The organism is Kitasatospora sp. NPDC059648, from assembly GCF_042734825.1.
In the GTDB taxonomy this organism is placed as follows: Bacteria; Actinomycetota; Actinomycetes; order Streptomycetales; family Streptomycetaceae; genus Kitasatospora.
In genome coordinates this window covers 17,258-72,705 of record NZ_JBHWDU010000027.1, presented here as the reverse complement: position 1 = coordinate 72,705, position 55,448 = coordinate 17,258, and the positions used below count along the sequence as shown (strand labels likewise).

The following is a 55,448-nucleotide window of genomic DNA, read 5'->3' as shown; positions in this document are numbered from 1 at the left end:
GCCGAGCGGGCCGTCGACCTGGCGGCGGAGCCGGGGGTGGACGTGGTGCTGATGGACCTGCAGTTCGGGCCCGGTTCGGCGATGAACGGGGCCCAGGCCACCGCGGCGATCACCGCCAGGGCGGGCGCGCCGCGGGTGTTGGTGGTCACCACCTACGACAGCGACGCGGACACCCTGCCGGCGCTGGAGGCCGGAGCAACGGGGTACCTGCTGAAGGACGCTCCGCCGGAGGAACTGGCCCAGGCCGTACGGGCCGCCGCGGCCGGACGCAGCGCGCTGGCGCCGAGCGTCGCCGACCGGCTGCTGGAGCGGATGCGGACGCCCGCGGCGGCGCTCAGCGCACGGGAGACCGAGGTGCTGGGGCTGGTCGCGGACGGGTTGACCAACCAGCAGGTCAGCCAGCGGCTGCACCTGAGCCAGGCCACCGTGAAGTCCCATCTGGTGCACGTCTACACCAAGTTGGGGGTGGACTCGCGCACGGCGGCGGTGCGGGAGGCGCGCGGGCGGGGGCTGATCCGCTGAGCGTAGGGTGAGGGAGGTACCCGTAGGAGTGGGAGGAGCCCCCCGATGGCCGTGCGTCTCGACGAACTCGCCGTACCGGTGATCGGCGCCCCGATGGCGGGCGGGGCCTCGACGCCCGAGCTGGCGGCGGCGGTGAACCGGGCCGGCGGGCTGGGGTTCCTGGCCGCGGGCTACCGGAGCGCCGCGGGGATGGCCGAACAGATCGCCGCCCTGCGGAGTTCGACCGACCGGCCGTACGGGGTGAACCTCTTCGTGCCGGCCCCGCCCGCGGATCCGGCGGTGGTCGCCGCCTACCGGGAGCGGTTGCGGCCGGAGGCGGAGCGGTGGGGGGTGGCGCTGCCGGAGGAGGTCGGGCCGGACCGGGACGACTGGGAGGCCAAGCTCGCCGTGCTGCTCGCGGACCCGGTGCCGGTGGTCTCGTACACCTTCGGACTGCCGACGGCCGAGGAGGCTGCGGCGCTGCGGGCGGTGGGGACGCTGCAGGTCGGCACCGTCACCACGCCGGAGGAGGCGCGGGCGGCGCAGGCGGTCGGGATGGACGCCCTGTGCGTGCAGGGCCCGGAGGCCGGCGGGCACCGCGGCACCCACCGGGCGGCGGACGTGCCGGGGGAACTGCCGCTGCTCCAGCTGCTGCCCGCCGTACGGGCGGTGACACCGCTGCCGCTGATCGCCGCGGGCGGGCTGGGCGACGGTCCGGCGATCGCGGCGGCGCTGCGGGCCGGGGCGGTCGCGGTGCAGTTGGGGACGGCGCTGCTGCGCTCCGACGAGTCCGGCGCCTCGGCCGCCCACCGGGCCGCGCTCACCGAACTGCCGGAGACAGTCGTCACCCGCGCCTTCACCGGCCGCCCGGCCCGCGGCCTGCGCAACGCCTTCATCGACCGCCACGGCCCGTACGCCCCGCCCGCCTACCCCGAGGTCCACCACCTCACGGCGCCCCTGCGGGCCGCCGCCGCCCGCCGCGCGGACCCGACCGCCATGCACCTCTGGGCGGGCACCGCCCACCGGCTCGCCCGCACGGGCCCGGCGGAGGACATCGTGGCGGAGCTGTGGCGGAGCGCGCGGGGGTAGTGCGCTCGGCTCGCGCCGCGCGGGGCGTGTTGTCGCTCGCAGGAGTGGAGGTGTGGGCTGAAGCGCAGCGGATCAACCCATGGCTGGCTTCGCCGGAAGCGGAGGCCGAGCGGCCCCTCAGCCGAGCAGGTTCGCCATCCATGACTCGACGTCGCCGACCGTACGGGGGAGGGCGGCGGACATCAGATGGGCGCCGTCCTCGGTGATGACCAGGTCGTCCTCGATGCGGATACCGAGGCCGCGGAGTTCGAGGGGGAGCGTCTCGTCGTCGGGCTGGAGGTAGAGGCCGGGTTCGACGGTGAGGACCATGCCCGCTTCCAGGGTGCCGTCGACGTAGCGGTCGGCGCGGGCCTTGGCGCAGTCGTGGTAGTCGAGGCCGAGCATGTGGCCGCTGCCGCAGAGGGTGTAGCGGCGGTAGAGGCCGTTGTCCTCGGCGAGGGCCTGCTCGGCGGGGATGCGCAGGACGCCCCAGTCGGCGAGGCCCTCGGCGATGACGCGCATGGCGGCCCGGTGGAAGTCGCGGAAGCGCGCGCCGGGGCGCAGGGCGGCGATGCCGGCGCTCTGGGCGGCGAGGACGAGCTCGTAGGCCTGGCGCTGGACGGGGGTGAAGGTGCCGCCGAGGGGGAGGGTGCGGGTGATGTCGGCGGCGTAGAGGGTGTCGGTCTCCACGCCGGCGTCCAGCAGGAGCAGGGAGTTCGGGTCGAGGGCGCCGTCGTTGCGGATCCAGTGCAGGACGCAGGCGTGGGCGCCGGAGGCGACGATGGTGGTGTAGCTGGGGCCGTTGCCCTCGGCGCGGGCGCGCAGGTCGAAGACGCCCTCGATCCAGCGTTCGCCGCGGTGGTGGCGCAGGGCGGCGGGCAGGGCACGGACGACGTCCTCGAAGCCGCTGACGGTGTGGTCGACGGCGAGTTGCAGCTGCTGGACCTCCCAGGTGTCCTTGACCAGCCGCAACTCGGAGAGGACGGCGGCGAGTTCGCCGTCGCGCTGGTCGGCGAGAGGGCGTCCGGTGGCCTCGTCGACGAAGGGGTCGGTGCCGGCCAGTACCCGAGTGGGCGGCTGTGCTCCGGTGAGCATCTTGCCCAGGTCGTCGAGGTGTTCGGTGCGCAGCCCGGTGAGCTGGGCGGCCTCGGCGAGGTCGGGGCGCCGGCCGACCCAGAACTCGCCGTAGCGGCGGTCGCGGTAGAACTCGCCGCCGTCGCGCGGGGACCGGGGGCGGACGTAGAGCACCGGTTCGTGGCCCGCGGCGCCGGCCGGTTCGAGGACGAGGACGTGGTCGGCCTGCTCCTCGCCGGTGAGCCCGGTGAGCCAGACGTACGCGCTGTGCGGGCGGAAGCGGTGGTCCAGGTCGTTGCAGCGGACCTTGAGGCGGCCGGCCGGGATGACCAGGCGTTCGCCGGGGAAGGCGGCGGAGAGCCGGGCGCGGCGGCCGGGGAAGCCCGAGTAACCGGGGACGCGCTGGTCGGCGGGGAGCGGGGTGGCGGCCCAGTGGGTGCCCATGAAGGCGTCCAGGGCGGGGGAGACCGCGAGGTCGTGGCTCCCGGTGGCGAGTCCGGGCTGAGGGAGGGTCACCGGTGAACTCCTAGGCGGGGGTGGGGGAGTGCGGTGCACGGACACAGCTGGGTAACGGCGGGCGCCACCTCTTGTGCAGTGCAATTTCACATTACTATGTTACGGGTCACACGGTGGTGCGGCCAGAGCCGGGCCCCGCGACCGAACCAGGCCCAGGGCCGGCCAACGCAGGCCCCCCACAGCGGAGTTGCCACATGACCAGGCGCACCCATGCCATCCTCGCCACCGCCCTCGCGGCGGCGCTCACCCTCGGCCTCGGGGCCTGCAAGAACGACAAGAGCGACAGCGGTGGCGGCGACGCCGCGGCCGGCAGCACCCGGGCCCCCGGTGCGGAGTCCGGGACGATCGTCGGCGGCACCCCGGTGAAGGGCGGGACCCTGACGGTGCTGTCCAACCAGGACTTCGCCCACCTCGACCCGGCCCGCAACTGGACCATGCCGAACATGGACTTCGGCATCCGGCTGCTCTACCGCACCCTGGTCACCTTCAAGGCCGAGCCGGGCGCCGCGGGCAGCGAGATCGTCCCGGACCTCGCCACCGACCTCGGCCGGTCCTCGGACGGCGGCAAGACCTGGACCTTCACCCTCAAGGAGGGCGTCAAGTACGAGGACGGCACGCCGATCAAGTCCGCCGACGTCAAGTACAACGTCGAGCGCTCCTTCGCCCCCGACCTCACCGGTGGCCCCGACTACGCCCAGCAGTACCTGGCCGACGACGAGAACTACAAGGGCCCGCTGAACGGCGAGCACCTGGCGAGCGTCGAGACCCCGGACGACCGGACCGTGGTCTTCCACCTCAAGCGCCCGGTCGCCGAGTTCTCGTACACCGCGACCCTGCCGACCTTCGCCCCCGTGCCGCAGTCCCAGGACAAGGGCCCCCAGTACGACCTGCGGCCGTTCTCCTCCGGCCCGTACAAGATCGAGACCTACGACCGCGGCAAGCAGCTGGTCCTGGTTCGCAACACCAACTGGGACCAGTCCACCGACCCGGTCCGCAAGGCGTACCCGGACAGGATCGTGGTCACCCAGGGCCTCAAGGGCGGCCAGGTGGACGACCGGATCATCGCCAGCGAGGGTGCCGACGCCTCCGCGGTCGAGTGGATGAACCTGCGCCCGGAGTCCGTCTCCAAGGTGCTGCCCAAGGCGGACGTGCGGTCCCGGCTGATCGCCGAGCAGCAGGGCTGCACCGACATGCTGTACCCCGACACCTCCAAGGCGCCCTTCGACGACCCCAAGGTGCGCGAGGCCCTGATGTACGCGGTCGACCGGGACGCCCAGGTGACGGCGAACGGCGGCCCGGCGATGGGTGACGTGGCCACCTCCTACCTCCCGCCGGCGCTGACCGGCGGCGCCAAGCTGGACCCGCTGAAGGTCCCCTCCGCCGGCGACCCGGAGAAGGCCAAGCAGCTGCTCAAGGACGCGGGCAAGACCGACCTGAAGGTCTCGCTGACCGTCTCCAGCGGCGACAAGACCCGGGCCGAGGCGCTGCAGCAGTCGCTGGCCAAGGTCGGCATCCAGGTCACCATCACCACCGCCGACCCGTCCGTCTACTACGACACCATCGGCGACACCAAGAACGCGCCCGACCTGGCCATCCTCGGCTGGTGTCCGGACTATCCGTCCGGCGCGACCTTCCTGCCGCAGGTCTTCGACGGCCGCACCATCAAGGAGAAGGGCAACCAGGGCAACGTCGAGCAGTTCCGCGACCAGGCCACCTCGGACCGGATCGACCAGATCAACGCGATGGCCGACGTCGCCGAGGCCAACAAGGCGTGGTAGCAGCTCAACGAGGACCTCTTGAAGAAGGCGCCCACCGTGCCGATGCTGTGGCAGCGCCGTCCGCTGCTCGCCGGGACGAACGTGGCCGGGGCGTTCGGCTCCCCGGTGTGGACCGGTCAGTGGGACTTCGCCACGATCGGCCTCAAGGACCCCTCCAAGAGCAAGGGCTGAGGGCCCGTCCGATGAGCACCACCATCGAAACCGCTACGGCAGAAGCGCCGCCGGCCAAGGCGAAACGTTCCGGCAGGGGGCCCTGGCGACTGGTCTGGGACCAGCTCTGGGCCAAGGGCTCGGCCCGTTTCGCCCTGGTCACCGTCGCCCTGCTGATCCTGCTCGCCGTCCTCGCCGAGCCGCTGAGCGAGCTCGGCGGCTGGACCCCCGAGGAGTTCGACAAGCGCGCCGTGGACCCGTACCTGGGCGGCCAGCCGATCGGCGACTTCGGCGGCATCGGCACCCGGCACTGGCTGGGCGTCGAACCCGCCACCGGGCGCGACCTGTTCGCCCGGGTGCTGCACGGCGGTCAGGTCTCGCTGCTGATCGCCTTCACGGCCACCGCCCTGGTGGTGGTCACCGGCACCCTGGTCGGCATCGCGGCCGGCTACTTCGGCGGGCGCACCGACACCGTGCTGTCCCGGCTGATGGACCTGACCATGTCCTTCCCCTCGCTGATCTTCATGATCTCGATGATGTCGGTCGCAAAGGACGTCAACCGGATCCTGCTGATCACCCTGGTGATCGGACTGTTCACCTGGCCCGGCATCGCCCGGGTGGTGCGCGGCCAGACCCTCTCGCTCAAGCACCGCGAGTACGTCGAGGCCGCCAAGGTCGGCGGCGCCCGCTCCTGGCGGATCCTCACCCGGGAGATCCTCCCGAACGTCTCCGGCCCGGTCATCGCCTACACCACGCTGCTGGTGCCCGGCATGATCGCCACCGAGGCCGCGCTGAGCTACCTCGGCGTGGGTGTGCGTCCGCCGACCCCCTCCTGGGGCCAGATGATCGCCGAGAGCATCAGCTTCTACGAGACCGACCCGACCTACTTCCTGATCCCGACGGCCTTCCTGTTCCTCGCCGTGCTCGCCTTCACCCTGCTCGGCGACGCGCTGCGCGACATCCTCGACCCCAGGGGAGGGCGGTCGTGATCCTCTACCTCGGCCGCCGGCTGCTCGGCGCGCTCGGCATCCTGCTGGCGATCTGCGCGATCACCTTCACCATCTTCTACCTGCTGCCCGCCGACCCGGCGGTGGCGGCCTGCGGCAAGACCTGCAGCCCCGAGCGGGTCGCCGAGGTCAAGGCCGCGATGGGCCTGGACAAGCCGGTCTGGGAACAGTTCGCCACCTACGTGACCGGCATCTTCGCCGGACGCGACTACGGCACCGGGACCGCCGCCACCCACTGCGGCTTCCCCTGCCTCGGCTACTCCTACGAGTACTCGCTGCCGGTCTGGGGGCTGCTCACCGACCGCCTGCCGGTCTCCGTCTCGCTGGCCGTCGGCGCCTCCGTGCTCTGGCTGGTCCTCGGCCTGGGCGCGGGCGTCACCTCGGCGCTGCGCAAGGGCAAGGCCGTCGACAGGGCGCTGATGGTGTTCTCGGTCGGGGCGGCCTCGCTGCCGGTCTACTTCACCTCGATCATGCTGATCTGGGGCGTGGTCAGGACGGCCGGGCTGCTGCCGTACCCGTCGTACCACGCGTTCACCGACGGTCCGGCCGCCTGGGCCTCCAACCTGCTGCTGCCCTGGATCGCCCTCGCCCTGCTGTACGCGGCCATGTACGCCCGGCAGAGCCGCAACTCGATGATCGAGGCGATGGCCGAGCCGTACATCCGCACCGCCCGGGCGAAGGGGCTGCCGCCGCGCACGGTGACGGTCAAACACGGGCTGCGCTCCGGGATGACGCCGATCCTGACCATCTTCGGGATGGACCTCGGCGGGCTGCTGGCCGGCGCCGTCATCACCGAGTCGATCTTCGGACTGCCCGGCGTCGGGCGGCTGTTCTACGACGCGCTGGTGCGCTCCGACCAGCCGGTGATCCTCGGTGTCACCCTGCTCGCGGCCACCTTCATCGTCGCCGCGAACCTGCTGGTCGACGTGCTGTACGCGTACGTCGACCCGAGAGTGAGGTACTGAGATGGCCCTCCTGCTGGAGGTCGAGGACCTCAAGGTCGCCTTCGAAACCCCGCGCGGCACCGTCCGGGCCGTGGACGGCATCTCCTTCGCCGTCGAGGCCGGGCGCACCCTCGGGCTGGTCGGCGAGTCCGGCAGCGGGAAGTCGGTCACCTCGCTGGCCGTCATGGGGCTGCACCGGGGGGCCGCCGTCAGCGGCTCGATCCGGCTCCACGGACAGGAGCTGACCGGACTGGGGGAGCGGGAGCTGGGCGCCGTCCGGGGCCGCCGGATCGCGATGATCTTCCAGGACCCGCTGTCCAGCCTGCACCCCTTCTACACCGTCGGCGAGCAGATCGCCGAGCACTACCGGGTGCACTTCCGGGCCGGCCGGAAGGCCGGACGCGCCAAGGCGATCGAGATGCTGGCCGAGGTCGGCATCCCGGAACCGGCCCGCCGGGTGGACGAGTACCCGCACCAGTTCTCCGGCGGAATGCGCCAGCGCGTCATGATCGCCATGGCGCTCGCCTGCGAACCCGACCTGCTGATCGCCGACGAGCCCACCACCGCCCTGGACGTCACCGTCCAGGCGCAGATCCTCGACCTGATCGCCCGGATCCAGCAGGACCGCGGCCTCGGCGTCGTGATGATCACCCACGATCTGGGCGTGGTCGCCCGGGTCGCCCACGAGGTGCTGGTCATGTACGGCGGCCGAGCGGCCGAACAGGCCCCGGCGGAAAGGCTGTTCGCCGCGCCCGCGCACCCGTACACCCGCGGCCTGCTGGACTCGCTGCCGCGGCTGGACGACACCGACGACGCCCCGCTGCGGGCCATCCCCGGCAGCCCGCCGTCACTGCTCGCCCCCGCCCCCGGCTGCTCCTTCGCCCCGCGCTGCGCCCGCACCACCGCCGCGTCCGCCGAGGAGCACGCCCGCTGCCTGGCCGAGCGCCCGCCGCTCGACCGCTTCGGCCCGCCCGCCGCCGGCCACCTGGCCGCCTGCCATCTGCCCCTGGTGCCGGAAGGGATCGTCTGATGGCCGAACCACTGCTCTCCGTAAGGGACTTGGTGAAGACCTTCGCCGGGCGGCGCGGGCGCACCGGCCGGGCCGGTGCGCCGATCCGGGCCGTGGACGGGGTGAGCTTCGACCTCGGCGCGGGCGAGACGCTGGGCCTGGTCGGCGAGTCCGGCTGCGGCAAGTCCACCACCGGGCGGATGATCGTCCGGCTGCTCGACCCGACCTCGGGCACCGTCACCTTCGACGGCACCGAGATCGGCGGCCTCTCCCAGGCCCGGCTGCGGCCGCACCGGCGGCACCTGCAGATGGTCTTCCAGGACCCGTACTCCTCGCTCAACCCCCGGCAGACGGTGGCCCGGATCATCTCCGAACCGCTGCTCGTCCAGGGCGCGGGCGCCGAGGAGGCGCACACCCGGGCGGCCGAACTGATGGAGCTGGTCGGGCTGATCCCCGAGCACCTCGACCGCTACCCGCACGAGTTCTCCGGCGGCCAGGCGCAGCGGATCGGCATCGCCCGCTCGCTGGCCACCTCGCCGAAGCTGGTGATCGCGGACGAGCCGGTCTCCGCGCTGGACGTCTCCGTCCAGGCCCAAGTGGTCAACCTGATGGAGCAGTTGCAGCGGGAACTGGGCCTGGCGTACGTGTTCATCGCGCACGACCTCTCGGTGGTCAAGCGGGTCTGCGACCGGGTCGCGGTGATGTACCTGGGCCGGATCGTGGAGATCGGCGACAAGGCCGAGGTGTACGGCAACCCGGCGCACCCGTACACCCGGGCGCTGCTGTCCGCCGTCCCGCTGCCGGACCCGGCGGCCGAACGGGCCCGGGAGCGGATCGTGCTGCTCGGCGACCCGCCGAGCCCGGCCGACCCGCCCACCGGGTGCGGCTTCCACCCGCGCTGCCCGAAGGCGCAGCAGCGCTGCCGGACGGAGCGGCCGCTGCTGGAGGTCGTCGGGACGGGCGGCCGCCAGGCCGCCTGCCACTTCCCGGAGGCCTGAGGGCCTGTCCGGCGGGGAGTTCCGCGGGGCCGCGGGGCCGCGGGCCAGCGGCCGTCACAAGCCCCCGGTCGGACGCGGCGGGGAACCTCACGAGGGCCGTGTCCGACCGGGTACCAGCGCCGGAGCGCCGCTACTGCTCCTCGTGCGGCAGCAGCAGCCGCGGCCCCGGCCCCTCGGTGGCGAGCTCGTCGCCCGGGTTGAGCACCCGGCAGCGGCGCAGCGACACGCAGCCGCAGCCGATGCAGCCGGTAAGCTCGGCCTCCAGCCGCTCCAACTCGTCGCGGCGAGCGCGTAGTTGTTCGGCCCATCGGCGCGAGATCCGCTCCCAGTCGTGCTTGCCGGGCATCCGGTCCTCGGGCAGGCCGGTGAACACCTCGGCGACCTCGGCGAGCGGGATGCCGAGCCGTTTGGCGACCAGGATGAGCGAGATGCGGCGCAGCACGTGCCGCCGGTAGCGACGCTGGTTTCCCGCTGACCGCTCGGAGGAGATCAGCCCCTGATCCTCGTAGAAGCGCACCGCGGAGGTGGCGATACCGGCCCGCCGGGCCACCTCGCCGACGCTCATCAGATCCACCGGTGCCGTGGTCATGGCCGCTCCTTGACTTCAAGTTCTGTTGAAGTCCTAGCCTATCGAACGTGATCGAATCAACCACGGTGAAGACCGCCACGACCGTTGCCGGGCAGCACAGTTACCCAACGCAGTCGCCGACCGCCGGGGTCTCCGGAGGGTGGCGCGAACTCTTCTCCCGCCACCACGCCGCCGCCGCGTCGATCCTGGCCGGCGGGGTCGCGCTGTACGCGATGAACGTCTACCTCACCGCGGCGCTGATGCCCTCGATCGTGGCCGACATCGGCGGTGGGCGGTACTACGCGTGGGTCGCCACCGGCTTCCTGACGGCGGCCGTGATCGCCTCGATGCTGGTCAGCCGGCTGCTCGACCGGCTGGGCGCCGCCCGGGCGTACGTCCTGGGCTTCCTGGTGTTCGGCGCGGGCGCGGTGCTCAACGCGGCCGGCCCGTCGATGGCCGCGCTGATCCTCGGCCGGGTCGTCCAGGGCCTCGGCGGCGGGCTGGTGGCCGGGCTCGGCTACGCGGTGATCCGAAGCGCGCTGCCGGAGCGGTTGTGGACCCGGGCGGCCGGGCTGGTCTCCGCGATGTGGGGCGTCGGCACGATGGTCGGGCCCTCGCTCGGCGGGCTGTTCGCCCAGCTCGGCGGCTGGCGCTGGGCGTACGTCCTGCTGCTGCTCGCCGCGCTGGTGCTGGCCGGGCTGGCCCGTCGGGTGCTGCCCGGGCGGCCGGAGCCGGGGTCGGGGTCGGGGTCGGGGCCGGGATCGGGGAGCGGGCCGGTGCCGCTGCCCTCGCTGCTGCTGCTCACCCTGGCGGCGGCCGCCTTCAGCATCAGCTCGACCGTTCCGACCGGCTGGGCGACGGCGGTCTGCATCGGTGCCGGGCTGGCGCTGCTGGTGGGCTTCGTGGCGGCCGAGCGGCGCGGCGGGGCGACGGTGCTGCCGCAGCGGACCTACCGGGCCGGCGGCTCGCTGAAGTGGCTCTACCTGACCGTCGCGGTGCTGTGCGCGGGCGTGGTGGCGGAGAACTTCATCCCGCTGTTCGGGCAGGAGCTGGGCGGCCTCGGCCCGCTGCTGGCCGGCTTCCTCGGCGCCTCGGTGTCGGCGGGCTGGACGGCGGCGCAGCTGTTCAGCGTCGGCATCGGGTCGGCGCGCGGCCGGGCCCGGGCGATCCGCTCCGCCCCGCTGGTCCTGGTCGGCGGCCTGGTGGTCTACGGGCTGCTGCAGGCCGAGCACGCCTCCGGGCCGCGCGTGGTGCTGTGGGCGCTGGCGCTGTTCGTCGCCGGTGGCGGCATCGGGCTGGCCTTCCCGCACCTGAGCGTCGCCGCGATGCGCAGCAGCGACGACCCGGCGGAGGGCGGCAAGGCCGCGGCGGCGATCAACACCACCCAGCTGATCTCCTTCTCGGTGACCTCGGCGCTGGCCGGGACCCTGGTCAACCTCGGTACGGGCGGGCCGGTCGAGGCGGCGCGCTACATGACCTTCGGGATCGCCGCGATCACCGTGTTCGGACTGGGGACGGCCGCGCTCACCGCCCGCCGGGTGCGGTAGCCGGGCGCATGCGGAGGGGCCCGGAGTGGTCCGGCCCCTCGAAGTCCGGCCCTCGAAGTCCGGCCCCGGATCCTTTTCGTCGGGGGGATCCGGGGCCCTTTCCGTACGTCCGCAGCGCGTCAGTTCGCGGTGTACTCCACGGTCACGCTGACCACCGCCAGGACCGCGAAGACCACCGCCAGGGCGGACCGGCCGGAGGCATGCAGCGCGAGCGCCGCCGTCTCCAGGACCAGCACCTTGAGCGAGATCTCCACCGCCAGCGGCTGGGGGAACTTCGGCCCGCCGGCGGCCAGGAACAGGCCCCAGACGGTGGCCGCCAGGGCGGGCGCCCCGATCCCCAGCAGCAGTCGGACGGCCGGGGTGGATCCGGTCCTGAACCCCCAGTAGCAGAGCGCCGCCAGCATGGCGAGCTCCAGCCCGAAGGCGAGGCCCGCGTTGGCCGCCGTCAGCGGGGTCCACTGCCGCCCGCCGGTCGGGCCAGGTCTCGTGATCCTCATCCCCGTGCTCTCCCCGTCCCGCCGAGCCGCCCGGTCCGGGCGGCGGTTGTGCGGAGTCTCCCAGTCCGGCCCGCGCGGACTCAACGGATCGTCGGTCCGCGACCGCTAGAGTGATATGAAATGTCACACATCACAAGGGGAGGCCGTAGTGACCGAGGACCTGAGCAGCGCTGAACCCCCCGTCCCACTGCCCGCCGCCGAGGGCCTGTTCAGCGTCTCGTCGCGGACCGCGCACCTGAACCACGGCTCCTTCGGTGCCGTGCCGCTCCCGGTCCAGCGCGCGCAGGAGGCGCTGCGCACCGAGCACGAGCTGGACCCGGACCTCTTCTTCGCCGACCTGCCCGACCGGATCGCCGCGGCCCGGCGGCGGATCGCCGCGGACCTGGGCACCGACCCGGACCGGCTGGCGATGGTCGCCAACGTCACCGAGGCGGCCGCGATCGCCCTGGACAGCATCCCCTTCGCCCCCGGCGACCGGATCCTGGTCACCGACCACGGCTACGGCGCCGTCACTCAGGCCGCCGCCCGCAGGGCCGCCGAAGCCGGTGCCGAACTGGTGGTGGCCGCGCTGCCGGTGGACGCCCCGGACGAGCGGGCCGTCCGGGAGGCGGTGCTCGCCGCGGTGGACGGGCGCACCACCGTCGCGGTCCTGGACCGGATCACCTCGCCCACCGCCCGTACCGTCGCCTCCCCGGACCTGGTCGCCGAGCTGCGCGAGCGCGGGGTGACCACCCTGGTCGACGGTGCCCACGCGCCCGGCATGGTGCCGGATCCGGTCGACCCGGACGCCGACTTCTGGTTCGGCAACCTGCACAAGTGGGCCTTCGCCCCGCGGGCCACCGGCGTCCTGTCCGTCCGCCCCGAGTGGACGGCCCGGGTGCGCCCGCTCGCACTGTCCTGGGAGCACCACCGGGGCTTCCCGTACAGCGTCGAGTGGCGCGGCACCTGCGACTACACCCCCTGGCTGGCCGCCCCGGCCGGCTTCGAGCTGCTGCGCGAGCTGGGCACGGAGGCGGTCGCCGCGCACAACTCCTCGCTGGCCGCGTACGGCCAGCGGGTGCTGGTCGAGCGCGCGGGCCTACGGGCGCTGCCCGCGACTCCCGGGGTGTGGATGCGCGCCGTACGGCTGCCGCAGGGCCGGTTCGACACCGAGGAGTCCGCCCGGGCGCTGGTGACCGGGGTCTGGCAGCGGCTCGGCGTCCGGGTGGCGGTCCGGCCGTGGGCCGGCGGCGGGGTGCTGCGGGTCAGCGCCCAGCTGTACAACCGGGCGGCGGAGTACGAGCGGCTCGCGGACGGGCTGGCGGAGCTGCTGAAGGACTGAAGGGTCAGTCGCCGGCCGCCCGCAGTTCCGCGAGCAGGACGTCCCGGTCGGCGAGCAGCCCGGTGAGTATCCGCCGGGCTGCCCGCAGCAGGTCGGTGACGTCGCCGCCGGCCAGCGCGTAGACCACCGTGCTGCCCTCCCGCGTGGCGGTGACGATGCCGGACCGGCGCAGCACCGCGAGCTGCTGGGACAGGCTGGAGGCCTCGACCCCCAGCTCGGCGAGCAGACAGCGGACGGGCATCGGTCCGGCCTGGAGCAGCTCCAGCACCCGGATCCGGACGGGATGGCCGAGCATCCGGAAGAACTCGGCCTTCGCCTGGTAGAGCGCTACCGTCACGAGGCCCCCCTTCCCTGGTGTCGGCGGGCTCAGATCTCCAGCGCGAGTTCGATCCGCTTCAGCTGGTGGCGGGCCATCGCGAGGTTGGAGCGGCTGCGGTTGAGGGCGAGGAACAGGAACAGGCCCCGCCCGCTGGGCGTCGTGATCGGCCGGACCATGTGGTACTGGTTGGTCAGGCTGATCAGGATGTCCTCGATCTCGTTGTCGTGCAGGTTGAGCATCTCCATCGTTCGCATCTTGGCGCGGACCACGTCCGTGTTGCCGGCCGCGGCGACGTTGAGGTCCATCTCGCCGCCGTCGCCGAGGCTGCCGAGGGCCATCCCGCTGCCGTAGTCGACCAGGGCGACGCCGATCGCGCCGTCGATCGCCATGGCTTCCTTGAGGGACATCTCCAGGTTCGCCATCGTGGCTGTCCTCCCGTGAGTCGGTGACCGGGGCACCCGCGGGTGCCGTGGCACTCGACGGTAGGGAGCGATCCCCGCAGTCCACCGCAGATGACCGGAGACGTTCGGATCTGGCTCTCTTCTGATCAGTTGAAGACATTTGCAACTATGGATCTGGGAGAGGAGTGATCTCCTCGCGCGGAAAACGGTGCTATCGATGTCACTCCACCCGGGTAACCTCTCGCTGAGATGCGAGATCACACCAACCACACCCGGACGGCGATGAACACCCCCGATCCAGAGCCCCAGGAAGACCGGGAGCTCAGCCCCGCCGAGGCGTACGCGGCCAGCCGTCGCCGGGCCAAGGAGCAGGCCTCCGCCCTGTACGGCTTCCAGCAGCTGTACGACTTCCCGCTGGACGACTTCCAGCTGGAGGCCTGCGAGACGCTGGAGGCCGGATCGGGCGTGCTGGTCGCCGCCCCCACCGGTTCCGGGAAGACCATCGTCGGCGAGTTCGCCGTCCACCTGGCCCTCGCCGCGGGCCGCAAGTGCTTCTACACCACGCCGATCAAGGCGCTGTCCAACCAGAAGTACGGCGACCTGGTCAAGCGCTACGGCGCCGCCAAGGTCGGCCTGCTCACCGGCGACAACACCGTCAACGGCGACGCCCCCGTGGTGGTCATGACCACCGAGGTGCTGCGCAACATGCTCTACGCGGGCTCCAGCACCCTCGACGGCCTCGGCTACGTCGTCATGGACGAGGTGCACTACCTCGCCGACCGCTTCCGCGGCGCCGTCTGGGAGGAGGTCATCATCCACCTCCCCGAGTCGGTCACCCTCGTCTCGCTCTCCGCGACCGTCTCCAACGCCGAGGAGTTCGGCGACTGGCTGGACACCGTCCGCGGCGGCACCAAGGTGATCGTCTCCGAGACCCGCCCGGTGCCGCTGTGGCAGCACGTGATGGCCGGCAACCGGATGTACGACCTGTTCGCCAACCCCGACCGGGACGGCCGCCCCAAGAACAGCCTCAAGAACCCCGGCAAGGCCGTCAACCCCGAGCTGGTCCGGCTCGCCCGCTCCGAGCTCGACCGCAACCCGCGCGACCGCTTCGGCCGCGGCCGGGGCCGCTCGATGCCCAACGGCCGCCCGGGCCGGGTCTGGACGCCGGGCCGGGTCGACGTCATCGACCGGCTCGACGCCGAGGGCCTGCTGCCCGCGATCACCTTCATCTTCAGCCGGGCCGGCTGCGAGGCCGCCGTCCAGCAGTGCCTCAGCTCCGGCCTGAGGCTCAACAAGGACGCCGACCGCGCCCTGGTCCGCGCCATCGTCGAGGAGCGCTGCGCCGACATCCCCGACGAGGACCTGCACGTCCTCGGCTACTTCGAATGGCTGGACGGGCTGGAGCGCGGCATCGCCGCCCACCACGCCGGGATGCTGCCGCGGTTCAAGGAGGTCGTCGAGGAACTCTTCGTGAAGGGCCTGGTCAAGGCCGTCTTCGCGACCGAGACCCTGGCCCTCGGCATCAACATGCCCGCTCGCTCCGTGGTCATGGAGAAGCTGGTCAAGTGGAACGGCGAGACCCACGCCGACATCACCCCCGGTGAGTACACCCAGCTCACCGGCCGGGCCGGGCGGCGCGGCATCGACATCGAGGGCCACGCCGTGGTGCTCTGGCAGCGCGGCCTCGACCCGGAGGCCCTGGCGGGCCTGGCGGGCACCCGCACCTACCCGCTCAAGTCCTCGTTCCGGCCGTCCTACAACATGGCCGTCAACCTGGTCTCCCAGTTCGGCCGGCACCGCTCGCGCGAGCTGCTCGAAACCTCCTTCGCCCAGTTCCAGGCGGACCGCTCGGTGGTCGGCATCGCCCGCCAGGTGCAGCGCAACGAGGAGGGGCTGGAGGGCTACCGCGAGTCGATGACCTGCCACCTCGGCGACTTCGACCAGTACATGGAGCTGCGCCGCCGGCTCAAGGACCGCGAGAACGAGCTGGCCCGCGAGGGCACCACCCAGCGCCGGGCCGCCGCCGTCGAGTCCATCGAGCAGCTCAAGCCGGGCGACGTCATCCACGTCCCCACCGGCAAGTTCGCCGGCCTCGCCCTGGTCCTCGACCCGGGGCTGCCGCCGGTCAGCCGCTCCGGCCGGGGCGGCCCGCGCCACCCCGACTTCCAGGACGGCCCGCGCCCGGTGGTGCTCACCGCCGAACGGCAGGTCAAGCGGCTCGCGATGATCGACTTCCCGCACCCGGTCGCCGCGATCGAGCGGGTGCGCATCCCCAAGTCCTTCAACCCGCGCAGCCCCCAGTCCCGGCGCGACCTCGCCTCCGCGCTGCGCACCAAGGCCGGCCACCTCGAACCCGAGCGGTTCCGGCGCGGCCGCGCGGCCGCCGCCGACGACCCGGAGATCACCCGGCTGCGCACCGAACTGCGCCAGCACCCGTGCCACGGCTGCACCGACCGCGAGGACCACGCCCGCTGGGCCGAGCGCTACCACCGGCTGCACCGCGACACCGAACTGCTGGAACGCCGGATGCGCTCCCGCACCCACACCATCGCCCGCACGTTCGACCGGGTCTGCGCGCTGCTCACCGACCTCGGCTACCTCCGGGGCGACACCGTCACCGACGACGGCAAGCGCCTCGGGCGGCTCTACGGCGAGCTCGACCTGCTCGCCTCCGAGTGCATCCGCGAGGGCGTCTGGAGCGGCCTGGCCGCCGCCGAACTCGCCGCCTGCGCCTCGGCGTTGGTCTACGAGTCGCGCCAGTCCGACGACGCCGGCGCCCCCCGAGTGCCGGAGGGCGCGGCCAAGGAGGCGCTCGGCCAGATGGTCCGCATCTGGGGCCACCTCGACGCCCTGGAGGAGCAGCACCGGATCAACACCGCCGAGGGCGTCGGCCAGCGCGAACCCGATCTCGGCTTCGCCTGGGCCGCCTACCGCTGGGCCCTGGGCCACAACCTCGACCAGGTCCTGCGCGACGCCGACATGCCGGCCGGCGACTTCGTCCGCTGGACCAAGCAACTCATCGACGTCCTCGGCCAGATCCAGGACGCCGCCGCCCAGGATCCCGAACTCCGCAAGACCGCCCGCAAGGCCGTCGACGGTCTCCGGCGCGGCATCATCGCCTACTCCTCCGTGGGCTAGCCAGCAGCAGCACGGGCCCGCACGTTCACCTCGAACGTGCGGGCCCTTCGGCGTCCGGACCGCTCGCCACCACCCGTCGCCCCCGGGACGTAATCGGGGTGCACCCCCTAAGCGGCCGCGAGGGTGTCGAGGAGGCGGGTGAGGGAGGTGCCGAGGCCCCAGCGGGTGGCGAGGGCTTCGAGGGTCATGGGGTCGAGGGGTTCGGTGGGGAGGGCGGGGTCGAAGGCGGGGAGGGGGACGTCGGTCGCGACGCGGACGACGGTGGGGGCGACGTCGAGGTAGGCGGCGCCTTCGAGGATGTTCTTGCGGCGGGCCGGGGTGAGCTTGGAGAGGGGGTCGGCGGCTGCGGCGCGGATGCCGGCGAGGTCGCCGTACTCGTTGATCAGCTGGGCGGCGGTCTTCTCGCCGATGCCCTTGACGCCGGGCAGGCCGTCGGACGGGTCGCCGCGCAGCGCGGCCATGTCGGCGTACTGGGCGCCGCGAACGCCGTACTTCCCCAGCAGCAGCGCGTCGTCGGTGGTCTGCAGGTTGCCCATGCCCTTGACCGGGTAGAGGACGGTGATCTGCCGTGCGTCGTCGACCAGTTGGAAGAGGTCGCGGTCGCCGGTGACGATCTGCACCGGGCCCTTCGCGCGGGCGGTGAGGGTGCCGATGACGTCGTCCGCCTCGTAGCCGGGGGAGCCGACCCGGGCGATGCCGAGGGCGTCGAGCACCTGCTCGATCACCGGGACCTGCGGGGCGAGGGTGTCCGGCACCTCCTCCTCGCCGTCGACGGCCGCCTCGGCGACCCGGTGGGTCTTGTAGGAGGGGACGAGGTCCACCCGCCACTGGGGGCGCCAGTCGGCGTCCGTGCAGGCGACGAGTTCGTCGGGCCGGTGGTCGTGGACCAGCCGGGCGATGAAGTCCAGCAGGCCGCGGACGGCGTTGACCGGCTCACCCTGCGGCGAGCGCAGGGTGTCCGGTACGCCGAAGTAGGCCCGGAAGTACAGGCTGGCGGAGTCGAGCAGCATCAGTCGCGGTGCGGTCACGCCTCAGATCATGCCGCACCGCGCTGACGAAGACCCGGTTCTCAGTGCTCGTGCGGTCCGGCGCGGTGCACCGGGCCGTGGGCGTCGGCGCAGTGCTCGGCCGGGGGCTCGCCGGGGCCGGCGATCTGCAGCAGCGCGCCCGCCTCGTCCTCGCCGACGTGGTCGACCTGGAGGGTGCTGTGAGTGATGCCGTACTCCGCGGCCAGCCGGCGCTGCAGTTCCCGCCGGACGGCGTGGCAGTCGCCGCCGGGGGTGACCAGGATGTGCGCGGACAAGGCCGGCTGGTTGGAGGTGATCTCCCAGATGTGCAGGTCGTGGATCTCCTCGACCAGCGGCTCGGCGACCAGCCGGTCGGCCACCGCGTCCGGGTCGATCCCGGCGGGGGCGGCCTCCAGGAAGATCCGCCCGGAGTCCCGGACCAGCCCGACGCCCGCCTTGAGCATCAGCGCGACCACGATCAGCGAGGCGATGGCGTCGGCCCGGACGAAGCCGGTGGTCAGCATGACCACACCGGCCACGGCGGTGGCGATGAAGGCGTACAGGTCGGTGAGCACGTGCTGGAAGGCACCCTCGACGTTCAGCGAGCTGCGGTTGGCCTTCGACATGCACCAGGCGGCGGCGAGGTTGACCACGATCCCGATCAGCGCGGTGGCCAGCACCAGCGAGCCGGTGACCTCGGGCGGCTCGATCAGCCGGGTGATCGCCTCGTAGCCCAGCCAGGCCGACAGCACCAGCAGCGTCACGCCGTTGGCCTGCGCGGAGAGGATCTCGGCGCGCTTGAGCCCGTACGTGTAGCCGCCGCGGGCCGGGCGGGCGGCGAGCCGCATGGCGACCAGGGCGAGCACGATCGAGGCGGCGTCGGTGAGCATGTGCGCCGCGTCGGAGATCAGGGCCAGCGAGCGGGCGGCGAAGCCGACCACGACCTCGCCGGCCATGAAGACGACGATCAGGGCGAGGGCGCTGACCAGCCAGCGGCGGTCGGCGTCGGCGGCGACGCCGTGCGAGTGGCCCCCGTGCCCTCCGTGCCCGTGCCCGCGCCCCTGGTCGTGGCTGTGGCGGGGCCCGTTCTGATGGTCATGTACATGATCGTCATGGGAGTGCTCGTGCCCGGCCATCGAAGTCCTCTCTGGGCGCACGGGTGGGAGTCGGCGGCGCGATCGCCCCGCACTCGAAGTGAACCGCAGAATCGACAAAGATCCAAAGGCTGTACTGGTGACCGTTGTCGTTGCCGCTCAGTTCCCGCTCAGTTCCCGCTTGCTTCCCGCTCAGCCGAGCGCCACCGCGTCCAGCGCCGCAGCGTCCAGCGGCACCGCGTCCAGCGCCGAAGCGGTGGCAGCCCGGACGAGGGCCCGCATCACCCGCAGGTCGTCGCCCTGTTCCGGGTGCCACTGCACCCCCACCGTGAACCCCGGCCCCTCGACGGCCTCCACCGTCCCGTCCGGGGCGAGGGCGCTCACCCGCAGGCCCGCGCCGAGCCGGCCGACCGCCTGGTGGTGGAAGGTCGGCACCTCCAGCTCGCTCTCCGGGAGCAGCCCGCCCACCAGCGTCCCGGGCACCGGCCGCACCAGGTGGGCGCCGTAGCAGCCCGGCGAACCGCCGTGGACGTCGACCTCCACGACGTCCGGCAGGTGCTGCACCAGCGTCCCCCCGCACACCACGTTCAGAACCTGCATCCCCCGGCAGATGCCCAGCACGGGCATGCCCGCCGCCAGGGCGCCGCGCAGCAGGGCGACCTCCCAGACGTCCCGCTCCGGCGAGGCGATGTCGGTCAACGGGTGGGCCGGCTCCCCGTAGTAAGCCGGGTCGAGGTCCGGCCCGCCGGCGATGACGAGGGCGTCGAGCCGGGCGAGCACCTCGGGCGCGCGCTCGGGGGCGTCCGGCGGCAGCAGGACGGCGATGCCGCCGGACGCCTGCACGTACGCGGTGTACCGTTCCGGCACCAGGGCGACGCGACGGCCCCGCCAGTCGCTCCAACTCGCGTCGACCAGGTAGGTGCTGACACCGATGAAAGGCCTGCGATCCATGGCGGGCATTCTCCACCCGCACCGTCCGGTACCCCGTCAATCACGCGCGTCGGCGCGCCACACCCGTCCGCCCTCTTCCGCCCCGCAAGCCGCAGGCCGTACGGTTCGCTGTGACCGCTTGATCTCGAAGAGTGATCGACGAGGAGGGTTCCGGCATGCCCGAGAACGCCGCCGCGGGATCGCGGCCCCGGCCGCCACTGACCCTGGACGAGCTGCGCATCCTGGTGGACGCGGGCGAGGTGCACACCGTCGCGCTCGCCTTCACCGACATGCAGGGGCGCCTGCAGGGGAAACGGTTCGCCGCCCGCTTCTTCCTCGACGAGGTGGCGGAGAACGGCGCCGAGGCCTGCGACTACCTGCTGGCCGTGGACGTGGACCTCAACACCGTGGACGGCTACGCCTTCTCCTCCTGGGCCACCGGCTACGGCGACTTCGCGATGCGCCCCGACCTCGGCACCCTGCGGCTGACCCCCTGGCAGCCCGGCACCGCCCAGGTCACCGCCGACCTGGCCCGGCACGGCGGCCACCCGGTGGACGCCGCCCCGCGCCAACTGCTGCGCCGTCAGATCGCCCGGCTCGCCGAGTACGGCCTGGCCGCGGACATCGGCACCGAACTGGAGTTCCTGGTCTTCCGCGACACCTACGAGCAGGCCTGGCTGGGCGGTTACCGCGGCCTGACCCCGGCCAACCTCTACAACGTCGACTACTCGATGCTCGGCACGGCCCGGGTCGAACCGCTGCTGTCCCGGATCCGCAACGAGATGGCCGGCGCCGGGCTGGCCGTCGAGTCCGCCAAGGGCGAGTGCAACCTCGGCCAGCACGAGATCGCCTTCCGCTACGCCGACGCCCTCACCACCTGCGACCAGCACAGCGTCTACAAGACCGGCGCCAAGGAGATCGCCGCCCAACAGGGCTGCGCCCTCACCTTCATGGCCAAGTACGACGAGCGCGAGGGCAACAGCTGCCACATCCACCTGTCGCTGCGCGACGCCGTCGGCGCACCCGCCTTCGCCGACCGGGACGGCCGGATGACCGACACCATGCGCCACTTCCTGGCCGGGCAGCTCGTCGCACTGCGCGAGTTCAGCCTGCTGTACGCGCCGAACATCAACTCCTACAAGCGCTACCGCCCCGGCTCCTTCGCCCCGACGGCCGTCGCCTGGGGCCGGGACAACCGCACCTGCGCCTACCGGGTGGTCGGCCACGGCCCGGGCCTGCGGATGGAGAACCGGGTGCCCGGCGGTGACGTCAACCCGTACCTCGCGGTGGCCGGGATGATCGCGGCCGGCCTGCACGGCCTGCAGCGCAAGCTCGATCTGCCCGCGCCCTGCCTGGGCAACGCCTACGCGGTGGAGGAGTACCCCCGGGTGCCCGGATCGCTGCGCGAGGCCGCCGAGTTGTGGGGGCAGAGCGAGCTGGCCCGGACGGCCTTCGGCGACGACGTGGTCGAGCACTACCTGAACATGGCCCGGGTCGAGCAGGCCGCCTACGACGGGGCCGTCACCGACTGGGAGCGCTACCGATCCTTCGAACGGATGTGAGGCATGGCCGACTCGCCGGGCAGCCCGACCCGCATTCCTCGCTGCGCCACTTCACTGGACCGAGAACGTCTTCATCCACAGCGAGGAGTGACAGTCCGATGAGCGCCGGTTCGACGAGTGACGGCGACGTCCTCTGCCGCCGCCTGGTCGGCCGCACCGCCGTGGTCACCGGCGCGGGCAGCGGGATCGGCCTGGCGGCCGCCCGCCGACTCGCCTCCGAGGGCGCCAAGGTGGTCTGTGCGGACCTGGACGAGGAGACCGGGCGGGCGGCCGCCAAGGAGGTCGGCGGGCTGTTCGTGCACACCGACGTCACCGACCCGTACATGGTCGAGGCGATGTTCGACGAGGCGTACGAGACCTACGGCAGCGTGGACGTCGCCTTCAACAACGCGGGCGTCTCGCCGCCGGAGGACGACTCGATCCTGACCACCGGCCTGGACGCCTGGCGCAGGGTCCAGGAGGTCAACCTGACCTCGGTCTACCTGTGCTGCAAGGCCGCGCTGCCGTACATGCGCCGGCACGGGCGCGGCTCGATCATCAACACCGCCAGCTTCGTGGCCCGGATGGGCGCGGCCACCTCGCAGATCTCGTACACCGCCTCCAAGGGCGGGGTGCTGGCGATGTCCCGCGAGCTGGGCGTGCAGTTCGCCCGGGAGGGGATCCGGGTGAACGCGCTGTCGCCCGGGCCGGTGGACACCCCGCTGCTGCGCGAGCTGTTGGCCGAGGACCCGGAGCGGGCGGCCCGCCGGCTGGTGCACATCCCGCTCGGCCGGTTCGCCAGGGCCGAGGAGATCGCCGCCGCGGTGGCCTTCCTGGCGAGCGACGACTCCTCGTTCATCACCGCGAGCGAGTTCCTGGTGGACGGCGGCATCTCCGGGGCGTACGTCACCCCGCTGTAGGCGGTCGGCGGGTGGGCTGCCACCGGTGGCCGTACCGGGCCGTCGGTGGCTTCTCACCGTAATCTCATCGAAAACCCGCGGAATCCCCGGTTGCGCTGATTTCGCGTTTATCCGGCTACCTTTAGATTCTTTGCTGTGAGTGAGCAGATCCCCGCCGGGTGGTACCCGGACCCGAAGAACACCGGCGACCCGAGACCGCAGCGCTGGTGGGACGGCAAGGGCTGGACGGCCGACACCCGGCCCGCACCCTCGGACGCCCCGCAGTCGGAGCCCCCGGCCGCCGCGGTCCCGGGGCCGGAGACGGCGGAGCAGCCCAGGGTGCTGGAGGGCGAGGTCCTGGACAGCGGGCCGACGGTCCGCTACCCGGAGCCCCCGCCCTTCGGCACCGCGTACGGCGCGCCCGGCCGGCCGCCGCGCAAGGCCTGGCGCAAGCCCTCCCGGCTGGTCGTGGCCACCGCCGTGGCCGCCCTGCTGGGCCTGGGCGCCGGTTCGGGGATCACCTACCTGGCGATGGACGGGAAGCACGGCGGCTCGCAGCGCAGCGCCGCCCGTCCCCAGCCGGCGCCCAACGACGGCGGCGACGGGCTGTTCGGCTTCCCCGGCCTCGGCGGCAAGGGCGGCGGCAGCGGCAAGGGCGGCGGGAACGGGAACGGCGGCGGGAAGGGCAGCGGCAAAGCCAGGCCGGGCGCCGACAAGGCGATCGACATGGTGAACGGCCTCACGCTGCCCGTCCCCTCCGGCTGGCAGGCGGGCACCACCGACGACGGCTACGCCGCGCTGACCGTCGGCGACTACAAGTGCCCGGACGGCTCCGACAAGTGCACCCTCGGCGGGGTGAACACCGGCCGGATCGACGGCGGCGGCACGGACGCCCAGGCGGCGGCGAAGGCCGACATCGACAAGGCCGCGAAGGACGCCTACGGCGACATCACCGGGCACCAGGAGCTCAAGTCCGAGGCCGTGAAGGTCAACGGCCAGGACGGCTACCTGGTCCGCTGGAAGGTCGACGCGGCCAAGGGCAACAACGGCTACGTGGAGACCGTGGTCTTCCCGTCCCGCGACGGCAAGAACCTGATCTCGGTGCACTTCGGCTTCGACATCGCCGACAAGGCACCGGACGTCGGGGTGATGGACACCATCGTCAAGGGCATCGCCGACTTCAAGGGCAAGATCCCGGGCCTCCCGGGCATGCCGGGCTCCGGCGGCGGTTCCGGCGGCGGTTCCGGTTCCGGTGGCAGCAGCCCCGACGGCTCCGGTACCGAGACCACCTGAGCCACCCGCTCCTCACACCGCGACGGCCCACCCGGGAGGGAATCCCCTCCAGGTGGGCCGTCGCCGTTCGTTCGGGCGTGAGAGCCGCGGGAGCCGGACCGGACGGGGGTGGGCCGGCCCGGCCCCGCGTCGTCCGGCGTCAGGAGTCGCGTCGAACAGCCTCGACGCGACGGCGCCGGAGCACCATGCCGGCCCAGCCGACGCCGAGCGCGGCGGCACCGGCGAGCAGCAGCGGACCGGTGGCGGAAGTGCCGGCCACGGCCGCGGAACTGGTCGGGAGCGGCTGCCCGGCCGGGGCGTTCGGATCCCCGCCGTGGCCGTGGTGGGCGACCGTCGACCTGGACGCGTCGGCGGCGATCTGGGCGTCGCCGGGCGCGGCCGGGGCGGCGAGCGAGGAGAGGGCCGGGGCACCGGCGGCGGTGCCGGACGTGCCGAAGTCGACGTCGGAGCAGCTGTAGAACGCCTCCGGGCTGTCGCTGCGCTGCCAGATCGTGTAGAGCAGCTGGCGGCCGGTGCGCTGCGGCAGGGTGCCCGAGTAGGTGTAGTACCCGTTGACGGCGGTGCGGTCGACCTGCGCCTGGGCGACCGGGGTCGGGTCGAGGTCGGACCACTTCAGCGGCTTGGCGGGGTCGTAGCCCGGCCTGGTGATGTAGACGGTCTGGGTGCCCACGTGCGGCGCGGTGGTGCGGAACCGGAAGGTGAACCTGCCCGGGCTGACCGGGGTGGCCGGCCAGTCGGTGCGCGGCCAGTCCAGGGCCGCGTACTTGTCGCGGTTGGCCGAGCAGAGCCGGCCGTCCGGGATCAGCGCCTGGTGGTTGCCGTTGGCGTTGGCGATGTTGACCTCGTTCCAGTCGTACAACGGCTGGGTGCCGCCTGCGGCGACGAGGTCCTTGCAGACCTGGGACACCGGGTGCTCGGGGCCCTCGGCGTAGCAGGCGGCGACCCGGCTGACCGGGCCGGTCATGGTGCCGTGGGCGCCGGCGGTGCCGGCGGTGGTCGCGGCCACCGCGAGGACCGCGGCGCCGACCACGCCGACGGACAGGGCACTTCGCTTGATGGACATGGGGTGGGGACTCCTCGGCCGTCGTTCCGGGCGGGTGTGGGGGAGCGGACACGCCTGCCCGCTCGGGGGCCGCCGGCCCGGATCGCGGACCCCCGGCCAGAGCGTAGGATTGGTCTGGACCATAAGGCAATAGCCGGGAGCGGCCCGGATGTTGACGCACTGTAGGCGTTCGAGCAGCGCAAAGGCCCGACGGGACGCCGTGGTTAGGTGTCCCATCGGGCCCGCTTAAGACCGGCGAAAGGTCGGAGTCGGAAGTTCAGGTCGCCGTCGATCGTCGACACGGCGGCAATCCACGGCAACGTCGTCCAGGGCGGCAAGATCGACGGCCGGTCAGAGGAACGTCCTTCCCTCACCCCGGTAGGTGGGGACGCTCCGGACGACCCGGTCCCCCTCGATCAGGTGCAGTTCGGCGAAGCGCTCGCACAGCTCGCCCGCCTTGGCGTGCCGGAACCAGACCCGGTCGCCGATCAGCAGGTCGTCGGCGGCCGGGCCGATCAGCGGGGTCTGCACCTCGCCCGCGCCCTCCATCGGGTCGTAGTGCAGCCCCGCCGGCAGGTACGGCACCGGCGAGCGGTCCGGTCCGGCGGCGCCGGAGGCCGGGTAGCCGCCGCCCAGCACCGTCACCACCCCGACACCGGGGCGGCGCACCACCGGCTGGCCGAACAGCGCGGCCGGACGGCCCCGGAAGGAGCGGTAGTTGTCGAAGAGCTGCGGCGCGTAGAGCCCGGAGCCGGCGGCGACCTCGGTGACGGCGCGCTCGGCCGCGGTGGACTCCACGCTGCCGGTGCCGCCGCCGTTGACGAACTCCAGCTCGGCCACCTGCTGCAGCCGCCGGACCACCGCCGCGCGCCGCTCGGCCAGCTCGGTCCGGGACTTCGCCTGCATCAGCCGGATCAGCTGCGAGCGCACCGGCCGCCCCGGCACCCGGTCGCCCACCCCGGCTACGTGCCCCTCGTACGCCATCAGACCGACCACCCGGAAACCCCGGCGCCGCTGGACGAGTTCGGCGAAGGCGCCCAGCTCCTCCGGGGTGCGCAGCGGCGAGCGCCGGGCGCCGACGCGGACCCGCCCGCCGAGCAGGTGCAGCGCGGTGTCCAGCTCCAGGCAGACCCGCACCTCGGCGTCGCCGGAGCGGGCCCTGTCGATCAGGTCCAGCTGGGCCGGGTCGTCCAGCACGACGGTGACCCGGCGGGCCAGCTCCGGGTCGGCCGTCAGCTCGGCGTAGCCGACCCGGTCGCTGGAGGGGTAGGCGAGCAACACGTCGCGCACACCGGTGCGGGCCAGCCAGAGGGACTCGTCCAGGGTGAAGCCCATCACCCCGGCGAAGCCGTCCACGGCCAGCACCCGGTCCAGCAGTGCCCGGCAGCGCAGCGACTTGCTGGCCACCCGGATGGGCTTGCCGCCCGCCCGGCGCACCAGGTCGGCGGCGTTGGCGTCGAAGGCGGCGAGGTCCACCACGGCCACCGGCCCGTCCAGGTGGGCGGTGGCCCGGTCGTACCGGTGCCGGTCGGATACCGGAGTGCGGGTTACGAGGATGACCATGCGCGCAGGTTGCCACAGCGGACTACCGCTGGGTAGGGCCTGCGCGTGGGATTCCGTCGGGCCCGGCAGGGATCCGGGGCACGGGCCCTGCGAGGGGGCGTGCGGGGAAATGCGGGTGGCGGGCGGTGGTGGCATAGGGTCGGCCGGGTGGACCGCAAAGACTTCTCCAACCCGGCGTTCGTCGGCAAGAGCATCCCGAATCCCGGCTTCTCCGACGACGACGGCACGGCGGACCCGGCGCTGACCGAGGCCCTCGCCCGCTGGTCGCAGGACCGTACGGCAGAGCCGGAGGTGCTGGCGGCGCTGACCCCGACCCGGCTGATGGTCCCGATCGTCGCCATCCTCGGCGAGGTCGAGGTGGACGACCACGGGCACAAGCACGACAAGAGCAGCGACATGGCCGTCCCGGTGCTGGAGGCCCCGGACGGGCGCCGCGCGCTGCCCGCCTTCACGTCGCTGGAGTCGCTCACCCGCTGGCGCGCCGACGCCCGTCCGGCGCCGACGGCGGCCCCGCAGGCCGCGATGGTGGCCTTCTCCGAGCGCGCCGACACGTTGTTGATCGACCCGGCCGGGCCGGTGCCCTTCCTGCTGGGCGGCGCCCGGCTGCGGGCACTCGCGGAGAACCGCCCGTACCTGCCGCCGGTGCGCGACCCGGAGGTGCGGGAGGCGGTCCGGGCGCTGCTGGCGGCCGAGCCGCAGGTGCTCAGCGGACTGCTGGCGCCGTCGGAGGACTCGGACGGCGTGCTCGCGGTGGTGTTCGACCCGGCGCTGGACCAGCCGGGGCTGCAGGCGGCCGCGCAGCGGGTCGGCCGGGCGGTGGCCGGGGACCCGGTGCTGCGGGTGCGGCTGGACCGGGGGCTGGACCTCGCGGTGCTGCCGGCGAGCTCGCAGCTGCCGGGGGAGCCGCTCTACCGGCGGTAGAGCGGTGGAGACGAACGGGACCACCTACGAGAGCTCGTAGGTGGTCCCGTCGGGAACCGCTCAGTTGTAGACCGGCCCGGTGAACTTCTCGCCCGGCCCCGCGCCCGGCGCGTCCGGCACCAGCGAGGCCTCGCGGAAGGCCAGCTGCAGCGAGCGCAGGCCGTCCCGCAGCGGGGCGGCGTGGAAGTTGCTGATCTCCGGGGCACCGGCGGTGACCAGCCCGGCCAGGGCGGTGATCAGCTTGCGGGCCTCGTCGAGGTCCTTGTCCTTCTCGCCGCCCTCGGCCAGACCGCACTTGACCGCGGCGGCGCTCATCAGGTGCACCGCGACGGTCGTGATCACCTCGACGGCCGGGACCTCGGCGATGTCGCGGGTGAGGTCGTCGAAGCCGATCGCGTCGTCGTCCGCGCCGGGGTTCTGGGTGGGCTCGCTGCTCAAGGGTGGCTCGTTCCGTCGTGCGGTGTGGGTACACGTGGAGCGTACAAGGGGGCCCCGGACCCGCTCGGAGGGCAGTGCGCCGCGAAGGCGGTGCGCCGGGGCGGAATAGCGTTCGACCGCGCGACGCTGTAAGCTTCGAGACTGACCGGCCGGGATCCCTCATGGGCACCTGGCCAGCAAGTGGAGGCTCCACCACAGGAGGCCCGAGAGGGCAACCGCGAAAGTCTCCCACCTGATCGGCCTCGCGGTCGACGGGTCCGGTCCGCGACGGGCGCCACGGCGTCGAGTCGCCCGCAGCGTCCCTCACCGGACGCCGCCCCCGGTTGTGTGGAGCCCCGCTTGTACCGAGCGGGGCTTTTTTCGTGTCGCGGTGCACTTGGTGTCGAAACCAGCACCGGGGCAGCGCAGCACGAATGAAGCCCCGCCCAGTGGTCGAGTCCACTACGTGCGACCGCCGTCCGACGGCCGCATCGCAGAAGGTGCAACCGAGGAGGCCCCATCAGCACCGAGCCCCGCATCAACGACCGGATTCGCGTCCCGGAGGTGCGACTCGTCGGTCCCAGCGGCGAGCAGGTCGGCATCGTGCCGCTTGCCAAGGCGCTGGAGCTCGCGCAGGAGTACGACCTCGACCTGGTCGAGGTCGCGGCGACCGCCCGGCCGCCGGTGTGCAAGCTCATGGACTACGGCAAGTTCAAGTACGAGTCGGCCATGAAGGCCCGTGAGGCGCGCAAGAACCAGGCGCACACGGTCATCAAGGAGATGAAGCTCCGGCCGAAGATCGACCCGCACGACTACGACACCAAGAAGGGTCACGTCGTCCGGTTCCTCAAGCAGGGTGACAAGGTCAAGATCACGATCATGTTCCGTGGTCGTGAGCAGTCCCGCCCCGAGCTGGGCTTCCGTCTGCTGCAGCGGCTCGCCGACGACGTCCAGGAGCTGGGCTTCGTCGAGTCCTCGCCGAAGCAGGACGGCCGGAACATGATCATGGTTCTTGGTCCGCACAAGAAGAAGACCGAGGCGATGGCCGAGGCTCGCGCCCTCGCGGACGCCCGCAAGGCCGAGCGGCTGGGTCGGACCACCGGTTCCGACGCCGACGCCGCCGCCGCGGGTGAGGACGCCGTGACCGAGGCACAGGACGCCCCGGCCGAGGCCGAGGCCCCCGAGGCCGAGGCTCCGGTCGAGCAGCCGGCCGCTCCCCAGGGCGCCTGAGCCGAGAGGCTCACGGCAGTCCGGGGTCGGCCCCCACGGTGACGGGGCGACCCGCCCGGTCACCGCAGATCCATCCAGTTCACGCCCGCGTGGCGCAGGCCGCGCGGGCGTGAACGGGACCGACGAGGAGATACGGCGAAATGCCGAAGCAGAAGACGCACAGTGGCGCCAGCAAGCGCTTCAAGATCAGTGGCTCTGGCAAGGTGCTGCGCGAGCGCGCCGGCCGCCGCCACCTCCTGGAGCACAAGCCCTCGACGCTGACCCGCAAGCTGGCCGGGACGATCGAGATGGCCCCCGCTGACGCCAAGAAGATCAAGAAGCTTCTCGGCAAGTGATCGCCCTCCCGCCCGGTGCGAGCCGTGTGCGGGGCAGCTGATCCTTCCCGACCCATTCGAATGACGGACCACGTGAAGTAGTCCGTGGTCCAACCCAAGGAGTAATCAAGTGGCACGCGTCAAGCGGGCAGTCAACGCCCACAAGAAGCGCCGGGTCATCCTGGAGCGCGCCAGCGGCTACCGTGGCCAGCGCTCGCGCCTGTACCGCAAGGCCAAGGAGCAGGTCACCCACTCGCTGGTCTACAACTTCAACGACCGCAAGAAGCGCAAGGGCGACTTCCGTCAGCTGTGGATCCAGCGCATCAACGCTGCGGCCCGTGCCAACGGCATCACCTACAACCGCTTCGTGCAGGGCCTGAAGGCCGCCAGCGTCGAGATCGACCGCAAGATGCTGGCCGACCTGGCTGTCAACGACCCGGGTGCGTTCGCCTCCCTGGTCGAGGTCGCCCGGAAGGCGCTGCCGGCCGACGTGAACGCCCCGAAGGCTGCCGCCGACGCCGCCTGATCTTCCGAGATCGGTTGAGCTCCGACCGGACCCGCAGGCTCTCCTGCGGGTCCGGTTCTGCGTTCCACCCCCCTTCAGCACCGCCAGAGTCAGCCCGAGTCAGCGCCTCCAGAGAACGAGACCATGCCGAGCACCGAGACCCCCCTGCTCACCTCCCTGCGCTCGCCGCGCGTCGTCGCCGCCCGTCGGCTCGCCAAGCGGAACCAGCGCACCAAGGAGCGCCGCTTCCTGGCCGAGGGCCCGCAGGCCGTCCGGGAGGCCATCGCCTTCGGCAAGCTGCCGGGGACGGCCGAGCACGCCGTGGTCGAGGTGTACGTGGGCCTGGAGGCCGCCGAGCGGCACGCGGACATCGTGGAGGCCGCCCTGGCCGAGGGGCTGCCGGTGCTGACCGCCACCGACGAGGTGATCGCCGACATCTGCGACACGGTGACCCCGCAGGGCATCGTGGCGCTCTGCCGCTTCATCGACACCCCGTTCGCCGAGGTGCTCGCGGCCCGGCCGAAGCTGGTGGCGATCCTCGCCCACGTGCGCGACCCCGGGAACGCCGGCACCGTGTTGCGCACCGCCGACGCGGCCGGTGCGGACGCCGTGGTGCTGACCGACGCCTCGGTGGACCTGTACAACCCCAAGGCCGTCCGGGCCTCCGTCGGCAGCCTGTTCCACCTCCCGGTGGCGGTCGGCGTGCCGGTCGAGGAGGCGGTCGGGCAGCTGCGCGCGGCCGGGGTGCGGGTGCTCGCCGCGGACGGCGCGGGGGAGCGTGACCTCGACCAGGAGCTGGACGAGGGCACCCTGGGCGCGCCGGGCGCGTGGGTGTTCGGCAACGAGGCGTGGGGGCTCCCGGAGGAGACCCGGGCGCTCACCGACGAGGTCGTGCGGGTCCCGATCCACGGGCACGCGGAGAGCCTCAACCTGGCCACCGCCGCGGCCGTCTGCCTGTACGCCTCCGCCCGGGCACAGCGCTCGCCCGGCGGCTGCCGCTCGAACGGCTGACGCGCCCCGTCCGACGGCGACGGCCGAGTGCCCCGTCCGACGGCTGACACGCCCCGGGCGCGCCGGGGTCACCACGCTGCAAGCCCTACTGCCGGGGCCTGCGAGGCGCTAGGGTCTGCCTCGGTGTGGGGAACGGCACGGTGGGTAATCGGGGAGGCAACCCATGGTCGGCAGCGGAGCCGAGCTCGACCCGGACGACCTGCCGGACGGCCTGGTGGTCGCCGACGCGACGGGCCGGGTGGTCTGTTTCAACCGGGCCGCGGCCCGGCTCACCGGCGTGCTCCCGGAAGCCGCGCTCGGCAGCGCGCTGGAGGACGTCCTGCCGCTGGAGGACCTGGACGGCCGCCGTTGGTGGCAGCTGACGGATCCGTACGGCGGCCTGGCGATCCGCACCCGCCAGCCCGAGCGCAACCTGCTGCTGCCCGGCGGCCGGGAGGTGCTGGTCTCCGCCCGGTACGTCCGGGCGGTGCCCATGGGGCCGGTGGATCGCCTGGTGATCGCGCTGCGCGGCACCGAGGCCCGGCGCCGTACCGAGCGCAGCCACGCCGAGCTGATCGCCACCGTCGCGCACGAGCTGCGCTCCCCGCTGACCAGCGTCAAGGGCTTCACGGCGACGCTGCTGGCCAAGTGGGAGCGGTTCACCGACGGGCAGAAGCGGCTGATGCTGGAGACGGTGGACGCCGACGCGGACCGGGTCACCCGGCTGATCGCCGAGCTGCTGGACATCTCCCGGATCGACGCGGGGCGGCTGGAACTGCGCAAGCAGGTCGTCGACCTGGCCGCCGCGGTGCGCCGGCACGTCCAGCGCAAGGTGGCCACCGGCATCCCCGAGGAGCGCTTCGACATCCGGATCACCGAGCCGCTGACCGTACTGTGGGCGGACCCGGACAAGGTCGACCAGGTGCTGGCCAACCTGCTGGAAAACGCGGTGCGGCACGGCGAGGGAACTGTCACCATCGAGGTGGCACCGGCCAAGGAGGTCGTCGAGGCGCCCGTCTGGGAGCGCTCCGGCACCCCGCCCCGCATCCTGGAAGGCACAGCGGTCACCGTGAGCGACGAAGGCAGCGGAATCCCCGAGGAGTCGATGCCGCGCGTCTTCACCCGCTTCTGGCGGGGCTCCAAGCGCGGTGGCACCGGCCTGGGGCTCTACATCGTGAAGGGCATCGTGGAGGCCCACGGCGGCTCGATCAGGGTCGGCCGCGCGCCCGGTGGCGGGGCCCGGTTCCGATTTATCCTGCCCGCCGGGGTGCCCGACTTCATGCTCTGAAAGAGCATGGGCGACCGATACAGCATGTTGCGGTCGGGGTCCGGACGGGCTTGACGGCAGCCGCGCTACGCGCTGCGACTACACTCGACCTTTGGCGTTGCGCAACGCCCTGCGCGGCTGAGCCGCGGACACCCCTCCCCGTCAGTACGGAGACGGGCTGCCCGTGCCCCGGCCCCGCCGGGCGTGACGCGAAGGCGAGCCCACACACCTGAGCACGGACGAGCAGGAGCACGGGAAAGATAGAGATGTCGGCACCCAACAAGTCGTACGACCCGGTCGAGGTCGAGGCCCTCAAGCCCGAGGTGGTGGAGCAGGCGCGGGACGAGGCCGTCGCCGCCTTCGCCGCCGCCACCACGCTCGACGAGCTGAAGCAGGCCAAGGTCGCCCACACCGGCGACCGCTCCGCGCTCTCGCTCGCCAACCGCGAGATCGGCGCCCTCCCGCCGCACGCCAAGGCCGCCGCGGGCAAGCTGATCGGCCAGGCCCGCGGGGCCGTCAACCAGGCCCTGGCCAAGCGGCAGGGCGAGCTGGAGGCGGAGCGGGACGCCCGCGTGCTGGTCGAGGAGGCGGTGGACGTCACCCTGCCCTACGACCGCACCCCGCGCGGCGCCCGGCACCCGCTGACCACGCTGGCCGAGCGCATCGAGGACACCTTCGTCGCGATGGGCTACCAGGTCGCAGAGGGTCCCGAGGTCGAGGCCGAGTGGCTGAACTTCGACGCCCTCAACCTGGGCCCGGACCACCCGGCCCGCTCGATGCAGGACACCTTCTTCGTCCAGGCCCCGGACGGCTCCGCCGACTCCGGCGTGGTGCTGCGCACCCAGACCTCCCCGGTCCAGGCCCGCACCATGCTCCACCGCGAGCCCCCCATCTACGTGGTCTGCCCGGGCCGGGTCTACCGGACCGACGAGCTGGACGCCACCCACACCCCGGTGTTCCGCCAGGTCGAGGGCCTCGCCGTCGACGAGGGCATCACCTTCGCCGACCTCAAGGGCACCATCGAGGTGCTGGTCGAGAAGCTGATCGGCGGCGGCCTGGAGCTGCGCTGGCGCCCGTCGTACTTCCCGTTCACCGAGCCGAGCGCCGAGATCGACCTGCAGTGCTTCGTGTGCCGCGGCGAGAGCGTCGGCAACCCGGACCGCCCGTGCCGCACCTGCTCCTCCGAGGGCTGGATCGAGCTCGGCGGCTGCGGCGTGGTCAACCCCCGGGTGCTGGTCGCCTGCGGCGTGGACCCGAACCGCTACAGCGGCTTCGCCTTCGGCCTCGGCCTGGAGCGGATCCTGATGAATCGTCACAACGTCGCCGACATGCGCGACATGGTCGAGGGTGACGTGCGTTTCACCCTCCCGTTCGGGATGGAGATCTGATGCGCGTCCCGCTTTCCTGGCTGCGCGAGTACGTCGATCTGCCCGCGGGCGAGACCGGCCGTGACGTGGCCGAGCGGCTGGTCCGGGCCGGCCTGGAGGTCGAGACCGTCGAGCGGCTCGGCGCCGACCTCAAGGGCCCGCTGGTGGTCGGCGAGGTGCTCTCCATCGAGGAGCTGTCCGGCTTCAAGAAGCCGATCCGGCACTGCTTCGTCAACGTCGGCGACGCCAACGGCACCGGCGAGCCGCAGGAGATCGTCTGCGGCGCGACCAACTTCGCCGTCGGCGACAAGGTCGTGGTCGTGCTGCCGGGCGCCGTCCTGCCCGGCCCGTTCCCGATCTCGGCCCGCAAGACCTACGGCCACACCTCGGCCGGCATGATCTGTTCCGCCCGCGAGCTGGGCATGGGCGACGACCACAACGGCATCATCGTGCTCCCGCCGGAGTACGAGCCCGGCACGGACGCCATCGAGCTGCTCCAGCTGGTCGACGAGGTGCTGGACATCGCCGTCACCCCGGACCGCGGCTACTGCCTGTCCATGCGCGGCGTGGCCCGTGAGGCCGCCGCCGCGTACGGGCTGCCGCTGGCCGACCCGGCGCTGCTGGACGTGCCGCCGGCCAACTCCTTCGGCTACCTGGTCAAGGTCGACGACCCGGCCGGCTGCGACCGCTTCGTGGCCCGCACGGTCGTCGGCGTCGACCCGAACGCGAAGTCCCCGATCTGGCTGCAGCGCCGCCTGCAGAAGGCGGGCATCCGCCCGATCTCGCTGACCGTCGACATCACCAACTACGTGATGCTGGAGGTCGGACAGCCGCTGCACGCGTACGACAAGCAGCGGGTGGACGGCCCGATCACGGTCCGCCGGGCGGCCGAGGGCGAGACCCTCACCACCCTGGACGGCGTCGAGCGCAAGCTGGCCGCCGAGGACCTGCTGATCTGCGACAACAGCGGCCCGATCGGCCTGGCCGGCGTGATGGGCGGCGCCTCGACCGAGATCCTCGACCCGGCCGCCGGTCCGGGCACCACCGAGGTGATCATCGAGGCCGCGCACTTCGACCCGGTCTCCATCGCCCGCACCGCCAAGCGCCACAAGCTGCCCTCCGAGGCGTCCAAGCGCTTCGAGCGCGGCGTCGACCCGGAGGCCGCCCGCGCCGCCGCGCAGCGCGCCGTCGACCTGCTGGTGCTGATCGCCGGCGGCACCGCCGAGGCCGGGGTCACCGACATCGCGGCCCCGCACCCGGTGCGCACCATCACCATCGCCGCCGACCTGCCCGACCGGGTGGCCGGCACCACCTACGGCCGCGAGACCGTCACCCGGCGCCTGCAGGAGATCGGCTGCTCGGTCGCGGGCGCCGACGTCCTGGAGGTCACCCCGCCGACCTGGCGGCCCGACCTGACCGACCCGTACGACCTCGCCGAGGAGGTCATCCGGCTGGAGGGCTACGACAACGTCCCCGCCCGGATGCCGAACGTGCCGCCGGGCAAGGGCCTGACCGAGGCCCAGCGGGTCCACCGCCGGATCGGCGTCGCGCTGGCCGGGGCGGGCTACGTCGAGGTCAACAACTACCCGTTCCTCGGCGAGGCCGCCTTCGAGGCGCTCGGCCTGGAGCCGGACGACCGCCGCCGCCGGACGGTCAAGCTGGTCAACCCGCTCAACGACGAGGAACCGTCGCTGCGCACCACGCTGCTGCCGGGCCTGCTCGGCGCGCTGCGCCGCAACATCGGCCGGGGCAACACCGACCTGGCGATCTACGAGACCGGCACCGTGTTCCTGCCGAAGGACGAGCTGACCGTGGCCCCGCGCCCGGCCGTCGACCACCGGCCGAGCGACGAGGAGCTGGCCGCGCTGGACGCCGCGCTGCCGGACCAGCCGCGCCGGGTCGCCGTCGCCCTCGCGGGCGAGCGGCTGCCCTCCGGCTGGTGGGGCAAGGGCGACCAGGCCTCCTGGGCGGACGCCGTCGAGGCGGCCCGTACGGTGGCCCGCGCGGCCGGCGTCGAGCTGACCGTCCGCCAGGGCCAGCGGGCTCCCTGGCACCCTGGCCGCTGCGCCGAGCTGGTCGTGGCCGGCACCGACCGGGTGGTCGGCCACGCCGGTGAGCTGCACCCGCGCGTGGTCAAGGCGCTCGGGCTGCCGGCCCGTTCGGCGGCGATGGAGGTCGACATCGACCTGCTGACGGCGGACGGCCCGGAGAAGGTCAGCGGTCCGGCGGTCTCCGGCTTCCCGGTGGCCACCCAGGACGTCGCGCTGATCGTCGACACCGCCGTCCCGGCCGCCGAGGTCGAGGCCGCGCTGCGCTCGGGCGCGGGCGAACTGCTGGAGGCCATCCGGCTGTTCGACGTGTTCACCGGTGAGCAGGTCGGCGAGGGCAAGAAGTCGCTGGCCTACGCGCTGCGCTTCCGTGCCGCCGACCGCACGCTGACCGCCGACGAGGCCACCGCCGCCCGCGAGGCGGCCGTCGCCGAGGCCGTCAGCCGTACCGGCGCGGTGCTGCGCGGGGCCTGACCTCTCTCGGCAGGGCCTGCGAAGGGCCCCGCCCGGACCACCTCGGTCCGGACGGGGCCCTTTGCCTTTCCCGGATTGACAATCCGTCACCATGTCCACTTAACTCATTAACTATGGAACTAGATAAAGGCGCCGACCAGCCCTCTCCGATCGAGTTCCGCCTGGACCCGGCCTCCGGCGTCCCGACCTATCTGCAGCTGGTGCAGCAGGTCGAACAGGCGCTGCGGATGGGCTGGTTGACGGAGGGGGACCGGCTGCCCCGGGTGCGCGAGGTGGTCGCCGGGCTGGCGATCAACCCCAACACCGTGCTCAAGGCCTACCGGGAACTGGAGCACCGCGGGCTGGCGGCGGGCCGACGCGGCCAGGGCACCTTCGTGCGCGGGCTGCCCGCCGGAGTGGTGCCGCTGCGCGAACGGGCCGCGCTGCGGCGGGGGTTGCTGGACTGGATGCGCTCGGCGCGGGCCGCCGGGCTGGACGAAGGGGGGATGGTCGCGGTGTTCGAGGACGCGCTGCGCGACCTGCGCGAGGGCCACGAAGGGGTGGTGGCGTGATGGCGACGGACACGGTGATCGACTGCGGTGGCATCGGCAAGCGCTACCGCCGCTCCTGGGCGCTGCGGGACTGCCACCTCGCCGTCCCGGCCGGCCACGTGGTGGCCCTGGTCGGCCCGAACGGCGCCGGCAAGACCACACTGCTCAGCCTGGCCGCCGGCCTCACCCTGCCCAGCGAGGGCGCGATGACCGTCCTCGGCGACCAACTCCCCGGCTCACCCCGGGCGCTGGACCGGATCGGCTTCGTCGCCCAGAACGCCGCCCTCTACCCCGGCCTGCCCGTGCGCGACCTGCTCGCGATCGGCCGCCACCTCAACCGTCGCTGGGACGACGCCCGGGCGCGCGACCACCTGGACGGCCTCGGCATCCCGCTGGACCGCAAGTACGGCCGACTCTCCGGCGGCCAGCAGGCCCAGGTCTCGCTCGCCCTGGCCCTCGCCAAGCGGCCCGAACTCCTGCTCCTGGACGAGCCGCTGGCCGCGCTCGACCCGCTCGCCCGGCACGACTTCATGTCCGTGCTGCTCACCGCGGTGGCCGAGGACGGCCTCTCGGTGATGTTCTCCTCGCACGCCGTCAACGAGCTGGAGCAGAGCTGCGACTACCTGGTGGTGCTGGCCGGCGGCCGGGTCCAGGTGTCGGGTGAGGTGGACGAGCTGCTGGGCGGCCACCGGATGCTCACCGGACCGACCGCCGGGGCGGACACGGTCGCCGAGCGCCTGCCGGTGGTCCGCGACCGCCGGGCCGGCAGCCAGTCCCACCTGCTGGTCCGCACCGGCGGCGTGGACGCCCCGGTCTCCGACGGCTGGCGCCAGCAGCGCATCGGCCTGGAGGAGTTGGTGCTCGCCTACCTGCGCGAGCCGACCGCCTCCGCCCTGCCCGGCCCGCGCGGGGCCGTCCGTACGAACCAGCAGGCTACGAACCAGAAGGTACTGTCGTGAGTTCGACCACCCTCGCCCCGCCCCGCTCCGCCGTCCTGCGGGCCGCCGGGCTGCGCCACCGGCCGGCGCTGCTGGCCCTGCTCACGGTGATGGGCGTGACCTCGCTCGTCCTGCTGCTCCACGGCTGGTACCTGCACGACGGTCTGGACCGCACGGGCGCGGGCTCCTGTGATCCCGCCAGCGCCGCCTGCGCGGCCACGTTCAAGCGGTACCTGCACCAGTACGCGGACAGCATGCCGGTGCTCGGCAGCGTGGCCTACGTCCTCGGCGGCGTGTTCGGTGCGTTCCTCGGCGGCCCGCTGCTGGCGAGGGAGTTCGAGCACGGCACGGTGCGCTTCGCCTGGACCCAGGGGGCCGGCCGGGGGCGTTGGACGGCGGGCGGCCTGGTGCTGGGCGGCGCGGTGCTGGCCGTGGTGGCGGCGCTGTTCGGGCTGGTGCTGCGCTGGTGGAGCGCGCCGCTGACCCTCATGGGCGGACAGTTCCACCCGGACCTCTTCGTGCAGGCGTCGCCGGTGCTGACCGGCCGGGTGCTGGTGGCCTTCGGGGTCGCGGCGCTGGCCGGCGCGGTGCTGCGCCGCACCGTGCTCGCGGTGGGCCTCGGTCTGGCGGCCTCGGTCGCCCTGCCGTTCCTCTCCGAGGCCGTGCGCTCGCACTACATGACGCCGCTGGAGGAACCGGTGCACACCATGACGTCCCTGGCGGTGGACGACCGCTGGGTGTTGAGCGCCTGGTACTCGGACCCGGCCGGGAACCGGATCTCCGAGAACGACTTCTACCACCTGGGCAGGAGCTACGACGACCTGCAGGCGCTGGTGCGCGACGGCGGTTACACCGTGCACGAGGTGTACCAGCCGGCCGAGCGGTTCTGGCCGTTCCAGTGGATCGAGTTCGGCTGGACGACCCTGCTGGCCGTGGCGCTCTGCGCGGCCGCGGTGTGGTGGGTGCGGCGCCGGGCGGCCTGACCTGGGTCGTTCACACTGACCTGAAGTGAATGCGTCAAACCCCTTGCGAGGGCGGGAGGCCGGGGCGTTTGCTTCTCGTTAGGAAGGTTTCCTAACCCTACGAGGAACCGGAGCACCTCATGCGCCCTCAGCCCCGTCGTGCCCTCCGCCTGGCCCTCGCCGCCGCCCTGGTGGCCGCGCCCCTCACCGTCGCGGCCACCTCGGCAGCCCAGGCCGCCCCCGCGGCCGCGGCCTCCGTCCAGCTCAAGGGCGTCGGCCTCGACGACCCGCACAAGAAGGACATCGCGATGCAGCTGGTGTCCAGCGCGGAGAACTCCTCGCTGGACTGGAAGGCCCAGTACAAGTACATCGAGGACATCGGTGACGGCCGCGGCTACACCGCCGGGATCATCGGCTTCTGCTCGGGCACCGGCGACATGCTGGAGCTGGTCCAGCACTACACCGACCTCAAGCCCGGCAATGTCCTCGCCAAGTACCTGCCCGCGCTCAAGAAGGTCAACGGCAGCGACTCGCACGCCGGCCTCGGCACCGCCTTCACCAGGGACTGGGCCGCCGCCGCCAAGGACCCGGCCTTCCAGCAGGCCCAGAACGACGAGCGCGACCGGGTGTACTTCGACCCCGCCGTCGACCAGGCCAAGGCCGACGGCCTGCGCGCGCTCGGCCAGTTCGCCTACTACGACGCCATCGTGATGCACGGCCCGGGCAACAGCTCCGACAGCTTCGGCGGCATCCGCGCCGCCGCCATGAAGAAGGCCAGGACGCCCGCCCAGGGCGGCGACGAGGCCACCTACCTCAAGGCCTTCCTGGACGCCCGCAAGGTGGTCATGAAGAAGGAGGCCGCGCACTCCGACACCAGCCGGGTCGACACCGAGCAGCTGGTGTTCCTCAACGCCAAGAACTTCGACCTCAACCCGCCGCTCAAGTGGAAGGTCTACGGCGACAGCTACAGCATCAACAGCTGAGCCCGGGCCGGAGCAGTGGCGGGAGGCCGTTCGCCCCGGTCTCCCGCCGCACCGGCCTCCAGCCCTCCCCCCCCGCGAAATACCCAAGGGAGTGTGAAAGTCCTGTTCATCCCATAACGAATCGAGCAGGGGGATAACGAAGGATCCCGCCCGCATTGACGCGTTCGCCCGGTGGGGTTTGACTCCGTCCTCTGCCGCAGAGTTGCGGCGCAGCACAGGAGGCACCACCGATCATGATCAGACCCATGCGTCTCGCGGCCGCGGGCACGGCCGCCGCGTCGCTCGCACTCGCCCTCACGGCCTGCGGACAGACCGTCGCGCCCCAGACGCCGGCGGCCGGCGGAGGCGCAGGCGCAGGCGCCGAGGGCATCGGTCTGCTGCTGCCGGAGAACACGTCGTCCACCCGGTACGACGCGTTCGACAAGCCGCTGATCGAGCAGACGGTGTCGGGCCTCTGCACGAAGTGCACGGTGAGCTACGCCAACGCGGGCGGCGACGCGAAGGTCCAGAAGAAGCAGTTCGACGACCTGGTCGCCAAGGGCGTGAAGGTCATCCTGCTCGACCCGGTCGACGCCAAGCTCACCGCCCCGTGGGTGGACGCCGCCAACGCCAAGGGCGTGAAGGTCGTCGCGTACGACCGGCTGGCCCAGGGCAAGGTCGCCGCGTACGTCTCCTTCGACAACCAGCAGACCGGCCGGCTCCAGGGCCAGTCCCTGCTCGACGCCCTCGGCCCGAAGGCCTCCTCGGCCAACGTCGTGATGATCGACGGCGCCGAATCCGATCCCAACGCGGCGCAGTTCAAGACGGGCGCGCACCTGGCGCTGGACGGCAAGGTCAAGATCGCCTACGAGCAGTCCGGCGAGTGGAAGCCGGAGGTGGCCACGGCGAAGACGAACGAGGCCATCCAGAGCCTCGGGAAGAACGGCATCCAGGCCGTCTACGCCGCGAACGACGGGATGGCCGCCGCCGTCATCGACGCCCTGAAGGCCGCGGGCATCAAGAACGTGCCGGTGGGCGGCCAGGACGCCTCCATCGACGCCGTCCGCCGGGTGCTCACGGGCGAGCAGGCCTACACCATCTACAAGCCGTACAAGCCCGAGACGGAGGCGGCGGGCACCATCGCCGTCCAGCTGGCCGAGGGCATGGACATCAGCACCACCGCCACCTCGTCCACGGACAGCGGCGGGCTGAGCATCCCCTCGCTGCTGCTCACCCCGATCGTGGTGACCAAGCCGAGGGTGGAGGCCACCGTCGTCGCCGGCGGGCTCTACAAGGCGGCCGACATCTGCACCCAGCAGTACGAGCAGGCCTGCGCCGAGGCCGGCGTCAAGTAGCCGGCCCTGCCGGGAACCCGCCGAGGGTCAGGCGCTCGCGGTGTAGTCGTAGAAGCCGCGGCCCGACTTGCGGCCCAGCAGGCCGGCGTCGACCATCCGGGACAGCAGCGGCGGAGCGGCGTACAGCGGCTCCTTGTACTCGTCGTACATCGACTCGGCGATCGACACGATGGTGTCCAGGCCGATCAGGTCGCACAGCCGCAGCGGACCCATCGGGTGGGCGCAGCCGGCCTCCATGCCCTTGTCGATGTCGGAGGCCGTGGCCACGCCGGACTCGAACATCCGCACCGCGGAGAGCAGGTACGGGACGAGCAGCGCGTTCACCACGAAGCCGGCCCGGTCGCGGGCGCGGATCGGCTCCTTGACGAGCACCTGGGAGGCGAAGGTCTCGACCCGCTCGGTGGTGGCGGCCGAGGTGGTCAGGGTCGGGATGACCTCGACCAGCTTCTGCACCGGTGCCGGGTTGAAGAAGTGCAGGCCGATGACCTGCTCCGGGCGGGAGGTGGCGGCGGCCAGCTTCACGATCGGGATCGAGGAGGTGTTGGAGGCCAGGATCGCGTCGCGGCGCTCGATCACCCGGTCCAGGGTCTCGAAGATCTTGACCTTGACGTCCTCGCGCTCGGCGACCGCCTCGACCACCAGGTCGCGGTCGGCGAAGTCGGACAGCTCGACGGTGAAGGACAGCCGGGACAGCGCCTCGTCCCGCTGCTCCGGGGTCAGCTTGCCGCGCTTGACCGCCGTCTCAAGGGAGTTGGTCAGCCGGGTGCGCCCGAACTCCAGCGCCTCACCGCTGGCCTCCGACACCATGACGTCCAGTCCGGCCCGGGCGAAGACCTCGGCGATGCCCGACCCCATCAGGCCGCAGCCGACTACTCCGACGCGCGCGATGTCACTCACTCAGTTGCCCTTCGGTGGTGCTGGGGGTCGCCCAGCGAACTGGTGGCCCAGCGAGCTGCTGGTCAACGGGTCGGTGTACCGGAATGGGTGCACCGGTCACCGCCCCGACGACGTTACTACTCCGTACCGGCGAGTAGGTCACCCCCTCCCCGGCGCAGTGCCAGCGCGCCACCCGGCGCGGTGCCGGGCGGACGGGTCCTCCGACCGGGTGAGGCCGCGCCGCCCGTGCGTGTGCCCGGGGCCGCCGTCGCCCGGCGCCCGACAGAATGCCGCAGACGGGGGCCGGGCGCGGGAAGGGAGCACAGGTGCCGATGGGATCGCTCACAGGACAGGTCGGCCTGGTCACCGGCGGCGGTCGGGGCATCGGCCGCGAGATCGCCATCGGGCTGGCCGCCGAGGGCATGGCCGTCGGCCTGGTCGGCCGCACCCACGACACGCTGACCGCCACCCTCAAGGAGTGCGTCAAGCACGGCTCCCGGGGCGTCGCCGTCACCGCCGACGTATGCCGCCACGGCTCGGTGCGCGAGGCCGTCCGCCTGGTCGAGCGCGACCTCGGGCCGATCGACCTGCTGGTCAACAACGCCGGCCAGGTCGACCGCGCCGAGGTGCCGCTGTGGGAGACGGACCCCAACCACTGGTGGCAGGTGATCGAGACCAACCTGCGCGGACCCTACAACCTGCTGCGCACCGTCCTGCCCGGCATGGTCGCCCGCCGCAGCGGCCGGGTGGTCAACCTCAACTCCGGATTCGCGGTGCGCCCGGACGGCAACTACACCGCGTACGCGACCTCCAAGGGCGCGCTGCTCCAGCTCTCCGACAACATGGCGGACTCGCTGGCCCAGCACCACGTCGTGGTCCTCGACATCAGCCCGGGTGCGGTGGCCACCGACATGACCGCCGCGATGCCGATGTTCCGGGACATGAAGGACTGGGGCTCCATCCCGTACATGGTCGCGGTCACCGTGGACGCCGCCCGCGGCCGCTTCGACGCCCTGCACGGGCGGTTCATCCACGCCGGGCGGGACGACCTGGAGGAGCTGGTCCGGCGGGCCGATGAGATCCGGGCGGCGGACGCCCGGACGCTGCGGCTGCGCCCGTACAAGGACGACGACCCGATGGCCTGACCGGCCCGGCGCGGCCCCGGTGCGATCGACCCGATCGGCCGCTCAGGCGCACAGCTGGCTGGCGGTGACCGGTTTGAGTCCTGCCTTGGCCAGCCCGTCCAGGATCGCCGGCAGCGCGTCGACGGTGCACTGGTGGCCCATGTGCAGGGCCACCACCGAGCCGCCGCGCACCGCGCTCAGCACCCGGCGCTGCAGCTCGGCGGCGGTCGGGTCGCTGTAGTCGCGAGGGTCGACGTCGAAGGACAGGACGTGTTCGTAGCCGACCGCCCTGGCCTGTTCGGCCACCATCGAGGTGGCGTACTGGGCGGCGGAGGGGCGGAACCAGCGGCCGATCGAGCCGCTCAGCGCCTTCAGCCGGTCGGCGCACTGGGCGATCTCGGCGCGGGCCTGATCCGGGGTCATCGCCGAGATGTTGAGGTGGTTCTGGGTGTGGTTGCCCAGCTCGTGGCCGGCGTCCAGGATCCGCCGGACCATCTGCGGCTGCTGGTCCAGCCAGCTGCCGACCGCCATCACCGTGAGCCTGGCGCCGCGCTGCTCGGCGGCCTCCAACAGGGCCGTGGCGAGCTTCGGGTCGCCGCTGCCGTGGCAGGTGAGCGCCACGTTCTTGGCGGTGCGCGGTCCGTGCACCACCTCGTACGGCGTGCCGGCGGCCAGCGGCGTCAGCACCGGCGGGGTCGGCGGGGTCGGCGGGACGGAGGGCTGGGCGGCGGCCGGGGTCGCCGTGGCGGTGGACGCCGGAGAGGGCGAGGCGGGGGAGGCGGGCCCCTCGCCTCCGTTCCACGCGGGGTCGGTGGTGTGCTGGGGGTCGACACTGCCGGGGTGCGCGGCGAGCGCCGCCCCGGGCTCGGCGCGACGGGGCGGACTGCTGCCGCAGGACGTGAGGAACCCGCCGGAGGCGGACAGGGCGGCCAGCTTGGCGGCGGTGCGCAGTACGGTGCGGCGGTCGGCAGTCATCGGCAGCCAGCATAGAGAGCACGGCGCCGCCCGGCGATCCGGCGCCGCCGTCCGAACTGGCTTTGACGTGCACACACTCGCTTTCGCGGGTGTTGCGTAAACCTGAACTCCCGCTGTTTCCAAGGCGTGTCCTTGGATACGATCGCCGCGCACCGCGTGTTACGGGGCAGTAGGCACATTCCGGCATTGCGCATTGGGGGCGGAACAGGATGCACGAGGACACCACGGCCGTCGACCGGGACACCCGCACCGGCTGGGAGTGGGCCAGAGCCGACGACTGGCAGCCGCCGAGCGAGCTCGACACCGGCATCCCGCACACCGCCCGGATGTACGACTACTACCTGGGCGGCAAGGACAACTTCGAGGCGGACCGCAAGGCCGCCCAGGCCGCGATAGCCGCCTACCCGGCGCTGCCGCTGCTCGCCCGCACCAACCGGCAGTTCCTCGGCCGGGCCGTCGAGTTCGCGGCGGGCCGGGGGATCCGCCAGTTCGTCGACATCGGCACCGGGATCCCGGCCGTGGGCTCCACCAGCGAGGTCGCCCAGCGGGTCGCCCCGGACGCCCGGGTCGTGTACGTGGACAACGACCCCATCGTCGCCACCCATGCCCGCGCCCTGCTGGCCGGCCATCCGGCCGGGCACACCTCGGTCATCGAGGCCGACCTGCGCGACCCGGAGGCGATCCTCGGCCACCCCGCGCTGGCCGCCGCCGTCGACCTCTCCCAGCCCGTCGCGCTGATGCTCGTAGCGGTGCTGCACTTCATCCGCGACGAGGAGGGCGCCGAGCGGATCGTCCGCACCCTGCGCGACGCGCTCGCCCCCGGCAGCGCCCTGATCCTCTCCCACGGCAGCCCCGACTTCGCCTCCCGCGAGAGCGCCGCCGAGGGCGCCCGGATCTACAGGAGCGCCAGCGCCCCGCTGGTGCTGCGGCCCCGCGCGGGCGTCGAACCCTTCTTCGGCGACTTCGAGTTCGTCGGGCCCGGCCTCGTCCAACTTCCGCTCTGGCGCCCGGTCGCGGGGCACGTCCGCACCGCCGAACTGCCGGAGGGCTGGCAGGACGTCTCCGCGTACGCGGGCGTCGCGGTCAAGGCGTGAAGGCCCGAAGGCGTGAAGGCCCGAAGGCGTGAAGACCCGAAGGCGTGAAGACCCGAAGGCGTGAAGACCCGAACGGCCCGAAAGGGTGAAGGCCTGAAGGGACAACAGGCCTGGGGGACACGACGCATGGCCGGTCCCGGCGCCCCCCTCCGGCGTCGGGACCGGCCGTCGCAGACTACGGCCGAGCACTGACAACCCCTCATCGGCCCGGATACCCTGCGGCGTGACCCCCGCACTGCCGCCGCTCCCGCCCCTGCCGTCCGCCGCCGCCGAGCTGCTGCGGGCCGTCGGCGCCCCGCCCCGGCTGGTCGCCCACCTCGCGCTCGTGCACCAGGTCGCCGAGCAGATCGTCGAATTCTGCGGGGCCGAGGGCCTGTCCGTCGACCGCGAGGCCGTCAGCTTCGGCGCCGCCACCCACGACATCGGCAAGGTCGTCCACTCCGAGGAGCTCTCCGGCCCCGGCTCCGCGCACGAACCCGCGGGCCACGCCCTGCTGTTGGCCCACGGCGTCGCCGAGCCGCTGGCCCGTTTCGCCCGCAGCCACGCGAGCTGGGGCGAACCCGGCACCACCACCGAGGAGCTGCTGGTCAGCCTGGCCGACAAGGCCTGGAAGAACAAGCGCGTCCAGGGCCTGGAGGACCTCGTGGTCGACCGGCTCGCCGAGGCCACCGGCCGGGAGCGCTGGGAGGCCTTCCTCGCCCTGGACGACCTGCTCACCCGGATCGGCGAGGACGCCCCGCGGCGGCTCGCCCTGCAGGCCGCCCACCCGGTGCGTACCGGGAGAAAATGACGCGACAGTGCCGGGCGGGCGATGTTAGCTTCCGCGCCATGGAACCCCTCAGCGACCCAGAGATCCGCGCGTCCTTCGTCAACTGCTCCAAGGGCGAGGCCCGTCGGCTCAACCTGCCCCGGGGTCTGGCCGAACTGCCCTGGGAGAGCCTGGACTTCCTCGGCTGGCGGGACCAGGGCGCGCCCGACCGGGCGTACCTGGTGGCGCCGTACGGCGGCGAGCTGGTCGGGGTGACGATGCGCTCGCCGATGGTCCGGCGCAGCCTGACCAAGACCAACGTCTGCTCGCTGTGCATCACCGCGCACGCCGGGTCGGGCGTCGCGCTGCTGGCCGCCCGCCGGGCCGGGGCCGCCGGGCGCGAGGGCAACACCGTCGGCACGTACATCTGCGCCGATCTGGCCTGCTCGCTCTACGTCCGCGGGCTGAAGAAGTCCACCCTGGTCACCCGCCCCGACGAGTCGCTGCCGCTGGAGGACCAGGTCGCCCGTACCGTGCTCAACCTCGACGCCTTCCTGGCCCGGGTGCTCGACGAGGCGGTGGCGGCGTAGCGCGACGGCCGGCTACCGCCCGCGCAGTTGGTCCAGGTCGCGGCGCTCCCGCTTGGTCGGGCGCCCCGCGCCGCGGTCCCGCTCGAAGACCGGTGCCGTGAGCTCGCGCGGCGGTCGCGGCGGGCTGTTGTCGACCAGGCACTCCGCCGCGACCGGGGCCCCGACCCGCTTGCGGATCAGCTTGCGCACCTCGACGATCCGCTCGTAGCCCTCCTCGCGGACCCGGACCTCGTCCCCGGGCTTGAGCGTCTGGGCGGGCTTGGCCCGCTCGCCGTTCACCCGTACGTGCCCGGCCTTGCAGGCGGCCGCGGCCAGCGAACGCGTCTTGGCCAGGCGGACGGACCAGATCCAGACGTCCACCCGCACGCTTCCCTCGTGTTCAGCCATCCCCGGAGCCTACCCAAGCCGCGTCCGGGGCCGCCTCCCGCGCCGCTCCCCACGCCGCGTCCCGGCCCGCGTCCCACGTCCCACGAGCCGCGCCCTAAGCGGCCGCGGGCGCTTCCTGGACCGCCCAGCCGTTGCCGTCCGGGTCGTTGAAGAACACGAAGTTGTTCCAGGCCTCGCCGTGACCGTCCACCCGCGTGCCCGCCACGAAGTGCTGGACCGGGCTGACCTCCACGCCGCGCGCGGCCAGTTCCGCGTGCGCCTTCTCTATGTCGGCGACCACCAGCTGGAGCCCCTTCACCGAGCCGGGTGCGGAGTCGATCACCCCGGTGCCCACCACGATCGAGCAGCGCGAACCCGGGGGAGTCAGCTGGACCACCCTGACCCCGTCACGCAGCCGGGTGTCGTGGTCCACCGTGAAGCCGGCCTGCTCCTCGTAGAACAGCTTCGCGCGGTCCACGTCCGCCACCGGGATCACCACGACTTCGAGCTTCCAGTCCATCGCCCTCACCCCTCTCGGTCGGGCACTTCCAGTATCTGCCCGAACAGTTCCCAGGCGGCCTTCGGATAGCCTGAGAACACGATGAATCCGCAGACCACGCCTGCCGGGCCCGTGCCGGCCCACTCGTTCGCCACGCCCTGGGGCGCCCTCGACCTCACCCGATTCCCGGTGGACCCGCGTGAGCGGCTGCGGGCCTGGGACGCGGCCGACGAGTACCTGCTGCGCCACCTCGCCGGCGACGCCGACAGCGCCGACGGCCTTCCGACGGAGCTGGCCGGCCGTCGGATCGCCGTCCTCGGCGACCGCTGGGGTGCGCTCACCACCGCGCTGGCGCCGTACGGACCGGTCCAGATCACCGACTCCCACCTCGGCCGGCAGGCCACCAGGGAGAACCTCGCCAGGGCCGGCGCCGACGTCGACGAGGCCCGGCTGCTGACCACCCGGGACACCCCGCCGGAGCGGATCGACGTCCTGTTGGTGCGCGTCCCCAAGAGCCTGGCCCTGCTGGAGGACCAGCTGCACCGGCTCGCCCCGGCGGTCCACCCCGGCACCGTCGTGGTCGGCACCGGCATGGTGACCGAGATCCACACCTCCACCCTGCAGCTGTTCGAGAAGGTCCTCGGCCCGACCCGCACCTCCCTGGCGGTCCGCAAGGCCCGGCTGATCTTCTGCACCCCCGACCCGGCGCTCGACCCCGGTCCCAGCCCGTGGCCGCACCGCTACGCGCTGCCGCCGGACATCGGTCCGGCCGCCGGCCGTACGGTGGTCAACCACGCGGGCACCTTCTGCGCCGAGCGGCTGGACATCGGCACCCGCTTCTTCCTGGCCCACCTGCCCACCCCCGCCCCCGGGGACCGGGTGGTCGACCTCGGCTGCGGCAACGGCGTGGTCGGCACGGCCGCCGCGCTGGCCGGGCCGGGTGCCGAGCTGGTGTTCGTGGACGAGTCCCACCAGGCGGTGGCCTCCGCCGAGGAGACCTTCCGCGCCAACCTGGGGCCGGACGCCCCGGCCGAGTTCCGCACCGCCGACGCGCTCGATCCGGCGGTGTTCCCGGCCGGCTCGGTGGACCTGGTGCTCAACAACCCGCCGTTCCACTCCCACCAGGCCACCACCGACGCCACCGCCTGGCGGATGTTCACCGGTGCCCGGCGGGCGCTGCGCCCCGGTGGCGAGCTCTGGGTGGTCGGCAACCGGCACCTCGGGTACCACGTCAAGCTGCGCAAGCTGTTCGGCAACTGCCAACTCGTGGCCGGGAACCCCAAGTTCGTGGTGCTGCGCGCGGTCAAGCGGTAACGCGCGGCCCGGTCAGCAGCGCAGTCCGACCACGCCCCAGCCGCGCCGCTGCGCCTCGGTGACCACCCGGCCCCAGTCGGTGAGGAGTTCGGTCCACTCCTCGAAGCTCCCGACGTCCGCGCCGGGTTCGGCGGCGTGCCGGTCGAAGGGCGCGCGCAGCCGCCCCAGCCGGGGCGCCACCTCCCGCCACCAGCCGGCCACTACCGGCACCTGCTCGGGCGGCAGCCACAGCAGCAGCGCCGCGTCCCAGGTGCAGGGCTGCTCGGGCAGTCCCGCGCCGGTGCCGGTGAGGTCCTCCAGGGCGTGCCAGAACAGCACGTCGTTGAACCGGTCCAGCGGGTCGCGCAGTTCGGGTGCGACGAAGTCGCGCAGGTGGTCCCAGCGGTGGCCGACCAGGAAGTGCGGCCTGAAGGAGCCCATGCTGTTCCGGAAGGCGTACCGGCCGTACCAGTCCTCGCCCGGCTCCGTCGGCCAGTACCAGCCGTGCTCGGCCGGGTCGTCGGTGTGGAACACCTCGCCGAAGGCTGCGTCGATCAGCAGGTCCTCCCGCTCGCCCGGCGCGGCCGCCTCCACCCGGGGCCAGTCCGCGACGATCACTTCGATCCCCAAACCCATCGCACCACCCTAGGACTCCGAGGGTGACCCAGCCTTGCATGGATTTTCCCTCCCGCGTATATTCATGCCACGACGAAGGAGGAACGCCATGGCATTGCGAGTCGCCGTCGCCGGCGCGAGCGGATACGCGGGCGGCGAGGTGCTGCGCCTGCTGCTCGGCCACCCCGAGGTGGAGATCGGGGCGCTGACCGGCGGCTCGAACGCGGGCAGCAGACTGGGCGCGCTCCAGCCGCACCTGCTCCCGCTGGCCGATCGCGTCCTCCAGCCCACCACCCCCGAGGTGCTGGCCGACCACGACGTGGTGTTCCTGGCGCTGCCGCACGGCCAGTCCGCCGCCGTCGCCGAGGCACTCGGCCAGAACGTCCTGGTGGTCGACTGCGGCGCCGACTTCCGGCTCTCGGCCGCCGCCGACTGGGAGCAGTTCTACGGCACCTCCCACGCTGGCACCTGGCCCTACGGCCTGCCCGAACTGCCCGGCCACCGTGCCGCGTTGAAGGGCACCAACCGGATCGCCGTGCCCGGCTGCTATCCGACGGCAGTCTCCCTGGCGCTCTTCCCGGCGTACGCCTCCCGGCTCGCCGAGCCCGAGGCCGTGGTGGTCGCCGCGTCCGGCACCTCCGGCGCGGGCAAGGCCGCCAAGCCGCACCTGCTCGGCAGCGAGGTCATGGGCAGCGTCAGCCCGTACGGCGTCGGCGGCGTGCACCGGCACACCCCGGAGATGGTGCAGAACCTCACCCCGGTCGCCGGTGAACCGGTGACGGTCTCCTTCACCCCCACCCTCGTCCCGATGCCGCGCGGCATCCTCGCCACCTGCTCCGCCAAGGCGAAGCCGGGCGTGAGCGCCGAGAGCCTGCGCGCCGCCTACGCCGAGGCGTACCAGGACGAGCCCTTCGTCCACCTGCTGCCCGAGGGGCAGTGGCCGCAGACCAGCAGCGTCTACGGCGCCAACACCGCCCTGGTCCAGGTCGCCCTGGACGCCGCCGCCGGGCGGATCGTCGCGATCAGCGCGATCGACAACCTCGTCAAGGGCACCGCGGGCGGCGCGGTGCAGAGCATGAACATCGCCCTCGGCCTGCCCGAGGAGCTGGGCCTTCCGCTGAACGGAGTCGCACCGTGACCATCCAGAACACCGGCGTGACCGCCGCCAAGGGCTTCCGCGCCGCTGGCGTGACCGCTGGCATCAAGGCCTCCGGCACCCCGGACCTCGCCCTGGTGGTCAACGACGGCCCCTCGCTCGCCGCGGCCGGCGTCTTCACCGCCAACCGGGTCAAGGCCGCGCCCGTGCTCTGGTCCCAGCAGGTCCTCAAGGGCGGTCAGGTCTCCGCCGTCGTCCTCAACTCCGGTGGCGCCAATGCCTGCACCGGCCCGGCCGGCTTCCAGGACACCCACGCCACCGCGGAGCACGTCGCCGCGGAGCTGGGGCTCAACGCCGGCGAGGTCGCCGTCGCCTCCACCGGCCTGATCGGTGTCCGGCTGCCGATGGACGTCCTGCTGCCCGGCGTCACCCTGGCCGCCCAGCAGCTCAGCGGGACCGGCGGCGAAGCCGCCGCGATCGCCATCAAGACCACCGACACCGTGCACAAGACCGCCCAGTTCACCAGCCCGGCCGGCTGGACGGTCGGCGGCATGGCCAAGGGCGCGGGCATGCTGGCCCCGAGCCTGGCCACCATGCTGGTCGTGCTCACCACCGACGCCGACCTCGACTCCGCTGAGCTGGACGCGGCGCTGCGCGGCGCCACCCGGACCACCTTCGACCGGATCGACTCCGACGGCTGCATGTCGACCAACGACACCGTGCTGCTGCTCGCCTCCGGCGTCACCGGCATCACCCCGGACCGCGCCGAGTTCGCCGAGGCCGTCCGCACCGTCAGCGCCGACCTGGCCCGCCAGCTGATCGGCGACGCCGAGGGCGCCAGCAAGGACATCCGGATCGACGTGACCGGTGCCGCCACCGAGGACGAGGCCGTCGAGGTCGCCCGCACGATCAGCCGCAACAACCTGCTCAAGTGCGCCATCCACGGCGAGGACCCCAACTGGGGCCGGGTGCTGTCCGCGATCGGCACCACCAGCGCCGCCTTCGACCCCGACCGGCTCGACGTGGCCATCAACGGCGTCTGGGTCTGCAAGGACGGCGGCGTGGGCGAGGACCGCGAGCTGGTGGACATGAAGGCCCGCGACGTCGTCATCACCGCGAACCTCAACGCCGGTACGGCCGGCGCCTCGCTGTGGACCAACGACCTCACGGCCGACTACGTCCACGAGAACAGCGCCTACTCCAGCTGATCCGCCGAGAGCCGGTCCGCCGACCACCCGTCCGCTGATCCGCGACATCCTCCCCCAGCCTTCGGCCGGGGGACCCCCATCGACGAGGGAATCCCGTGCAGATCGCACCCAAGGGCGAACAGGCCCGCAACAACACCGCGTTGCCCAAGGCCATGACGCTGATCGAGGCGCTGCCCTGGCTGGAGCGCTTCCACGGCAAGACCATCGTGATCAAGTTCGGTGGCAACGCCATGGTCGACGAGAGCCTCAAGGCGGCCTTCGCCCAGGATGTCGTCTTCCTCCGCTACGCCGGACTGCACCCCGTCGTGGTGCACGGCGGCGGCCCGCAGATCAGCGCCCAGCTGGACAGGCTCGGTCTGGAGTCCAACTTCACCAACGGGCTGCGCGTCACCACCCCCGAGACCATGGACGTGGTCCGGATGGTGCTGGCCGGCCAGGTCCAGCGCGAGCTGGTCGGCCTGCTCAACGAGCACGGCCCGTTCGCCGTCGGCATGACCGGCGAGGACGCCCACACCATGACGGCCGTCAAGCGCTACGCGGTGGTCGACGGCGAGCAGGTCGACATCGGCCTGGTCGGCGACATCGTCAACATCGAGGCCGGCGCGGTGAAGGCGCTGATCGCCGACGGCCGGATCCCGGTCATCTCCTCGATCGCCCGCGGCGCCGACGGCCACGTCTACAACATCAACGCCGACACCGCGGCCTCCGCGCTGGCGGTCGCCCTCGGCGCCGAGATGCTGGTGGTGCTGACCGACGTCGAGGGCCTCTACAAGGACTGGCCGAACTCCGACGACGTGATCAGCCAGCTCAACGCCGGCGAACTGGAGGCACTGCTGCCCGGTCTGGCCAGCGGCATGCTCCCCAAGATGGAGGGCTGCCTGCGCGCCGTCCGCTCCGGCGTGGGCACCGCCCGCGTGCTGGACGGCCGGGTGCAGCACAGCCTGCTGCTGGAGATCTTCACCGACGAGGGCATCGGCACGATGGTCGTGCCGGACGACGAACCGACCGTGACCGGGGGACTGGCATGACGCACAACGAACAGCTCACCGAACGGTGGCAGCACAGCTTCACCGACAACTACGGCACCCCCCGGATCCCACTGGTGCGCGGCGAGGGCGCCAAGCTCTGGGACGCCGACGGCAAGGAGTACACCGACCTGCTCGGCGGCATCGCCGTCAACGCCCTCGGCACCGCCCACCCGGCGGTCGTCGAGGCCGTCGGCAGGCAGATCGCCACCCTCGGCCACGTCTCCAACCTCTTCATGGCCGAGCCGACCATCGCCCTCGCCGAGCGGCTGCTCCGGCTGGACGGCCGCGCGGGCGGCCGGGTGTTCTTCTGCAACTCCGGCGCCGAGGCCAACGAGGCCGCGTTCAAGATCAGCCGGCGCACCGGCCGTACCCACCTGGTCGCCCTCCAGGGCGGCTTCCACGGCCGGACGATGGGAGCCCTCGCGCTCACCGGCCAGCCCGCCAAACAGGACCCGTTCCGCCCGCTGCCCGGCGACGTCACCCACGTCCCGTTCGGGGACGTCGAGGCGCTGCGCGCGGCCGTCACCACCGAGACCGCCGCCGTCTTCCTGGAGCCGGTCCAGGGCGAGAACGGCGCGATCCCGCTGCCCGAGGGCTACCTGGAGGCCGCCCGCGCGATCACCCGGGCCACCGGCACCCTGCTGGTCCTGGACGAGATCCAGACCGGCATCGGCCGCACCGGGTACTGGTTCGCCCACCAGGCCTTCGAGGGCGTCGAGCCGGACGTCGTCACGCTGGCCAAGGCGCTCGGCGGCGGCCTGCCGATGGGCGCGGTACTGGCCTTCGGCGAGGCCGCCGAGCTGCTCACCCCGGGCCAGCACGGCACCACCTTCGGCGGCAACCCGGTGGCCGCCGCGGCCGGACTCGCGGTGCTGGACACCATCGAGTCCGAGGGCCTCCTGGAGCACGTCCGCAAGACCGGCGAGCGGCTGCGGCACGGCATCGAGGCGATCGGCGACCCGCTGGTCTCGCACGTGCGCGGGGCCGGGCTGCTGCTCGGCATCGTGCTCACCCAGCCGGTCTCCGCCCGGATCCAGGCCGCCGCCCAGCAGGCGGGCTTCCTGGTGAACGCCGCGGTCCCGGACGCGGTACGGCTGGCGCCGCCGCTGGTGCTCACCGAGCAGGAGGCGGACACCTTCCTCGCCGCGCTGCCGGGCATCCTCCGGACGGTGCGCGAGAGCGCCCCGGCCGATGCGAGTTGACCGCTGTCCGGGAGAATAATCACATGACCGATTCCCGCTCCGGCCCGTCCGCCGCCGGCCCGACGCCGCAGGTCCCGCAGACCCGCACCGCGCGCCACCGGCGGATCGTGGACCTGCTCACCCGCCAGCCCGTGCGTTCGCAGAGCCAGCTCGCGAAGCTGCTCGCCGACGACGGACTCGTGGTCACCCAGGCCACCCTCTCCCGGGACCTGGACGAGCTGGGCGCGGTCAAGATCCGCAACCGGGACGGCGCGCTGATCTACGCCGTCCCGGCCGAGGGCGGCGACCGCACGCCGCGCGCGCCGATGGGGGAGTCGGCCAGCGAGGGCCGGATGGCCCGGCTGGCCGGCGAGCTCATGGTCTCCGCCACGGCGTCCGGCAACCTGGTCGTGCTGCGCACCCCGCCCGGGGCCGCGCAGTTCCTCGCCTCGGCGATCGACCAGGCCGAGGTGTTCGAGATCATCGGCACCATCGCGGGTGACGACACCGTGCTGCTGATCAGCCGCGACCCCGCCGGAGGCCAGGCGCTGGCCGACCACCTCATGCAACTCGCCCAGGCCAAGGCGCAGTAGCACCCGTCCGACCTCGAACCCCTGCCGCGGAACCCCTGCGGCAGGGGTTTTGTGTTTCATACGAGGTCATGCATACTTATGCCACCCACTGCACAAGTGTAAGGAGCCACCGCGATGACCGCCCAGCAGTCCTCCGACGTCCGCCTCTGGGGCGCGCGCTTCGCCGACGGCCCGTCCGAGGCGCTGGCCAGGCTCTCGGCCTCCGTCCACTTCGACTGGCGCCTCGCCCCGTACGACATCGCCGGGTCCAAGGCTCACGCCCGGGTGCTGCACAAGGCCGGCCTGCTCTCCGACGAGGAGCTGTCCGCCATGCTGGCAGGCCTCGACCAACTGCTCGCCGACGTCCAGGCGGGCACCTTCGTCGGCACCGTCGCCGACGAGGACGTCCACACCGCCCTGGAGCGCGGCCTGCTGGAGCGCCTCGGCGCCGACCTCGGCGGCAAGCTGCGGGCCGGGCGCTCCCGCAACGACCAGATCGCCACCCTGTTCCGGATGTACCTGCGGGACCACGCCAGGACCATCGGCGGCCTGCTGCTCGACCTCCAGCAGGCCCTGGTCGGCCTCGCCGAGGCGCACCCGGACACCGCGATGCCGGGCCGCACCCACCTCCAGCACGCCCAGCCGGTGCTCTTCGCCCACCACGTCCTCGCGCACGTGCAGGCCCTCGGCCGGGACGCCGAGCGGCTGCGCCAGTGGGACGCCCGCACCGCCGTCTCGCCGTACGGCTCCGGCGCGCTGGCCGGCTCCTCGCTCGGCCTCGACCCGCAGGCGGTCGCCGCCGACCTCGGCTTCGAGGGCGGTTCGGCCGGCAACTCCATCGACGGCACCGCCTCGCGCGACTTCGTCGCCGAGTTCGCCTTCGTCACCGCGATGATCGGCGTCAACCTCTCCCGGATCGCGGAGGAGGTGATCATCTGGAACACCAAGGAGTTCGGCTTCATCACCCTGCACGACGCCTTCTCCACCGGCTCCTCGATCATGCCGCAGAAGAAGAACCCGGACATCGCCGAGCTCGCCCGCGGCAAGTCCGGCCGGCTGATCGGCAACCTGACGGGCCTGCTGGCCACCCTCAAGGCGCTGCCCCTCGCCTACAACCGGGACCTCCAGGAGGACAAGGAGCCGGTGTTCGACTCCTGCGACACGCTGGAGGTGCTGCTGCCCGCGTTCACCGGGATGATGGCCACCCTCACCGTGCACCGGGAGCGGCTGGAGGAGCTGGCCCCGGCCGGCTTCTCGCTCGCCACCGACATCGCCGAGTGGCTGGTCAAGCAGGGCGTGCCGTTCCGGGTCGCGCACGAGGTCGCCGGGGCCTGCGTCAAGGTCTGCGAGGCCGAGGGCATCGAGCTGGGGGACCTCACGGACGAGCAGTTCGCCTCGATCTCCGAGCACCTGACCCCCGAGGTCCGCTCGGTGCTCAGCGTGCACGGCGCCATCGCCGCCCGCAACGGGCGCGGCGGCACCGCCCCCTCGGCCGTCGCGGTCCAGCTCGCCGAGGTGAAGGCGGACCTGGCGCGGCAGCAGGAGTGGGTGTAGGGCTGTCCCTCGGGGCCGTGGGCCGGGGGCCCCGGGACCCCGCGGGACGGCCCCGGGCCCGCCCCAGGAGCGGGGGGGGCGGGGGGCCGCGGGGCCGCCCGCCCCCCCCCCCCCCCTGCGCCGCCCCCGCCCGCCCGAACCGGC

General features: G+C 72.8%; 52 protein-coding genes and 1 pseudogene (1 of these 53 cut by a window edge). 37 read left to right on the top strand and 16 right to left on the bottom strand.

Annotated elements, in window-relative coordinates:
* Positions 1-522, top strand: partial view of a response regulator gene (locus ACFV1W_RS18470; RefSeq protein ID WP_380417765.1) — the 3' portion only. 105 nt of this gene lie to the left of the window's left edge; the window shows 522 of its 627 coding nt (coding positions 106-627); its start codon lies beyond the left edge, outside the window; it ends in the stop codon at positions 520-522.
* Positions 523-567: 45 nt separating this feature from the next.
* Positions 568-1,590 (top strand): nitronate monooxygenase, encoded by a 1,023-nt coding sequence (locus tag ACFV1W_RS18465; RefSeq protein WP_380417763.1) that lies wholly within the window; start codon positions 568-570, stop codon positions 1,588-1,590.
* A gap of 117 nt (positions 1,591-1,707) precedes the next feature.
* Here ACFV1W_RS18465 and ACFV1W_RS18460 read toward each other — a convergent pair whose 3' ends face one another.
* Positions 1,708-3,159: an aminopeptidase P family protein gene (locus ACFV1W_RS18460; RefSeq protein WP_380417761.1), complete on the bottom strand. Its 1,452-nt coding sequence runs from the start codon at positions 3,157-3,159 to the stop codon at positions 1,708-1,710.
* A gap of 194 nt (positions 3,160-3,353) precedes the next feature.
* Here ACFV1W_RS18460 and ACFV1W_RS18455 point away from each other — a divergent pair.
* The 5 genes and pseudogenes from ACFV1W_RS18455 (at position 3,354) to ACFV1W_RS18435 (ending at position 9,045) form a co-directional block, all read left to right on the top strand.
* Positions 3,354-5,108: pseudogene (locus ACFV1W_RS18455) on the top strand (ABC transporter substrate-binding protein).
* Positions 5,109-5,119: 11 nt separating this feature from the next.
* Entirely contained in the window at positions 5,120-6,076 is a 957-nt protein-coding gene (locus tag ACFV1W_RS18450) for an ABC transporter permease (RefSeq protein ID WP_380417759.1), read from the top strand.
* A complete protein-coding gene (locus ACFV1W_RS18445) occupies positions 6,073-7,059 on the top strand; it encodes an ABC transporter permease (protein ID WP_380417757.1) in 987 nt (328 codons plus the stop codon). The genes ACFV1W_RS18450 and ACFV1W_RS18445 overlap by 4 nt, the downstream gene beginning before the upstream one ends.
* A 1-nt stretch (position 7,060) precedes the next feature.
* Positions 7,061-8,068, top strand: a complete 1,008-nt coding sequence (locus ACFV1W_RS18440; RefSeq protein ID WP_380417755.1) for an ABC transporter ATP-binding protein — start codon at positions 7,061-7,063, stop codon at positions 8,066-8,068.
* Positions 8,068-9,045 carry an ABC transporter ATP-binding protein gene (locus ACFV1W_RS18435; RefSeq protein WP_380417753.1) on the top strand — a complete coding sequence of 326 codons (978 nt, stop codon included), beginning with the start codon at positions 8,068-8,070 and terminating at the stop codon, positions 9,043-9,045. Before ACFV1W_RS18440 ends, ACFV1W_RS18435 begins: the two co-directional genes overlap by 1 nt.
* 130 nt (positions 9,046-9,175) lie before the next feature.
* Here the strand turns inward: ACFV1W_RS18435 and soxR are convergent, their stop codons facing one another.
* Positions 9,176-9,634: a redox-sensitive transcriptional activator SoxR gene (soxR, locus tag ACFV1W_RS18430; RefSeq protein ID WP_380417751.1), complete on the bottom strand. Its 459-nt coding sequence runs from the start codon at positions 9,632-9,634 to the stop codon at positions 9,176-9,178.
* 47 nt (positions 9,635-9,681) lie between these two features.
* Between soxR and ACFV1W_RS18425 the strand changes: the two genes are divergently transcribed.
* Positions 9,682-11,160 carry an MFS transporter gene (locus tag ACFV1W_RS18425; protein ID WP_380417749.1) on the top strand — a complete coding sequence of 493 codons (1,479 nt, stop codon included), beginning with the start codon at positions 9,682-9,684 and terminating at the stop codon, positions 11,158-11,160.
* 119 nt (positions 11,161-11,279) lie between these two features.
* Here the strand turns inward: ACFV1W_RS18425 and ACFV1W_RS18420 are convergent, their stop codons facing one another.
* Positions 11,280-11,657, bottom strand: a complete 378-nt coding sequence (locus tag ACFV1W_RS18420) for a YrdB family protein (RefSeq protein ID WP_380417747.1) — start codon at positions 11,655-11,657, stop codon at positions 11,280-11,282.
* Positions 11,658-11,805: 148 nt separating this feature from the next.
* Between ACFV1W_RS18420 and ACFV1W_RS18415 the strand changes: the two genes are divergently transcribed.
* On the top strand, positions 11,806-12,978 hold the full coding sequence (locus ACFV1W_RS18415) for an aminotransferase class V-fold PLP-dependent enzyme (RefSeq protein ID WP_380417745.1): 1,173 nt from the start codon (positions 11,806-11,808) through the stop codon (positions 12,976-12,978).
* Between the two features lie 4 nt (positions 12,979-12,982).
* Here ACFV1W_RS18415 and ACFV1W_RS18410 read toward each other — a convergent pair whose 3' ends face one another.
* Together ACFV1W_RS18410 and ACFV1W_RS18405 are read right to left on the bottom strand one after the other, a co-directional pair.
* Positions 12,983-13,315 carry an ArsR/SmtB family transcription factor gene (locus ACFV1W_RS18410; RefSeq protein WP_380417743.1) on the bottom strand — a complete coding sequence of 111 codons (333 nt, stop codon included), beginning with the start codon at positions 13,313-13,315 and terminating at the stop codon, positions 12,983-12,985.
* Positions 13,316-13,344: 29 nt separating this feature from the next.
* Complete coding sequence (locus ACFV1W_RS18405) at positions 13,345-13,719, bottom strand: hypothetical protein (protein ID WP_380417741.1); 375 nt, start codon at positions 13,717-13,719, stop codon at positions 13,345-13,347.
* Between the two features lie 261 nt (positions 13,720-13,980).
* Here ACFV1W_RS18405 and ACFV1W_RS18400 point away from each other — a divergent pair, with 261 nt between their 5' ends.
* The gene (locus tag ACFV1W_RS18400) at positions 13,981-16,836 is read left to right on the top strand and encodes a DEAD/DEAH box helicase (protein WP_380417814.1); all 2,856 of its coding nucleotides are present in this window, start codon (positions 13,981-13,983) and stop codon (positions 16,834-16,836) included.
* Positions 16,837-16,943: 107 nt separating this feature from the next.
* On the opposite strand, the gene ACFV1W_RS18395 is transcribed toward ACFV1W_RS18400, so the two are convergent.
* The 3 genes from ACFV1W_RS18395 to ACFV1W_RS18385 form a co-directional block, all read right to left on the bottom strand.
* Positions 16,944-17,846, bottom strand: a complete 903-nt coding sequence (locus ACFV1W_RS18395; protein WP_380417812.1) for a 5'-3' exonuclease H3TH domain-containing protein — start codon at positions 17,844-17,846, stop codon at positions 16,944-16,946.
* A gap of 59 nt (positions 17,847-17,905) precedes the next feature.
* Complete coding sequence (locus ACFV1W_RS18390) at positions 17,906-18,979, bottom strand: cation diffusion facilitator family transporter (RefSeq protein WP_380417739.1); 1,074 nt, start codon at positions 18,977-18,979, stop codon at positions 17,906-17,908.
* A gap of 150 nt (positions 18,980-19,129) precedes the next feature.
* Complete coding sequence (locus tag ACFV1W_RS18385; RefSeq protein WP_380417737.1) at positions 19,130-19,888, bottom strand: gamma-glutamyl-gamma-aminobutyrate hydrolase family protein; 759 nt, start codon at positions 19,886-19,888, stop codon at positions 19,130-19,132.
* Between the two features lie 155 nt (positions 19,889-20,043).
* Between ACFV1W_RS18385 and ACFV1W_RS18380 the strand changes: the two genes are divergently transcribed.
* From ACFV1W_RS18380 to ACFV1W_RS18370, 3 genes are all read left to right on the top strand, one after another.
* Positions 20,044-21,429, top strand: coding sequence for a glutamine synthetase family protein (locus ACFV1W_RS18380; RefSeq protein ID WP_380417735.1), 1,386 nt, complete (start codon positions 20,044-20,046; stop codon positions 21,427-21,429).
* Between the two features lie 98 nt (positions 21,430-21,527).
* Positions 21,528-22,328 (top strand): 3-oxoacyl-ACP reductase, encoded by an 801-nt coding sequence (locus ACFV1W_RS18375; RefSeq protein ID WP_380417733.1) that lies wholly within the window; start codon positions 21,528-21,530, stop codon positions 22,326-22,328.
* Between the two features lie 135 nt (positions 22,329-22,463).
* Complete coding sequence (locus tag ACFV1W_RS18370; RefSeq protein WP_380417731.1) at positions 22,464-23,600, top strand: DUF2510 domain-containing protein; 1,137 nt, start codon at positions 22,464-22,466, stop codon at positions 23,598-23,600.
* A 139-nt stretch (positions 23,601-23,739) separates the two neighbouring features.
* Here ACFV1W_RS18370 and ACFV1W_RS18365 read toward each other — a convergent pair whose 3' ends face one another.
* On the bottom strand, positions 23,740-24,663 hold the full coding sequence (locus ACFV1W_RS18365) for a lytic polysaccharide monooxygenase (protein WP_380417730.1): 924 nt from the start codon (positions 24,661-24,663) through the stop codon (positions 23,740-23,742).
* Positions 24,664-24,993: 330 nt separating this feature from the next.
* Entirely contained in the window at positions 24,994-26,205 is a 1,212-nt protein-coding gene (locus tag ACFV1W_RS18360) for an amino acid deaminase/aldolase (RefSeq protein WP_380417728.1), read from the bottom strand.
* A 147-nt stretch (positions 26,206-26,352) separates the two neighbouring features.
* Between ACFV1W_RS18360 and ACFV1W_RS18355 the strand changes: the two genes are divergently transcribed.
* Complete coding sequence (locus ACFV1W_RS18355) at positions 26,353-27,126, top strand: SseB family protein (RefSeq protein WP_380417726.1); 774 nt, start codon at positions 26,353-26,355, stop codon at positions 27,124-27,126.
* Positions 27,127-27,186: 60 nt separating this feature from the next.
* On the opposite strand, the gene ACFV1W_RS18350 is transcribed toward ACFV1W_RS18355, so the two are convergent.
* Complete coding sequence (locus ACFV1W_RS18350) at positions 27,187-27,564, bottom strand: DUF1844 domain-containing protein (protein ID WP_380417724.1); 378 nt, start codon at positions 27,562-27,564, stop codon at positions 27,187-27,189.
* Positions 27,565-28,062: 498 nt separating this feature from the next.
* Between ACFV1W_RS18350 and infC the strand changes: the two genes are divergently transcribed.
* From infC to ACFV1W_RS18290, 12 genes are all read left to right on the top strand, one after another.
* On the top strand, positions 28,063-28,773 hold the full coding sequence (gene infC, locus ACFV1W_RS18345; protein ID WP_380417810.1) for a translation initiation factor IF-3: 711 nt from the start codon (positions 28,063-28,065) through the stop codon (positions 28,771-28,773).
* A gap of 140 nt (positions 28,774-28,913) precedes the next feature.
* Positions 28,914-29,108, top strand: coding sequence for a 50S ribosomal protein L35 (gene rpmI / locus ACFV1W_RS18340; RefSeq protein WP_153460093.1), 195 nt, complete (start codon positions 28,914-28,916; stop codon positions 29,106-29,108).
* Between the two features lie 109 nt (positions 29,109-29,217).
* Positions 29,218-29,613, top strand: a complete 396-nt coding sequence (rplT, locus tag ACFV1W_RS18335; protein ID WP_355669891.1) for a 50S ribosomal protein L20 — start codon at positions 29,218-29,220, stop codon at positions 29,611-29,613.
* A 123-nt stretch (positions 29,614-29,736) separates the two neighbouring features.
* The gene (locus ACFV1W_RS18330; RefSeq protein WP_030286229.1) at positions 29,737-30,603 is read left to right on the top strand and encodes an RNA methyltransferase; all 867 of its coding nucleotides are present in this window, start codon (positions 29,737-29,739) and stop codon (positions 30,601-30,603) included.
* A 163-nt stretch (positions 30,604-30,766) separates the two neighbouring features.
* On the top strand, positions 30,767-31,870 hold the full coding sequence (locus ACFV1W_RS18325) for an ATP-binding protein (RefSeq protein WP_380417721.1): 1,104 nt from the start codon (positions 30,767-30,769) through the stop codon (positions 31,868-31,870).
* 245 nt (positions 31,871-32,115) lie between these two features.
* Positions 32,116-33,237 (top strand): phenylalanine--tRNA ligase subunit alpha, encoded by a 1,122-nt coding sequence (pheS, locus tag ACFV1W_RS18320; protein WP_380417719.1) that lies wholly within the window; start codon positions 32,116-32,118, stop codon positions 33,235-33,237.
* Positions 33,237-35,738, top strand: coding sequence for a phenylalanine--tRNA ligase subunit beta (pheT, locus tag ACFV1W_RS18315; protein WP_380417717.1), 2,502 nt, complete (start codon positions 33,237-33,239; stop codon positions 35,736-35,738). The genes pheS and pheT overlap by 1 nt, the downstream gene beginning before the upstream one ends.
* A gap of 113 nt (positions 35,739-35,851) precedes the next feature.
* Entirely contained in the window at positions 35,852-36,289 is a 438-nt protein-coding gene (locus ACFV1W_RS18310) for a GntR family transcriptional regulator (RefSeq protein WP_380417715.1), read from the top strand.
* Positions 36,289-37,227 (top strand): ATP-binding cassette domain-containing protein, encoded by a 939-nt coding sequence (locus tag ACFV1W_RS18305; RefSeq protein WP_380417713.1) that lies wholly within the window; start codon positions 36,289-36,291, stop codon positions 37,225-37,227. The genes ACFV1W_RS18310 and ACFV1W_RS18305 overlap by 1 nt, the downstream gene beginning before the upstream one ends.
* Positions 37,224-38,189, top strand: a complete 966-nt coding sequence (locus ACFV1W_RS18300) for an ABC transporter permease subunit (RefSeq protein ID WP_380417711.1) — start codon at positions 37,224-37,226, stop codon at positions 38,187-38,189. Before ACFV1W_RS18305 ends, ACFV1W_RS18300 begins: the two co-directional genes overlap by 4 nt.
* Positions 38,190-38,308: 119 nt before the next feature.
* Positions 38,309-39,151, top strand: coding sequence for a chitosanase (locus tag ACFV1W_RS18295; RefSeq protein WP_380417709.1), 843 nt, complete (start codon positions 38,309-38,311; stop codon positions 39,149-39,151).
* Positions 39,152-39,396: 245 nt separating this feature from the next.
* Positions 39,397-40,485 (top strand): substrate-binding domain-containing protein, encoded by a 1,089-nt coding sequence (locus ACFV1W_RS18290; RefSeq protein ID WP_380417707.1) that lies wholly within the window; start codon positions 39,397-39,399, stop codon positions 40,483-40,485.
* Between the two features lie 27 nt (positions 40,486-40,512).
* Here the strand turns inward: ACFV1W_RS18290 and ACFV1W_RS18285 are convergent, their stop codons facing one another.
* Positions 40,513-41,382, bottom strand: coding sequence for a 3-hydroxybutyryl-CoA dehydrogenase (locus tag ACFV1W_RS18285; protein ID WP_380417705.1), 870 nt, complete (start codon positions 41,380-41,382; stop codon positions 40,513-40,515).
* Positions 41,383-41,693: 311 nt separating this feature from the next.
* On the opposite strand from ACFV1W_RS18285, the gene ACFV1W_RS18280 reads away from it, so the two are divergent.
* Complete coding sequence (locus tag ACFV1W_RS18280) at positions 41,694-42,506, top strand: SDR family NAD(P)-dependent oxidoreductase (RefSeq protein WP_380417703.1); 813 nt, start codon at positions 41,694-41,696, stop codon at positions 42,504-42,506.
* A gap of 42 nt (positions 42,507-42,548) precedes the next feature.
* Here the strand turns inward: ACFV1W_RS18280 and ACFV1W_RS18275 are convergent, their stop codons facing one another.
* Complete coding sequence (locus tag ACFV1W_RS18275) at positions 42,549-43,460, bottom strand: polysaccharide deacetylase family protein (RefSeq protein WP_380417701.1); 912 nt, start codon at positions 43,458-43,460, stop codon at positions 42,549-42,551.
* 209 nt (positions 43,461-43,669) lie between these two features.
* On the opposite strand from ACFV1W_RS18275, the gene ACFV1W_RS18270 reads away from it, so the two are divergent.
* From ACFV1W_RS18270 to ACFV1W_RS18260, 3 genes are all read left to right on the top strand, one after another.
* Entirely contained in the window at positions 43,670-44,554 is an 885-nt protein-coding gene (locus tag ACFV1W_RS18270) for an SAM-dependent methyltransferase (RefSeq protein ID WP_380417699.1), read from the top strand.
* 223 nt (positions 44,555-44,777) lie between these two features.
* Positions 44,778-45,344 (top strand): HD domain-containing protein, encoded by a 567-nt coding sequence (locus ACFV1W_RS18265; RefSeq protein ID WP_380417697.1) that lies wholly within the window; start codon positions 44,778-44,780, stop codon positions 45,342-45,344.
* A gap of 38 nt (positions 45,345-45,382) precedes the next feature.
* Complete coding sequence (locus ACFV1W_RS18260; RefSeq protein ID WP_380417695.1) at positions 45,383-45,892, top strand: FBP domain-containing protein; 510 nt, start codon at positions 45,383-45,385, stop codon at positions 45,890-45,892.
* Positions 45,893-45,904: 12 nt separating this feature from the next.
* Here ACFV1W_RS18260 and ACFV1W_RS18255 read toward each other — a convergent pair whose 3' ends face one another.
* Together ACFV1W_RS18255 and ACFV1W_RS18250 are read right to left on the bottom strand one after the other, a co-directional pair.
* Positions 45,905-46,279, bottom strand: coding sequence for an RNA-binding S4 domain-containing protein (locus ACFV1W_RS18255; RefSeq protein WP_380417693.1), 375 nt, complete (start codon positions 46,277-46,279; stop codon positions 45,905-45,907).
* A gap of 94 nt (positions 46,280-46,373) precedes the next feature.
* Complete coding sequence (locus ACFV1W_RS18250; RefSeq protein ID WP_380417691.1) at positions 46,374-46,778, bottom strand: VOC family protein; 405 nt, start codon at positions 46,776-46,778, stop codon at positions 46,374-46,376.
* Positions 46,779-46,859: 81 nt separating this feature from the next.
* On the opposite strand from ACFV1W_RS18250, the gene ACFV1W_RS18245 reads away from it, so the two are divergent.
* Positions 46,860-48,071 carry a methyltransferase gene (locus ACFV1W_RS18245; RefSeq protein WP_380417689.1) on the top strand — a complete coding sequence of 404 codons (1,212 nt, stop codon included), beginning with the start codon at positions 46,860-46,862 and terminating at the stop codon, positions 48,069-48,071.
* Between the two features lie 12 nt (positions 48,072-48,083).
* Here ACFV1W_RS18245 and ACFV1W_RS18240 read toward each other — a convergent pair whose 3' ends face one another.
* Positions 48,084-48,686 carry a hypothetical protein gene (locus ACFV1W_RS18240; RefSeq protein WP_380417688.1) on the bottom strand — a complete coding sequence of 201 codons (603 nt, stop codon included), beginning with the start codon at positions 48,684-48,686 and terminating at the stop codon, positions 48,084-48,086.
* 88 nt (positions 48,687-48,774) lie between these two features.
* Here ACFV1W_RS18240 and argC point away from each other — a divergent pair, with 88 nt between their 5' ends.
* The 6 genes from argC to argH all read left to right on the top strand — a co-directional run bounded on the left by argC (position 48,775) and on the right by argH (position 55,304).
* The gene (gene argC / locus ACFV1W_RS18235; protein WP_380417686.1) at positions 48,775-49,803 is read left to right on the top strand and encodes an N-acetyl-gamma-glutamyl-phosphate reductase; all 1,029 of its coding nucleotides are present in this window, start codon (positions 48,775-48,777) and stop codon (positions 49,801-49,803) included.
* A gap of 2 nt (positions 49,804-49,805) precedes the next feature.
* Positions 49,806-50,969 carry a bifunctional glutamate N-acetyltransferase/amino-acid acetyltransferase ArgJ gene (argJ, locus tag ACFV1W_RS18230; RefSeq protein WP_380417808.1) on the top strand — a complete coding sequence of 388 codons (1,164 nt, stop codon included), beginning with the start codon at positions 49,806-49,808 and terminating at the stop codon, positions 50,967-50,969.
* Positions 50,970-51,121: 152 nt separating this feature from the next.
* The gene (argB, locus tag ACFV1W_RS18225) at positions 51,122-51,997 is read left to right on the top strand and encodes an acetylglutamate kinase (RefSeq protein WP_380417806.1); all 876 of its coding nucleotides are present in this window, start codon (positions 51,122-51,124) and stop codon (positions 51,995-51,997) included.
* On the top strand, positions 51,994-53,199 hold the full coding sequence (locus ACFV1W_RS18220) for an acetylornithine transaminase (protein WP_380417684.1): 1,206 nt from the start codon (positions 51,994-51,996) through the stop codon (positions 53,197-53,199). The genes argB and ACFV1W_RS18220 overlap by 4 nt, the downstream gene beginning before the upstream one ends.
* Before the next feature lie 23 nt (positions 53,200-53,222).
* Positions 53,223-53,771, top strand: a complete 549-nt coding sequence (locus ACFV1W_RS18215; protein ID WP_270148298.1) for an arginine repressor — start codon at positions 53,223-53,225, stop codon at positions 53,769-53,771.
* Positions 53,772-53,885: 114 nt separating this feature from the next.
* Entirely contained in the window at positions 53,886-55,304 is a 1,419-nt protein-coding gene (argH, locus tag ACFV1W_RS18210) for an argininosuccinate lyase (RefSeq protein WP_380417682.1), read from the top strand.
* Positions 55,305-55,448: the final 144 nt, after the last annotated feature.

What these genes read in the sequence shown, in the direction of transcription:
- ACFV1W_RS18395 (WP_380417812.1), bottom strand. Translation starts at nt 17,846, where the DNA reads ATGCTGCTCGACTCCGCCAGCCTGTACTTCCGGGCCTACTTCGGCGTA.
- ACFV1W_RS18240 (WP_380417688.1), bottom strand. Translation starts at nt 48,686, where the DNA reads ATGGGTTTGGGGATCGAAGTGATCGTCGCGGACTGGCCCCGGGTGGAG.
- ACFV1W_RS18275 (WP_380417701.1), bottom strand. Translation starts at nt 43,460, where the DNA reads ATGACTGCCGACCGCCGCACCGTACTGCGCACCGCCGCCAAGCTGGCC.
- ACFV1W_RS18280 (WP_380417703.1), top strand. Translation starts at nt 41,694, where the DNA reads ATGGGATCGCTCACAGGACAGGTCGGCCTGGTCACCGGCGGCGGTCGG.
- ACFV1W_RS18420 (WP_380417747.1), bottom strand. Translation starts at nt 11,657, where the DNA reads ATGAGGATCACGAGACCTGGCCCGACCGGCGGGCGGCAGTGGACCCCG.
- ACFV1W_RS18215 (WP_270148298.1), top strand. Translation starts at nt 53,223, where the DNA reads ATGACCGATTCCCGCTCCGGCCCGTCCGCCGCCGGCCCGACGCCGCAG.
- ACFV1W_RS18450 (WP_380417759.1), top strand. Translation starts at nt 5,120, where the DNA reads ATGAGCACCACCATCGAAACCGCTACGGCAGAAGCGCCGCCGGCCAAG.
- argC (WP_380417686.1), top strand. Translation starts at nt 48,775, where the DNA reads ATGGCATTGCGAGTCGCCGTCGCCGGCGCGAGCGGATACGCGGGCGGC.
- ACFV1W_RS18255 (WP_380417693.1), bottom strand. Translation starts at nt 46,279, where the DNA reads ATGGCTGAACACGAGGGAAGCGTGCGGGTGGACGTCTGGATCTGGTCC.
- argH (WP_380417682.1), top strand. Translation starts at nt 53,886, where the DNA reads ATGACCGCCCAGCAGTCCTCCGACGTCCGCCTCTGGGGCGCGCGCTTC.
- pheT (WP_380417717.1), top strand. Translation starts at nt 33,237, where the DNA reads ATGCGCGTCCCGCTTTCCTGGCTGCGCGAGTACGTCGATCTGCCCGCG.
- ACFV1W_RS18390 (WP_380417739.1), bottom strand. Translation starts at nt 18,979, where the DNA reads ATGGCCGGGCACGAGCACTCCCATGACGATCATGTACATGACCATCAG.
- ACFV1W_RS18305 (WP_380417713.1), top strand. Translation starts at nt 36,289, where the DNA reads ATGGCGACGGACACGGTGATCGACTGCGGTGGCATCGGCAAGCGCTAC.
- ACFV1W_RS18250 (WP_380417691.1), bottom strand. Translation starts at nt 46,778, where the DNA reads ATGGACTGGAAGCTCGAAGTCGTGGTGATCCCGGTGGCGGACGTGGAC.
- ACFV1W_RS18405 (WP_380417741.1), bottom strand. Translation starts at nt 13,719, where the DNA reads ATGGCGAACCTGGAGATGTCCCTCAAGGAAGCCATGGCGATCGACGGC.
- ACFV1W_RS18270 (WP_380417699.1), top strand. Translation starts at nt 43,670, where the DNA reads ATGCACGAGGACACCACGGCCGTCGACCGGGACACCCGCACCGGCTGG.
- ACFV1W_RS18465 (WP_380417763.1), top strand. Translation starts at nt 568, where the DNA reads ATGGCCGTGCGTCTCGACGAACTCGCCGTACCGGTGATCGGCGCCCCG.
- ACFV1W_RS18260 (WP_380417695.1), top strand. Translation starts at nt 45,383, where the DNA reads ATGGAACCCCTCAGCGACCCAGAGATCCGCGCGTCCTTCGTCAACTGC.
- ACFV1W_RS18440 (WP_380417755.1), top strand. Translation starts at nt 7,061, where the DNA reads ATGGCCCTCCTGCTGGAGGTCGAGGACCTCAAGGTCGCCTTCGAAACC.
- ACFV1W_RS18360 (WP_380417728.1), bottom strand. Translation starts at nt 26,205, where the DNA reads ATGGTCATCCTCGTAACCCGCACTCCGGTATCCGACCGGCACCGGTAC.
- ACFV1W_RS18295 (WP_380417709.1), top strand. Translation starts at nt 38,309, where the DNA reads ATGCGCCCTCAGCCCCGTCGTGCCCTCCGCCTGGCCCTCGCCGCCGCC.
- ACFV1W_RS18245 (WP_380417689.1), top strand. Translation starts at nt 46,860, where the DNA reads ATGAATCCGCAGACCACGCCTGCCGGGCCCGTGCCGGCCCACTCGTTC.
- argB (WP_380417806.1), top strand. Translation starts at nt 51,122, where the DNA reads ATGACGCTGATCGAGGCGCTGCCCTGGCTGGAGCGCTTCCACGGCAAG.
- ACFV1W_RS18330 (WP_030286229.1), top strand. Translation starts at nt 29,737, where the DNA reads ATGCCGAGCACCGAGACCCCCCTGCTCACCTCCCTGCGCTCGCCGCGC.
- ACFV1W_RS18400 (WP_380417814.1), top strand. Translation starts at nt 13,981, where the DNA reads ATGAACACCCCCGATCCAGAGCCCCAGGAAGACCGGGAGCTCAGCCCC.
- ACFV1W_RS18290 (WP_380417707.1), top strand. Translation starts at nt 39,397, where the DNA reads ATGCGTCTCGCGGCCGCGGGCACGGCCGCCGCGTCGCTCGCACTCGCC.
- ACFV1W_RS18435 (WP_380417753.1), top strand. Translation starts at nt 8,068, where the DNA reads ATGGCCGAACCACTGCTCTCCGTAAGGGACTTGGTGAAGACCTTCGCC.
- soxR (WP_380417751.1), bottom strand. Translation starts at nt 9,634, where the DNA reads ATGACCACGGCACCGGTGGATCTGATGAGCGTCGGCGAGGTGGCCCGG.
- ACFV1W_RS18310 (WP_380417715.1), top strand. Translation starts at nt 35,852, where the DNA reads ATGGAACTAGATAAAGGCGCCGACCAGCCCTCTCCGATCGAGTTCCGC.
- ACFV1W_RS18385 (WP_380417737.1), bottom strand. Translation starts at nt 19,888, where the DNA reads ATGGATCGCAGGCCTTTCATCGGTGTCAGCACCTACCTGGTCGACGCG.
- pheS (WP_380417719.1), top strand. Translation starts at nt 32,116, where the DNA reads ATGTCGGCACCCAACAAGTCGTACGACCCGGTCGAGGTCGAGGCCCTC.
- ACFV1W_RS18220 (WP_380417684.1), top strand. Translation starts at nt 51,994, where the DNA reads ATGACGCACAACGAACAGCTCACCGAACGGTGGCAGCACAGCTTCACC.
- ACFV1W_RS18325 (WP_380417721.1), top strand. Translation starts at nt 30,767, where the DNA reads ATGGTCGGCAGCGGAGCCGAGCTCGACCCGGACGACCTGCCGGACGGC.
- rpmI (WP_153460093.1), top strand. Translation starts at nt 28,914, where the DNA reads ATGCCGAAGCAGAAGACGCACAGTGGCGCCAGCAAGCGCTTCAAGATC.
- ACFV1W_RS18380 (WP_380417735.1), top strand. Translation starts at nt 20,044, where the DNA reads ATGCCCGAGAACGCCGCCGCGGGATCGCGGCCCCGGCCGCCACTGACC.
- ACFV1W_RS18365 (WP_380417730.1), bottom strand. Translation starts at nt 24,663, where the DNA reads ATGTCCATCAAGCGAAGTGCCCTGTCCGTCGGCGTGGTCGGCGCCGCG.
- ACFV1W_RS18375 (WP_380417733.1), top strand. Translation starts at nt 21,528, where the DNA reads ATGAGCGCCGGTTCGACGAGTGACGGCGACGTCCTCTGCCGCCGCCTG.